This is a genomic window from Microcoleus sp. CAWBG58, from assembly GCF_020883045.1.
Classification (GTDB): Bacteria; Cyanobacteriota; Cyanobacteriia; order Cyanobacteriales; family Microcoleaceae; genus Microcoleus.
In genome coordinates, this window is record NZ_JAHRFA010000001.1 from 17,525 (window position 1) to 75,195 (window position 57,671).

Genomic DNA, 57,671 nt, shown 5'->3' on the forward strand with positions numbered 1-57,671 from the left:
GTTTGTAGTGAGGACTTTAGTCCTCGGAAAGAAGGACTGAAGTCCTCACTACGAACCTGTAAAATAGGTTTGTAGTGAGGACTTTAGTCCTCGGAAAGAAGGACTGAAGTCCTCACTACGAACCTGTCAATTTATTAACACTTTTATCTCTTTCTATTAACTGCCAAAGTTGAATCTCATAACAAAGATGCTTTTCAAATAGTTGACTCGCCTCCAATCCTTCAACCACCAATTTCTTAAACCAGCGGCGAAATATCCAACGCAGAATTTTATGGATCGGCGGAACCGCGATCGAAATTAAATCCGCTACATAAATCATTGTGTTCAATCCATACCTGCGGAAACTATCGACATATAAATCAATTGTTGGTACAATATGAGCAGAAATATCCTCAGCTTTTACTAAATTAAAGCCCGCTTGCATTAATGCAGCTTCCAGTTCTTCCACTACATGACAGTTAGAAAACATTCCTTCTGTATAATCAGGATTAGAGCGCAACATATCCGCAAGCAGTACGTAGCCTCCAAGATTGAGCACCGCCGCCGCACCTTTGGCTATATCGACAGCAGACATATATTGGCTGCTTTCGCTAAAGAGGACTAAATCGTAGGATTTGGTGGCTTGGAAATCTTCAAATTTGGTGAGGTGGAAGATGGCGCGATCGCCTGTACACTTGAGAAAGCGCTGTTGTTGGAACGGATCGGGCGCGAGGCCTTCGACTCCAAAAGCGCGATCGAGCAAATAAGCCGCATTTCCCCCAATCCCGCATCCTACATCCAGGATAGTCTTAATGTCTTTCGGGATAAAATCTAACAACTTATCCGTATAAGCTTGCTGGGCGATTCGCAGCCGCGCCAGAGTTAATTCATCAGCGGGCACAGGTAAGGTTTCCCAATAGCCATAGTGAAGATAGGGAGATTCTGTCAAGCCCAAATAGTAATTAAGCGCTGCATTTTGGTAACGAGTTACGTTGGAAATTTTGATTGGTTTTGGCTGCGACATTGGGAAAATTTAGTAAGTTTTAGGATTTCGGGCAGAGTTGAAATTCTTCCCAGCGTTTGCATACTTGTTCATAGCACTCAACGGGCGAAACTGCCAAGTTTTGCAACAAATTGATATCGATCTGACCATTAGCAAGCAATATAAAAATAATTGCTTTTTCAGATTCATAGCTATCAATCACTTCCAGCAGATTGGCAACAGTGTCTTCCTCTAGTTCTAATTGTTGCAAATAACCAGTTGCGTGCGATCGGGAAATAAACTGCAAATCATGCTCTACATTATCCACGCTCCAATTGATCGAGCCATTAATGGGAGTATCTATTTGGCAAACAACGATACCTCTTCCTAAGTGCCAAAAGCCATTCCAAGCAGTATATCCGATGGACAAAATATTCTGGTGAATAAACAAGTTCTGCCAGTAGCCAAAACTGCCCTGCCAAACACTATCTTTGATTCGCATTTGTTTTAGTTTCCCGTGGCGCCGACGAAAAGCGGTTTTAACTCAAAATTGCGTTTTTGTCGATCGCCCAAGGGAAGCCAACAGCAGATTAACTGTAAAAATACTGAACTAACCATCATCCATACCTCGTAGATGAAAACACGATCGCAAACAAATCGGCGGGCATCCTGACTCAGAGATGCAACAATCTCATTACAGTTGCGGGACAGCGCCGGATTCGCACCGAACTTTCCCCCTTACGTCTGATGTGTGTTTGTCATCAGAGCCGATCGATATACTGGAATATTACCACTATTTTAGATATTTGACAAAAATAGGTCTTAAAAACTCAGCAGGCGGACTTCATACAGCGTTTGCTGTTTCACGTACAGATTGCAGAAAATGACCGATCTCCTGCATAACAGAAGACGATCGTAAAATCTCAATCTCTTCATCAGTCAATCGATCGATAATCTCTGAGCGATCCTGAATTATTTCCGATCGAGAAATCAATTGCTCTAAAGCTTTTCTAGGTTGATAAACTGCCATGTCAACTATACCTTTGGGAGGTATGTATCCTAGCAGCCGCGAAAGCAAAGAGACATCTTGAAAAAAGATAATTTCTATTTCAGGAACAGCCATGACTACTTTTACTGGTGTATTAGCTGCTACGCCTCCAACTATTTCCTCAATATCTTTGAGACGTTGTTGAACTAACTCTGGTTCTACTGAATCCGCATCAACCACAATCATAACAGGTACTTGCCGACGTACAACTAAAGAACGAGCCAGTGAATTGATAGCATATCCTCCACCAGCAGCAACAACTTCGACATCATTAAGTAATTTTTCTGGGATCGCAATTTTAAGTAATTGTGCATCGAAATTTCCTTCACAGACAATGTAAGTAATCATGGGATATCTCGCTCTCTAACGTCGTAATCAGGCAATCCGTGTTCTACACATACACGGTATTTCAAAGTCAACAGTTCGCAAATTGTTTCATTATCCAAGGCATATTTTATTTCTTTTCCACTCCATAATAAAATTGTTTGCGGTAGAGAAAAACATGAAAGATACCGAGCAGGTTCTGTGAATTCAGTTCGGCTGAATACTAATCCAACAGTGGCTGCGGGACGGCGTAAAAGTTGATTGCGAAGTTTGGCAATAGGAGCAATATCAACGTTTGTTTGATCTCGAAAGTCTTTGCTTTCAACCAAACAGGAAAGTCCAGATGAATAGACGACACCATCAATTTGTTCGACTTTTTCCCCAAAGAGTTCCACGCTATAAGGCCATTTTACCTCTGCGCCATCAAGTTGAAATGCTCGTAAAACGAGGTACTCAAAGGCTTTGCCCGCGTCCCATCCTGGGGTGCTACGATTCTCGATGTTGTCCCATAGCGTTCGCAATCCATCCCATTGTAGCGACTGAATCATCCTTTCGTAATCTTTTGCCACAACCAATTTTCATACTCCAACAACTACACGCTTCTAGGTAAGCGATCGGCTTAAGTTTATCATAAAACTAGATTATAATTGATTGCTGGCACCAGTCACAAATCGCCTCAAATGCAGAATATATTGGTTTTACACGATCGGGTGAAATCCAATTTTTATGCTGGCGGTAACTCGTCATAGAGTTCTGGTTCAACATCTGGCACTTTAGCTAAAACTGCATCGTACTTCTGGCGAATTCCTCGCTTGGCTAAATCTTCTAAATAGCTTTCAGTCATTAGCGCTGACAGCTTTTCTGCAACTGCTGTCGCTATAAATTGATCGATAGAAATTCCATCTTTCAAGGCTAACGCTTGCAAATCTTTGTACAATGACTCAGGAAGTTGAACATTCAAATTACTCATAGCAAGGCTCCAATAGCTCTTAAAAACTCAGCAGGTGCGATCGCTCTTATTCCAAACCGCTCAATACCAACAAAGTCACGGATGTTGTACGTTACTACACTATCACATTTGGCTGTGGGCATAGCCCGATCGCCAATCCCTCCCCCTTTCATAATCTTTTCATTATTTCTACTTTTATGCTAAATTAAAACAATGAAAGAATTATAAAAAACCACAATGAGTAATACCGATCGCCCCAGTGTCTCGTTAGCGCAGCCCTCGCAGAGGATCGCCTGGAAACCCTATCAAATTGGTATATTCGGGCTATTGCTGGGAATTTGGCTCAGCGGGTGCAACACTCAGACGACAGCGGAGCCTCAAACCAAGCAAAATGGAGATTCTAGCTCAACTGCCGGTGATTTGACCCGAAAAGACCAAAAAGTCATTCTTACCACCTTTACGGTGCTGGCAGACATGGCACAGAATGTCGCTGGTGACAAGCTAACTGTTCAATCCATCACAAAGCCTGGGGCGGAAATTCACGGCTATGAAGTCACTCCTAGCGACTTAAAACGAGGGCAAGGTGCTAGTCTAATTTTGGATAACGGATTGAATTTAGAACGCTGGGCAAGTCGTTTTTATAATAGTTTTCCCAAGGTTCCGCGCATTACCTTAACTGAAGGAATTAAACCGATTAATATTGCCGAAGACTCCTACAAAGGTAAACCAAATCCTCATGCTTGGATGTCCCCTAAAAATGCTTTAATTTACGTTAGAAATATTCGCATAGCTTTGTCAAATATCGATCCAGCTAATGCTGCAACCTATGAAGCGAATTCGACAAAATACAGTGACGAAATTCAGGCAATAGATGAAAAGCTCAAACAAGCTATCTCAGCGATTCCGCCAGACAAACGCTACATAGTAAGTTGTGAAGGCGCATTTTCTTACATTGCGCGCGACTACGGCTTGAAAGAAGTTTATATTTGGCCTGTAAATGCCGAACAGCAATCTACACCGAAACAAGTTGAACGGGTGATTAATACAGTCAAAGCAAACAAAATCCCCGCCGTATTTTGCGAGAGTACCGTCAGCAACGAAGCACAGCTTCAGGTAGCAAAGGAAACCGGGGCAAAATTTGCCGGGGTGTTTTATGTCGATTCCCTCTCTCCATCGGAAGGCCCTGCATCAACCTACCTTAAGATGCTTGAATACAACGTCAATACTTTGATAAAAGGACTACAGGGTAATGGGGGATAGGGCATTGGGCATTGGTAATTTGGTAATTTGGAGAAATTGGTATGGATAGAATCAGTATTGACATTGAAAATGTCACGGTTGCGTATCATGGTAAAGTAGCATTGCACAGAGCCTCTCTGCAACTTAAAGCGGGGACAATTTGCGGTTTGGTGGGGATGAATGGTGCGGGAAAATCAACCCTGTTTAAGGCAATTATGGGGTTTGTGAAGCCAAACACCGGACGAATTTTAATTAATGGCTTGCCGATCCGTCAAGTGCAAAAAAGCAATTTGGTTGCCTATGTGCCTCAGTCGGAAGAGGTAGATTGGAATTTCCCGGTGAACGTTTATGATGTGGTGATGATGGGGCGCTACGGCTACATGAATCTGTTGCGAATTCCAGGATCCACCGACAAACAAGCGGTGCGAGAAAGCTTGGAAAGGGTGGAAATGTGGCCAATGCGCGATCGCCAAATCGGAGAGTTATCCGGGGGACAAAAGAAACGCACCTTTTTTGCGCGGGCTTTGGCGCAACAAGCAACGGTTTTACTGCTAGATGAACCCTTCGCCGGAGTTGATATCAAAACCGAGAAAATGATGATTGATTTGCTGATGGAATTGCGTCAAACAGGCCATACAATTCTCGTGTCAACTCACGATTTAGAATCCATTACTACATTTTGCGACCAAGTAGTATTAATTAATCGCAGTATTCTCGCCTACGGCAACACCTCAGAAGTGTTTACAGAAGAAAATCTTTCCCGCACCTTTGGCGGTGCGATCGGTGATTTTTCGTCTGCAAAAAGTCGGTTAACTCAAGTGAATCGGGAGAAGCAATAATGGACTTAATTCAGTGGTTTGCCACACCGTTGCAGCATGAATTTATGGTGAAGGCAATTTTAGTCAGCGCCTTAGTAGGGATTGTTTGTTCGGCGCTTTCGTGCTATATGACTTTGAAGGGATGGGCTTTGATGGGCGATGCGGTTTCCCATGCGGTGATGCCGGGGGTTGTGATTGCTTATGTGCTGAATATTCCTTTGGCGGTGGGGGCGTTTTTGTTTGGCGTGGGCTCCGTAATTGCGATCGGCTTTATCAAAGCAAAAACTCGCGTTAAAGAAGATACAGTGATTGGTTTAGTGTTTACCGGATTTTTTGCCTTTGGTTTGGTGTTAATTTCTAAAGTCAGAAGTTCGATCGACTTAACGCATATCTTATTTGGCAATGTCTTAGGTATTTCCGATTCGGATATTGTTCAAACTGTGATTATTAGTGCCATCACCCTAGTGACTCTGGCAATTTTACGCAAAGATTTAATCCTGTTTTGTTTTGACTCAACTCACGCGCGATCGATCGGTTTAAACATCACTTTCCTTTATTACGTGTTGCTGTCTTTGCTATCCCTGACAGCAGTTGCGGGACTTCAGACAGTCGGCATTATTTTAGTAGTAGCAATGTTGGTAACTCCGGGGGCAACCGCCTATTTGTTGAGCGATAATTTTGACCATATGATGCTAATTGCGATGACTTCGGGAGTATTTTCTAGCGTAATGGGAACTTATATCAGCTATCACATTGATGGTTCGACAGGCGGATGTATTGTGGTGCTGCAAACGCTGCTGTTTGTGTTGGCGATGGTTTTTGCCCCCAAATATGGTTTGTTGGTGAGATCTAGGGACTCGCAAACTATTAACGAATAAACAATATTCCTGTTATTTTGTCGTTGGGTGGGGGCAGGTTTATGAAATTGTCTGTTTGAGGCGATTATTGTGGGTGAATAAACAATATTGCTGTTATTTTGTGGTTGGGTGGGGGCAGGTTTATGAGATTGTCTGTTTGAGGCGATTATTGTTGGTGAACCTGCCCCTACAGGAATTATATTATAATCGATTCAGCGCAGATGAGATTATTTAATAATCTCGATTTCCTTTGGGATAGCTTTGCACGCGCGCACTTTTCGCCTATTCACTAAACTCAATATTTTCATACAAATCTGCCACGGAAATTTCTACAGAAATAGAGCTTAACATCAGCCGATCGCCCGCACAGCTATATTCCGAAAAAATCCATTTATTCGCTTCAGTTTTGGAATATTGTTCTACCTGTACGCGATATTGGTCGATTAATAGATACTCCTGAAAACTCGGAATACTGCGATAAGCTGCAAACTTGTCATCGCGATCGTAAGCTCTAGTACCCTTAGATAGCACCTCAGCAATCAGTAGAGGATTGGTAATTGTATCGGTACGTCCCGATTGAAGTTCGATCGGTTTTGCAACCACCATCACATCTGGATAAGTATACTTATTAAACTCAGGAATCCAAAGCCGCTGATCCGAATTAAAAGTCCGATATGGTTTCCCTTTTAACGTTAGTTTCAGCGCTCCAATTAAATTAGCGCTAATTTCATTGTGATCCGGTGTACCGCCAGTCATCAGAACAATCTCCCCATTGATAAATTCATGCCGATCCAGAGAATTAACTTCAGCTTCTAGATATTCTTCGGCCGTGTAGGTTTTGGTTTCAACTTGCGCGATCATATACAAGGCTCTCCTTTAATCTACTTATTTTAGTATATCTTAAAAATCGCTTAAAAACAGGCCGGGGCGGGTTTATGAGATTGTCGGTTTTTGGCCAATATTGTTGGTGAACCCGCCCCTACAGTCCGAATAAATTTACCGCAACAGGGAAAAGTTATAGCCAGTTTTTCCTACTGCTTTAATTTGCACTAAAATTGGCGAACCCGCCCGATCGCCACTTGGCAAAAACTTCACATCCTCGCTAGCTCCCGGTGCCGAGAAATTCGGGCTTTTGAGTGCTTGCTGCAATCCTTCCCGCGTATTACTTTGCTGCAAGCCAGCGATGATAGCTTGAGCCGCATCATAACTCGTTGCGGTGCGCCAATTTACTACTCCTCCCCAGCGCTGACTGGCATTTTTTGGGAAAGTGCTGCCGGGATTCGTTTCAGGATGCCAGGGAACAGGCAAAACAAGCCCGTCAACGCTCTTTTGTCCATCTTTTAGCGTTTGAAAGGTGTAAAGAGTTGAACTGCTGTAGAGCGCTAATTTGCCTTGATTGGCACGGGCTAGATCGATCGCGCGATCGAGGCGTTCGATGTAGGGTGCTAGCATCAATCCTTCTGCTCCTTTGCTAACAGCATCGGCAATGGCATTGTTGGGATTAAATGTCGGCGCTGACAAGTCGCAGACAATAGGAACTAATCTGCCGGCTGATGCTGAAAGAGATGCAATAAATTCATCCTTAAATGAAGCGCTGCCAGCAGCTTGAGAGTCATAGCAGAAGGCAATATTGGCTTTGCCTGCTTGTTTGACGATATACTCTGCTAAAGGAGCAGTCGTCGAGCCACTATTTAGGACAGTCCGAAAAATATAGCTGCCAAAACCTGACAAATTATTTGCACTGCTGGTAGGCGTAATCATCACCAGTTTCTTTTCCTGATAAATTGGAGCGGCTGCTAAAGACGCAGTGCTGTCATTGTGTCCGATTACTGCTAGAATTTTCTGGTCATTTGCTAATGCTGCTGCAACTTCTTTGGCGACTTCTGGAAGGTTGTTGTCATTGACAATTTCAACTTGCAAACCGGCACTATTAATTCCTCCCCTAGTGTTGATTTCATCTTGAGCTTGGGCGACACCTCGGAGAATTTCTTGGGCGATGTTGGGGTTGCTGCCGCTGGGCACGCTGACGGCAATTTTCAAAGAAGTGCGATCGCTTACTCTCGCATTATTCAAATAGATTACCGTTTCCGGATCGTTGCGATTTTGTTGCAGCGAAGCCTGAAATCTTTGCACGGCTTCTTTGTAATCTCCTTTGGCAAAAGCTGTAACGCCTGCTTGTTTTTCAGGTGTTGTTTGCGATGTCACCAATATCTGATTTCCTAAACTGATGCGAGTTGCGATCGCCCCCGATGGACTCGCACCCGGTGTGGATGGAGATCCAGGTGTAGGTGTAGATGTATCTGAACTTTTGGATGCGAATAAACCGGGAAGGAATTTGAATACACCAAACCCAATTAAGCCGAGGGCAATAATAAAAACAATGGGCGGCGGGCTTTTCCTTTTATCTTGGGACATAATCTTTTCTCCTTATATAATTTCTACAGAAAAGTTGTTAACTACAATCAGTATTCAAAAGATTTTGGTCAAAGTCAATTCATTAAATTCACTAATTAAACTCATAAAAGTCATATTTGTATTCTTAGGGCGGGCAAGATGCCCACCCCACAGGGGTTTCAGGAATTTTCGGCGTGCATTTTCAGGTAATGCTAGGATCGTAGAATAAGTAAGTGCGATCGGCTTTGGTAAATTCATGTGTTTGTGTGCAAATGTAAGTGTCATGATTTTGTGCTTCTAATTTTCCGAACAGTAAAGTTTTATGATTTAGGTAGTGATACCCAATTACAGATAGACTCGGGTTTGAGAGGGCAAGTTTTGGGGGCGATCGGATTTCCGCCGAGACCGATCCCAGTTAGCTTAGTCAAAGATTGCAACGGTTTGATGTCACTAATTTTATTGTTTTCGAGACCTAGGCTAGATAGTTTAGTCAAAAATTGCAACGGTTTGATGTCACTGATTTTATTGTTGCCGAGTCCGATCGAAGTCAGGTTAGTCAAAGATTGCAACGGTTTGATGTCACTAATTTTATTGTTGCTGAGATGGATCCCAATCAGGTTAGTCAAGGATTTTAGCGGTTTGATATCGATGATTTGATTGCTGTAGAGTTCGATAAAAGTCACGCTAGTCAAAGATTGTAACGGTTGGATGTTTCTGATTTGATTGTCGCTGAGGCTGAGATAATCCAGTTCAATCAAGGATTGTAAGGGTTTGATGTCACTGATTTGATTGTTGGAGAGAGTGAGAAAAAACAGCTTAGTCAACGACTGTAACGGTTTAATGTCATTAATTTGATTGTTGGAGAGGGAGAGCGAAGTCAGTTGAGTCAAAAATTGCAAAGATTTGATGTCGCTGATTGTATTTCTGCTAAGACCTAGTTCAGTTAGTTTAGTCAAAGATTGCAATGGTTTGATGTCGCTGATGTCATTGTTATCGAGGTCGAGTTGTGTGAGACTTGAAAGTTTCCGATCGGCAGCATCGCATAACCGTACTGCTTGATATATAAGAAAGAGGGCTGAAGCCCAACAACATACGTTGATGTGCAAGTTATAATAAAGTCATATAAATTGGAGGTTGAAATGGTAACGCTGCAATTAAGACAAATCAGTGTGCCGCCAGGACATAGACTGCTGTTGAATGATGTCAACTGGCAGGAATTTGAAGCAATTCTAGAGGAGTTGGGAGAACACCGCGGCTCTAGAATAGCTTACAGTCAAGGAACTTTGGAGATTAGGATGCCACTACCAGAACATGAATTTAATAAAGAAATTATTGGCGATATGGTCAAAATATTGCTCGAAGAACTTGAAATCGATCGAGAATGTTTTGGCTCGACGACTTTCAAACGCAAAAGTATGTTACAAGGAATTGAACCTGATAACTGTTTTTACATCCAAAATTACGCTTTAATGATTGGCAAAAAGCGCATCGACTTAACTGTCGATCCGCCGCCGGATTTAGCGATTGAAGTCGATCTCACTTCCAAGACTCAACTGGATGCTTACGAGGCGCTGGGAGTCCCGGAAATCTGGCGCTATGAAAATAAAAGGCTTCAGATTAATGTGCTTGAAGATGGGAAATATGTTGAATCGGAATTGAGTCGGATATTTCCCAATCTGCCAATTATTGAAGCGGTTTCTCAATATTGCGAACAAAGTCAAACGGCGGGGACGAGTCAAACTCTCCGATTGTTTCGCAAATGGGTGAAAGACCAAATACAAAATTGAGGTGAAGTTCCTATCAGAAAAACTTGCACTCATGCCGAGATTATCTTGAAATTATACCAATTATCTAAAATTGTACAACACTCTTCGACCCCCCCTAGCCCCCCCATGAATCAGGGGGGGGACAAGAATACTGTTATTTCGTTAAAAATTGGTATGGGACGCACTTGCTGTCAGAAATTTAGTTGGTTTTCGATCGCAAATACCGAATTTTCTAACAGCAAACGCCCTAATCTCGTTGTACTGTTAATTTCGCTGTTGCGTAATTGAGAGAGAATAAGGGTGTTGACCTTGCGATCGATCGCCCACGAAAATCACATAAGTCCCCTTGTCTCCATAACCGGAAAATTCTACAATCCCCGCAGCAGCATTCGCCGGTAGGACGCAGAAACGACCCCTCGGCCCCTGAATCATCAAACTGGGAGCTCCCGCAGTTTGTACTGCAATCCGCCAGTAAGGCAAATCCTGCGTTACTTCGATGACTTGGTTCGGGCCTTGGGCCACGAAACCGCAGTCGCCACTATTGTTCGGGCCGCCGGAAACTCCCGAAACTCTCAGCGGTTCGGGAAATCCTGGAGCAATTTGCAACGGTTGGCTCCGAATAGCTCCGGCAGCAGTTAAAATCATTCCTAGGGCTAGGATTGCGATCGAGCCAAAGCGCAGTCTGGGGCGATCGCACGGATAGCATATCTTCATTTTTATCCTTGTTGATCCGAACACAATGGCGGAAGGTTCTACTTATTTGACGGTAGAGGATAATTAACGGTTCCGAACAGGGTAATGTGACTCTTATTAATGTGACCGTCCTAAAACGATGTACAGCTAAACTAACTCCCAAACTTTTTTATGAATCCTCAAAATAACTTCAATTGGCAGCAAGCGATCGGAGAACTCAAAGCTAAACTAGAACGATCGCCTCTTGTCCAACAAAATCCAGACAGCTATCAAGCGATCGGAACCTTCTACAATCAATTTCTGGACAAGTTTCAAAAACTCCCCAAACCGGGACAGGTGGCAGTCTTTGCCGTCGGAGCGATCGTTGTTCTGACAGTCTTCAATAGCATTGTACAGTTACTTTCGGCCGTGATGACTCTTGGCGTTCTCGGAGTGCTAATCTACATAGCATATAAATTGGCAATATCTCCTGATTCCTCCAACTAAGGATTAACAATAGGAAATTATAAATATGTCTAACCCAACTGCACCCGGTGATATTAATCAACCCGATCCGTCTTGGCCGACACAATCCCAGCAAATGCCACTGCTGGTTCGCCGCTGCGGCGCTTGGGCAGTTGAAATTTCGTTAATTGCAGTTAGCGCCCTGGTTCCCTTCAGTATCGGGGCACTGGTTAACAAAGAAGCTCAAACCGTGCCACTCAATCCCTCGGTAGCAGCAGCATCGGAAACTGTTGCCCGTGTTTTGGCTATCCCCGTGCGCGATCGCAACCCCAGAGTTGCACCCCTAACTAATCTATTCTGGTCGGGGGCGCTGCTGGCACCGGCAGCTTTAGCGGCGTGGCAGTTGTTTTTGCTCGCCAGAACCGGCCAAACTCTCCCGAAACGCTGGTTTGGGGTGAAAGTTGTCACAGCCTCGGGCAATCCTCCGGGTTGGGCGCGAGTGCTGGTTCGCGAAAGTTTGGGGCGCTGGGGAGTGCCTCTGGGCGTCGCTTACGGGGTTTGGCGCTTGACTGGCGCGTTTCCAGATTTAATCATTTTAGGGGCGTTGAGCGGCTTGGCAGTGCTGGCAGATGGCGCTTTTGGATTGCGCTACAAACGGCAATCCGGACACGATCGCCTCGCGAATACTTTGGTGGTTAATAGTCGTGAAGCGAAGCTATCCCGTAGGGAATCGCACCAACTGTTGCCCAATCCTGTCGGGAGTCAAGATTGGACTGAGGAAGACGCGCAAATTGCAGCTTTGGTTTTGACTCCAGAAACCAATATGAAAGAAGATCCCAGTCTGTGGAATTGGATTCGCCAACATCCAGGCACAACTTTAGTGATAGTTACTATTGGCAGTGCGGGATTGATTTTAAGTTTGTTTGTTGGCACTCTGATCTACACTCAAAGTCAAGCTAATTTGCGGGATTCTCGGCAGCGGAATGACGAATTATTTGTAGCTTTAGTGAGTAAATTGTCTCCTGCTTCGGGTAGCGGAACATCGGGGAGGCGATCGGCTATTTTGGCTTTGGGGGCGGTGGATGACTCCCGCGCCGTACCTTTGCTAGCGGATTTGCTGGCCCAAGAAGACAGCAAGGCGATGTTGGATGCGATCCAGCAAGCTTTAGTCAGTACCGGGCCGAAAGCTTTACCGGATTTGCAGCGGTTGAACCAATCCCTCAGCAACGAGCTCGAATCCCTGCGCTACGGGGGGAAGACAGCGGAACGCGAGTTAGCGGCTACCCGTCAGAGAACAGTGCAAAGGGCGATCGGCAAAATTCTCACAGTGTATAGCAGCCAGCTCAACGGCGCCGATCTGAGCCGCACAGATTTAGGTCAAAGTCCTGCCGGCCCGGGTCAGTTTACTTTAGTATTAGACAAAGTTGACTTATCAGGAATTAAGCTGAGAAAAGCCAATTTAACCAATGCCAGCTTGCAGGGGATTCGCTTTTACGGCACTGGCGAAGACAGGCGTCCGGGGACATTTGACGATTGGATTTCTGACTTGAGCGAAGCTAATTTTGAAGGAGCCAATTTAACCGGAGCATCTTTTAACAGCGCCGTAATGAACCGCACCACTTTTGTGCGCGCTGTCCTGAACAAAGCTAATTTGTCAAATGGAAATTTGAATGGAGCTAATCTTAGCAACAGTCTTTTAATTGGGGCTTCTTTGCAGCAAGCAACGTTAAAAGAGGCAAGCTTTACCGGGGCAGATATCGGCAGCGCCAATTTTTCGGGCGCCAATTTAGAAAGTGCCCGTTTGGGCAAAGTCAAGGCTCAAGGTACTCAGTTATCCTTAACAAATTTGTCTAAATCGGAATGGCAAGGTGCTGATTTGTCCGGTGCGGATTTGTCCGGCGCTAACTTACAAAATGCTGATTTGACTTCGGCTAAACTCGCCAATGCGAATTTAAAAGATGCTCGGTTGCAAGATGCTAATTTGCGGAATGCAGATGTAAGTTCAGTTGATTTTAGAGGTGCGAATTTAGCGGGAGCTAATTTTCAAGGCGCTGTTTTCCTGGGGAAGGCAACTTCGGATCAGTTTATTCAAAGTCAGGCCGGTAGTAAATCTGGTCGATTTCAAGGTGTTAATTTTGCGGAGGCTAAGAATTTAGATCAAAGTCAAATTGCTTACATTTGTTTGCAGGGTGGGATTCATCCGAAGTGCTCGTCCAATAATTAAAAGTTGCTTGGATCGTATCGTTCGGACTTTATACCATTTCTCTAAATATCCGATAGAGATCGAGGACGACAAGACATTGTAATTTATCCACTTTCCCTGTTTTATAAGGTCTGTCATAACTTTACAAAAATGGTATAAATCTATCTAAACCTTTGGATGAAATCAAGGTTTATGTAGGTTATTGGTGGGGTGGGGGCGGGTTTATTTAGATTGTTTGTATTTGTTAGATATTGTGGGTGAACCCGCCCCTACCAACCAAATTTTTAGATGCAACCGTAAATTCCAATGTACATTTTCCCCCGACTTGTAGGGGCGGGTTCGCCAACAATAATCGTCAATAACCCACAATCTTGTAAACCCGCCCTCACCCAACAGTAATACCATTTTTCTAAATATCCGATAGAGATCGAGGACGACAAGATATTGTAATTTATCCACTTTCCCTGTTTTATAAAGTCTGTCATAACTTGACAAAAATGGTATTAGTCCTTCTTTTTCTGCGGGCTAAAGCCCTCACTACGAACCTTTATTTTTCTGTCTTTTTTTTGGTAGGATGGATGGAACCATACCCTGCCAATTAGATAAGAGGGGCTAAAGCCCAACAACGTACCTTACCAGAAGGGCTAAAGCCCAACAACGTACCTTGGTTTTTGAGAAGTGCTGTATTATGCGATCGCATCGGCACTTACGAGAGTCTCGAATTGTGCTAACAACATTCCATCAGTATTGTTTGCAACTCCAAAAATTTTAGGTAATTGGCCTGTTTCAACTAGAACTTGTCTGACTTCTCGGTTAGATATATCGGCTAAGTTTTTGTTATTGAGAATGGCATTAACGGCTGCAATACCGACACCTTGACCAACTGCTACATTGAATTCTACAATTCTGCCTACAGAACAAGCTAGCCCTTCAAATCCAGAACAGGGACTGACAACTGCCAGGTTAGGAACAGTTTTCATTAATGCGTGGCGGATGCCAATATTGAAGGTAGGCTGTTGGAAACTCAGACTGTTCAACCACCCTCTACTTTTTGCTTTATCGCCAATCCCCGAAATGCCTCCCCTAACATCAAAATGATAGCTAAATGTTGCCAGTGCTTCGGTAGCTGGTACGCCACCGCGCAGCATTTGTGCGCCTGTTAAAGGTTCTACAACTCCCGTCACATTTCCGGCGTGTCTGATATACAATTCTGAAGCCGGAGTAACAGAAGTAGCCCCTAAACTTTTCAGCCAAGTGGTTACAAATGATATCTCTTTTTGCATATTAGCTGTGGGTTTGCTCCCATTTCTCGCTAAGGCTTCTGCTTCGCTGCTGGTAACTGCAAATAACAGTGCATTCCACGAAAGTCTTTCATCTGGAAGTATGGCGATATTTCCTTCATCTAAAATTATGCCAGTTTCAGGAAAAGATAGCTTTCTGCCTCTAAAAGAGTGGTATGCTACAGATAGCGCAGGCGATCGCACATCTATGTAATCTTTGCCCGCCCACAGAGTTTTGAGATTTCCTCTGGTATCGATCATTTCCAGGCGGAGTTCTTCTGCTAGTTTGGCATCTTTCCCCGCTGCGGACAGCAAAAATTTTTGAGCTTCGGAATCGGCACGGTTTGTAAAGCGTTTTAGATAAGTATAATCGAGTTCTTTCAGTCTTCTGACACTGAGTCCTTGAGTTTCAAAAGTCAGAGTAACTGGAAGTTCTGAGTTAGGCAAACCAAAGGTTTCAAATCCATTCAGCTTTCGCACGCCTGCCGCTTGAGCTAATTCGCCATTGACAGTGGCATCAATAAATTGTTTACCTACATAAATTGTCCCTTTTGAGGTAATTATGCTAGTAATTTTGTTGCCTTCTTTATTGACTGATTTAATTTCTACTCTGCTGAGGAGTGCAACTCCTGCTTGTACCAGCATTGCTTTCAAAGCTGCCGTGGCTTTGCTGGGTTCAAGGGCGATCGCGCTGACACCTGATTTTTGCAGGAATTCTTTATAGATTGTCGGCGGTGAACCAAAGGGGTCTAAATTTAAAGATTGTTGAAGTTCTTGACTAACCTGACTTCGATCTAAATAAGCGAGGCCACCTCTGACTAAATGCCCGCCAATTCCTTCTTGCAAGCTACCTTTAGACATCAGCAAAACTCGCGGATAAAGCTTTGTCCGGCGACGGTATTCTCTGGCTGCTGAGATAACGGCTAGAGCTCCAGGAACTTCATCCCCAAAGCAGATGATATCGTAAGAACGCAGATCCATGAACATGATTTAATCGCGTCTCCCGATCGCCATTTTGCCGATCTGCATCTCAATTTTTGCCGTCAAACTCTCTGTCTGTTCCAAATAAGGCCGCATCTTTCCTAATTTTTTTGATAATTTTCACACGTTTCGGGATGCAGAAACCGGGTTTGTCCCGAAGATTCTGGGTTGAGGGCGATCGCAATTGGTGGACTAACTAGATTGGCGATCGCCCGCAAGGTGCATCATTCTGGCACTCTTTCTTCTCAATTAGCTTATAGTATCAGGATCTATCCCCAACTCGCGCAATCGTTCAGCTAGTCGATCGGCACGTTGCGCTGATTCCTTCACCTGTTCTTCAGGAGTCAGATAGCGTTTGCCATCAGCATCGTACCAATACAACCATTCCCTTGTCACCCCAGAATAATTTCCCCTTTCACAACCAATGCCCAAACCTATTTCTGGCATCCAAACATAATTTCCTGGCTGTAACTCGTATTTCCCATTGACTAACTTGTGTACTTCCAAACGAGGTTTACGACGGCGACGCGAAGAATAAATGACGTAATAAAGTACGCCTAAATCTTGATAAATGTCTAATTTTGTGCTGTATTCCTTGCGATAGGTTGCGGAAACAACTTCTAGCACGAACTGTGGTATGACATTCTCATCCCATAGCACGTAACTGGGACGCAATTCTTCATCGTAAAACCGTTGTACACCTAAACTTAAGAAAGCATCTGGCACAATGATGGGTTTGTTGAGGTGATGGTAAATAGCCATATCTATGCCAAAAAACCAGTCCATGCGTTCTGCCCAAAGTATCAGCAATATTGCTTTTAGCAATCCTGGGATTAATTCTTGCAGTTCGTTATCCACTGGTGTTTCATCTGAGTCTGGTAGTTCGTCGGCTGAGGGCCAGTGCCTAGGGAAGTTGTAATTTAACATGGCGGCTTTTCTCAAAACTCATTAATATTATACCGTTTATTTATTTAGATATAATTTTTTATTTAGTTAAGATTTTGACGAACCGCGAAGACGCTAAGGACGCGAAGGAAGAGAAAAAAAGAGAAGAAAGAGAAGACGATCGCTATTTTTGATTTAATTAAGCTGAAATAATTTTTGTAAAATATCAGTCTAGAGTTGCGCGATCGACTATACTCAATCTAACAACTCGGTTCTAATGGGGAGCAGCCATTAGAGGAAACGGGGAAAGTTTGGTGCAAGTCCAACGCTGTCCCGCAACTGTAATGAGGTTTGTAGTAAGGACTTCAGTCCTCAACCTCTTAAGTCAGAATGCCCGCCGATGCGTTAGTTTAGATTGTCTCATCTGCGAGGTTCAGTATGCAGGCCAGAAATCGGAAATTAGTCAGCCTGGGATTGATGGCTGGCTTGAGTTGTTATCTTGTCTTAGGTTCGGCAACGCCCGCCGCAGCTATGCACATTTCGGAAGGTTTTTTGCCGGTGCAATGGGCTGTGTTTTGGTGGATGGTGGCGTTGCCTTTTTTTGTATTGGGTTTGCATGAAATTACTCGCATCACCAAAGAATACCCGGAACTTAAACTGCTGTTAGCTTTAGCAGGTGCGTTTACTTTTGTGCTTTCTGCTTTAAAAATCCCCTCGGTAACGGGGAGTTGTTCTCACCCGACGGGTACGGGTTTGGGTGCAATTTTGTTTGGCCCTTCGGTGATGGCTGTACTCGGCGCTTTAGTGCTGTTGTTTCAAACGTTATTGTTAGCGCACGGCGGGCTGACAACGTTGGGGGCGAATATGTTTTCGATGGCGATTGTTGGGCCATTTGCTGCGTATTTTATCTATCGATTGCTGTTGCAAACTGGTAAACAAAGGTTGGCAATTTTTTGTGCGGCTGCTTTGGCAGATTTGCTGACTTATGTGGTGACTTCGATGCAGTTGGCGTTAGCTTTTCCGGCTGCGAGTGGCGGTTTTATGGCTTCGTTTCTCAAGTTTGTGAGCATTTTTGCGATGACTCAAGTACCGCTAGCAATTAGCGAGGGATTGCTGACTGTATTGGTTTGGAATTGGCTGCATTCTTACGGGAAACCAGAGTTAGAAATTCTGAAATTATTGAAACAGGAGTCATAAAGTCGTGAATCAAAAACCTACAAAAAATCAGCAAGCTAGTTCGCAACAAAATTGGATGTTAGTAATTGGAGTTGTCGCCCTTGCGGTGATTCCCCTAGTTTTTGTGCGGGGTGAATACGGCGGATCGGATGACCAAGCTAAGAAAGCAATTACGGAAATTCAACCGAGTTATAAGCCTTGGTTCAATCATTTGTTTGAGCCTGCTAGCAGCGAAATTGCCAGTCTATTGTTTGCGTCTCAAGCAGCGGTGGGGGCGGGGGTAGTTGGCTATGCGATCGGGCTTTATAAAGGCCGATCGCAATCTCAGCAGAATTCCGATCGCAAATCGTCGGAATGAACCATCAGATTGATAGTCTGGCTTATACAAATCGCTTGCGTGGGTTGCCGCCAACTCACAAGCTATCCTTTGCGATCGCCCTATTAATCCTGTCTCTAGTTTCCCATGCAGCGGTGCAGTTGTCGATCGGTCTTTGGCTGACAATCTGGATCGTAGTTTATGCAGGAATTCCGGCGAAACTCTATCTGCGGTTGCTGTTGCTACCGCTGATGTTTTTGCTGGCGAGTGTGCCTGCGTTGGCGGTGGGTGCGGTTGCGGGCGATCGAATCTCGGCAATTCAATGGGATATTTGGCAAGGTTGGGGAATTTACACCGGCAGTTTTTATCTGTATGTGAGTCGTACAGGAATATACCAAGTGAGCTTGCTATTTGCCCGCGCCTTCGCATCGACAAGCTGTATGTACTTCATCCTGTTGACAGTCCCGTTTACCGAAATCTTGCAAATTCTCCGAAAATCTAGGTGTCCAGAGTTAGTCACAGAACTACTGTTACTAATGTATCGCTTTATTTTTAGCTTATTGGCGATCGCAGATGAAATTTGGATAGCCCAAAACTCGCGCGGCGGCTATCGCACTTGGAAACTAGGAATGCGTAGTTTGGGCATTTTAATCGGACAATTGCTGCAACGAACTTTAGTAAACTACCGTCAAGTTTCCTTGAGTTTAGCCTCGCGCGGCTTCAACGGAGAATTCCGCGTCTGGCATTCTTCCCCTTATAAACCTTCGCGAAGATACACATTTGAAGCCGTGTTTGGATGCACGATTTTAACTTTGTTAAGTGTGGTATTTCAAAGTTGAAACAAAATTAAGAGACGGCAGTGCCAAAGGCGTGTCAAATTAAGCCTAAAGCCTTTATAAATCTCGTTTTTACCCCAGTCTAGATCCCCCTAAATCCCCATGATAGTCGGGGGACTTTGAGAAAACTCTTGTCCCCCCCTTATTAAGGGGGGCTAGGGGGGATCTAAACTTTGATGCAAACAAGAGATACTAAAGAGCTTTTTGCCATAAATATGACATTTATGAATCTAATTAATGAATTAAATGAATTGACTGTCAAAGAAACCTGTTGAATAATTGTAGTCAACAGTTATCTCGTGAAAATCCTATGATAAATAAACGCATCCTCAAAAAAATAGTCTTTTCATTACTAGCATCATTAAGCCTATTCTTAGCCACAGTCACTCATGCAACAGCCCAACAACTACCGTTTTACTGGGACAACATCAACGTCATCATCGACGTTCAGACCAACGGAGATATGTTAGTCACTGAAACGCAAAAATATGTATTCACAGGAGCATACAACAATGAACGATATCGCTATATTCCTTTAGATAAAGTCGATGCAATTAAAGATGTCACTGTTTCTGAAAATAATCAAATAATTCCGAGTAGCACTGGAACAGAAAACAATCAACTTTGGATTCGTTGGCAACATGAATTAAAGCCGCCAGACACACATACTTTTGTCATCAAATATCGCGTGGTAGGTGGATTGCAGCTAGATGGTGGAAATACTCAAGTTTATTGGAAAGCGATTGCAGCGGGTCGAAAAGCGCCAGTTAATACTGGAAAAGTTACGGTGAAATTACCAGAAGCTTTGTCAGGGAAAGTTCTCTCGTTTACAAATTTTGGTACGGCCGCAGTTCGTCGTCAAGTAGATCCTAAAACATTTGAATTTGTGGCAAGTCAGGCTATTCAGCCGGAACAGGAATTAGAAGTGCAGATTGCATTTCCCCAGGCAATTCTGAATATACCTCAACCTGGTTGGCAACAAAGTATCTATCGATCTCAATCTACCTCGGAATGGCTAGACCTTTTGTTTTCCCTATCTCAATCTATTTCAGGAGGAGGAGACTTTTTAGGAGACAATCTCTTGCTTATCATAACATGGCCTATCTGGCTACCTGTGCTTTATGTAATATTATGGGGGATTTGCGCCCATCTTATAAGATTCTGTTTTAGATGCAAAAAGTTTACGCTAGACACCAATACAGAAGTAATCTCTACAGCTACTCCAAAGACCAAAGGGAGGGATAAAGTTATCCGTCACTGTAGTAATTGCGGTTATCACCATGAAAAAAGAGTTGTGACAACTTATGTAGATCCGAGTAGTAGTGATGGTGGTGGCGGTGGCGGTGGCGGTGGCGGTGGCGGTGGCGGCGGTGGCGGCGGTGGCGGTGGCGGTGGCGGTTGATATTAAGAGGAATTACGCATCACAATCAAAGAAACCGGGTTTTTAGCTAATCTGTGGACTATGACGAAATATTTCGGAAAAAACCCGATTTCTGAGGACTCGTCCGCCAGGGAATGAATTCCCCTCTTATAGCGAAAGTCCTCGCTATGAGGACTGAAGAACTGATTAGTCCTCATACCGAGGACTTTCATTTTGAGGCAGGAGTTTCAACCCTTGCCGGACTATTGGTTGTACCTTAAGTTGGCATCAACGGGCCTGGTGCGGTGTCCTCGATTGCCATATTGTCAATGCTTATAATTTGATATTTTGTGGTACGAACGATCGCACTCCCTACAAAATCATATTCCAAATATGACTTTTATGAACATAATTAATGACTTTAATGAATTGACTCCACAAGAAACCTGTTGAATAATTGTAGTCAACAGTTATCTCGTGAAAATCCTATGATAAATAAACGCATCCTCAAAAAAATAGTCTTTTCATTACTAGCATCATTAAGCCTATTCTTAGTCACAGTAACTCATGCAGCGGCCCAACAAGTACCGTTTTACTGGGACAACATCAACGTCATCATCGACGTTCAGACCAACGGAGATATGTTAGTCACTGAAACGCAAAAATATGTATTCACAGGAGCATACAACAATGAACGATATCGCTATATTCCTTTAGATAAAGTCGATGCAATTAAAGATGTCACTGTTTCTGAAAATAATCAAATAATTCCGAGTAGCACTGGAACAGAAAACAATCAACTTTGGATTCGTTGGCAACATGAATTAAAGCCGCCAGACACACATACTTTTGTCATCAAATATCGTGTGGTAGGTGGATTGCAGTTAGATGGTGGAAATACTCAAGTTTATTGGAAAGCGATTGCAGCAGGTCGAAAAGCGCCAGTTAATACTGGAAAAGTTACGGTGAAATTACCCGAAGCTTTGTCAGGGAAAGTTATTTCATTTATGAATTTTGGGACGGCGGCAGTTCGTCGTCAAGTAGATCCTAAAACCTTTGAATTTGTGGCAAGCCAGGCTATTCAACCGGAACAAGAATTAGAAGTGCAGATTGCATTTCCCCAGGCAATTTTGAATGTACCTCCACCTGGTTGGCAACAAGGTGGTAAGTCATCTCAATCTACTCCGGGACAAAGCTCTTTTACAAAACCCAGACTTCCTTCTCCAGTGCTTTGGATATTTGGAATAATCATTACTATATTCATGATTAATGGCGGTAGCGGTAGCGATGGCAGTGGCGGTAGTATCGGTGGTGGTAGTTGGGGTGGTGGTGGTTGGGGTGGTGATGGCGGTGGTGGTGGGGATGGCGGTGGCGGTGGTGATGGCGGTGGTGGTGGTGATGGCGGTTAATATCAACGCCCCTGGACGCATCACAATCAAAGAAACCGGGTTTTACTTAATCTGTTGGCTATACCGAAGTATTGTCGCAAAAAAACCGGTTTCTGAACACTCGTTGATATATTGATCTCACCCAAATTCAGGAGACGGCAGTGCCGTTTACCTACAAATAGTCGGGTAGGGAAACCGGCATTGCCGTGTCCAAATTTGCTAGATTTTGAGATAAACAGATCGCACTCTCTACAAAATCATATTCCAAATATGACTTTTATGAACATAACTCATGACTTTAATGAATTGACTTAAACAGAAATATATTGAATACTGATTGTAGTTAAGAACTTTTCAGTACATTTTCACTTAAAGCAGGTTAAAACTATGACTAAATCACCTTGGCTTCGCAAGCTTTTACCCTTAGCAGCATCTTTCGCAACCACGATCGCACTAGCAGGCACTTTTGCCCCACCAACTCCCGCACAAACCAATCCGCCACCGACCCAGCCCCAGCAAGTCGAACCAGCGCCGGAAGAAGGTTTCAGCATCCCGATTTGGATCTATCCCGTAGGCGCAATGTTCGTAATTTTCATCTTTATCCCTAAAATTGGTTGGACTTTGGGCTTAATTGCGATCGGCGAACGAGAAGTAGGCATTGTCACCAAGAAATTCTCCAGTAAAAACTTGCCATCCAGTAGATTAATTGCCCTTGATGGTGAAGGAGGTTTGCAAGCAGATACCCTTCCTCCCGGCTGGCATTTTGGTTATTTTCCCTGGCAATATAGCGTTCGCAGAGAACCCGTTGTAGTAGTTCCTCAAGATGAAATTGGTTTGGTTATTGCTAATGATGGAGCCACCATTCCTTCCGATCGCATTTTAGGCAAAGTTGTCGATTGCGACAACTTCCAAAATGCCCGCAAATTCCTCACCGATGGTGGCGAAAAAGGACGGCAACTAGCCATTATCACCACTGGTACTTATCGGATTAATACCGCTGTATTTGAGGTAATTACTTCAGCCAATGCCGCTGCAAAAGGTATGCAGCCATCAGAACTTCACCTATACAAACTTGCTCCCGATCGCGTCGGAATCGCCAACGTGCTCGATGGAGTTCCGATTGATGAAGGTGAAATCGCTGGGCCGATTATTCCCGGTCACGATAACTTCCAAAAAGCGCAATCTTTCATCAAAGGTGGCGGGCGCAGGGGCTTGCAAGAACAGGTAATTTTATCCGGTTCTTGGAACCTGAACCCCTGGTTTGTACAGGTTGAAGAGGTGAAAATGACCGAAGTGCCGATCGGCTATGTCGGCGTAGTCATTTCCTATGTAGGGGAATCGCACAAAGATGTCAGTGGTGTAGCTTTTACCCACGGAAATCTCGTCAAAAAAGGTGATAAAGGTGTGTGGATTGAACCGCTGTATCCCGGCAAACATCCGATCAATACAAAGGTGATGAAAGTCGAACTTGTTCCCACCACCGATGTAGTTTTAAACTTCACATCGCGGTTCAGTGGAGAACACGGCTATGACTCGAAACTAAGCGCTTTGAAATTACTTTCTTTTGACGGATTTACCTTTGAGTTGGAAATTTTTCAAATCATTCATATCGGTACTTTGGATGCACCGAGAGTCATTTCGCGGCAAGGTTCCATGCAAAATCTCATCGACCAAGTGTTGCGTCCAATTGTCGGCAATTACTTTCGGAATTCGGCTCAAGAATATACAATTCTCGACTTTTTGATCGCACGCAGCGAACGCCAAGCAGAGGCCGCCGAACACGTCCGTCAAGCCCTACGTGCCTATGACGTGCAGGCTGTGGACACGCTGATCGGTTTGATTTCGCCGCCAGCGGAGTTGATGCAAACATTGACCGATCGCAAAATTGCCCAGGAACAAGAAAAAACCTACGAAGTGCAGCGGATTTCAGAGTCGCAGCGTCAGGAATTAGTGCGCGCAACTGCGATCGCCAATATTCAAAATCAGGTGGTAGCGGCGGAACAAGGGGTGAAAATTGCTCAATTGAGTGCAACTGCTGCGATCGAACACGCAAGTGGTGAAGCAGAAGGGATTCGGTTGATGGGACAAGCAAAAGCCGATGCTTATCAAGTTGGTGTCAACGCTTTGGGTACGCAGAGTTATACGCTACTGCAATTGATGCAAGCTGTCTCGGATGGTAGCGTTCGCGTTGTTCCCGATGTCACAGTCAATGGTAACGGTGGTAGTGGGGGTTTGTTGGACGGTTTGATGGCAATGTTGCTGCGGAATGAAACCAGTAAAAATGGTGAAAATCCAGCACATTCACCTGTAATTAATGTCAAGAAATCTAAGTCTGTTGTTGTGGAAGATGTGCCAGAATCACCAGTAGCAAAAGTGCGATCGGTGGAGTCGGTGGAGTCTATGAATTCGGTGAAGTCGCAGGAGTCTCCTAATGATTCACCATTTCCTCAGTATGAGCCTGTTGTGAAGTCTGATATTGATGCGCTATTTGATGAATTGTCTGAGGATGTTTGAGTAAGTTTGTTCAGTTTGTAGAGAGGATTTTTGTCCTCTCTGAAGGCTTTTTGTCTAAAACTTTACTGTTCAGGGAATTAGAGGTGCAAAATTATGAAGTTTATGGTTCAATACGGTTTACTTAACGCTTTTGATGAATTTCATCTGACGATTTTTGGATTATAAAGAGGTGAAGTAGATATTAAGAAGATTTTACCGCAGAGAACACAGAGAACACAGAGAGGGGAGGGATAAAAGGTTTTTTTACGACATCCAAAACCCTCGCAATACTCTTCCCTCTGCGCCAAAAGCGCCCCAATACGGTTCAAAACTCTTCTCTTGATGGAGTGGATTGTATTGCAATACGGTTTACTTAATGCTTTTGATGAATTTCATCTGACGATTTTCTGGCAATATAGCCATTTTGGGCAAGTCAGATTTTTCTTAAGTCAACTGTATTGGGCCCAGAAATTGGTTTTTTTTGATCGAAGAAGCAACAGGAACAGAACAAGGACGAACCCGCACAGTAAAAAGCTGTATAGGTGAACTAAGAATTACTGAAAAACAGGCCGAAAAATTAGAGTTCAAAAAATCTACTCGATTATCTCCATTATTTGAAAAATGCTGTCTCCGTCAAATAGCTAATCTTTCCTACGAAAAAGCTGCCCTGTGAAATGGAAGCTCAAACAGGAGTAAAGATAGGACATACTTGTTTACACCGATTGGTAGAAAAACAAGAATGGTCAGAACCTCATGCCAAAATCTATGTGAAAGAAACAAGCATAGATGGAGGGAAAGTCCGTCTCAGAGGGAAGTTGGGCGAAGGGTCTCATTGGCAAGATTATAAAGCAGTGCGGTTACATGAAAGTTATTATGGGGCTTTTTATCAAGAGAATGAAGAGTTAATTCACTATATAAACCATCAGCCATTAGCCGATATATTAACTTGTTTGGGTGATGGACATGATGGAATATGGAATATTATAAGCCAATACGGTTGACTTAAGAAAAATCTGACTTACAAAAAATGCCTCTATTGCCAGAAAATCGTCAGATGAAATTCGTCAAAAAGCGTTAAGTCAACCGTATTGTATTATAAGCCAGTTAAATCCGGGTAAAACCCGACGGTTCGTTTTAGATTGGTATCATTTAATAGAAAATTTATATAAAGTGGGAGGGTCATTAAAATCTCTAGCCAAAGCCAAGGAATTTTTGTGGCAAGGTCAGGTCGAATCCACCCTAAATTTATTTAAAAATTGTCGCAGAAAAACCGCCAAAAACTTTTGCAAGTATCTAGAAAAGCATCGCTCTCGAATTGTTAACTATGAGCAATTATCATCAGACAAGATTTGTTCCATTGGTTCGGGCGCGGTGGAATCGACTGTCAAACAAATAGATAGAAAGTTGAAAATCTCCGGAACTCAATGGTTGCAAAAAAATGTCATAACAAGATGCTAAAACTTCGTTGTGCTGGACGACACGACCTCTTGGCTATTTGAGGCTTTTGCAAAACCGGGATGCTCCAGTACGGTTAACTTAAGATGGCTAGTCAATGGTACGTAGTTGCGCTTGAGCGCTCTTTCTTATATATCAAGCAATACAGTTAACTGAAAACTGGTAGTCAATGGTACGTAGTTGCGCTTGAGCGCTCTTTCTTATATATCAAGCAATACGGTTCGCTCATATACTGCTACTCGTGAAACTTCTATGAAAAATAGATACAGTTTGCTTCGTTCCTCTCGAAGGACAATCTTAAGTAAACCTTATTGATATATAAAGAGCGCCCAAGCGCAAATACGTACCTAATAACGAACACCTATAAGAAGGACTGAAGTCCTCACTACAAACCAAAAATCATTTACTTACTCAACGATTTTTTGCTGCTTGAAAAGTTCCTTAAACTTGCGCTGCTGCTGATTGTGATCTACAATTGGATCGGGATAATGAAGCAGCCGACGTTCTATAGGCGAAATATTTCCAGTTAGCAAAAGCTTAGTATCCACTCGGCGCAATTCTGGAACCCAGTGGCGAATATATTCCCCTTCCGGGTCAAATTTTTGAGCTTGACTGGCGGGATTGAATATTCGCAAAGGTTTCGGATCCATGCCACTCGATGCACTCCACTGCCAGCCGCCATTGTTAGCAGAAAGGTCGCCATCAATCAATTTTTGCATGAAGTATTTTTCGCCCCACTGCCAGTTAATAATTAAATCTTTCGTGAGGAAACTAGCAACTATCATCCGACATCGATTGTGCATCCAACCTGTTTGATTTAACTGCCGCATTGCCGCATCAATAATTGGATAGCCAGTTTTGCCCCTGCACCAAGCTTGAAACAGCTTTTCATTGTTATCCCAGGGAAAGTCTTTGAATGCTTTACGGTAGGGCCCATCTGCTAATTCAGGGAAGTTGTACATGGCGTGTTGGTAAAATTCCCGCCACGCTATTTCCTGTTGCCAAGTGCGGATACTTGTGCAGGATTCTTCGCTGTGACAACTGTCCATCACTGTCTGGATAGCTTGCCAAACAGTGCGGATGCCTATTGCACCAAATTTGAGGGCGGCGCTGAGTTGGGATGTGCCGCTAACTGCGGGGAAATTGCGCTGTTCTTGATATTCGTAAATTGCGTTTTCGCAAAATTCTTCTAATTTTTTGTGTGCGGCCTCTTCTCCGGGTTCTATTACTAATGGATTTTCCCAAATAAATCCCAAACTCAAGGCCGTTGGCAGGGTTTTTGTTACACCTGTTTGGTTGGCTATTTCTTGTTCTTCTGCGGTTAATCCGGTCATTAATTCCGGATAATTTATCGGTAGTGTCTCTACAGGTTGGGCTTTTGGTTGGCTGTTCCATTTTTTCCAAAATGGTGTATAAACTGTGTAGCAATTCCCTGTACCAGTCCGGATTTCGTCGGGGGCGTGCAGAACTTGATCCCAGAAGTTTTTAACTTGTATTCCTGCTTGTTGGAGGGCGTTTGATACTGATATATCGCGCTCATTTGCATAGGGTTCTACATCTCTGTTCCAAAATACTGCTTTAGCATTGAGTGCCGCGGCTAATTTCGGTATTCCCATAGGCGGGTCATCTTGAATTATTAGTAATTGGCTGCCTGATTCGCTGTAACGTGAGGAGAGTTTTTCCAAGCAACCTATCATGTAGGTAACTCTGGCGGGCGCTATGTCATCGCGATCGAGTATATTGCGATCGAGACAAAAAATCCCGACTACTTTCGGACTTTGCTGGCGCGCTGCTGCTAGTCCAATGTTGTCAGAAATACGCAAGTCGCGACGGTGCCAAAATAAAATTAAATCAGACATTAGATTTTAGATTTTAGATTTTAGATTTTAGATTTTAGATTTTAGATTGACTCCCACGGATCGAGCCGGGGATTGTTAGAATGCAGAGCTTTTTATAGTCTCCATCCCGCTCGTTCCCCCGGTTAAAGATGCGAATTAATGAATCCGGGGGCTGGTTACCAGAAAGAATTGGTTGAAAGCCGGAACCCCGATCGGGAGAAATTCAAATCAGACTATTTATTAGTCCAATCCTCTTCCTTCCTTTGTCAAGTGCTGTCAACTGTCAACTGTCAACTGTCAACTGAACAACTTTGCTTTAAGTCAAAAAAGGACGGGCTAAGAAAAAGCTAGAAATAGATTTCGCATCAATTGGTTCCCCGGCTAAGATGGCTTTTTCTAATTCTTCTGGAGTGAATAAAACTGTCTCCATGTCTTCATCGTCGTCTTGTTCTGGCGGCTGTTCTAGTTTGACCAAATCTTGTGCTAAAAAAGCATAAATGATTTCGTCAGAATAACCGGGTGCTAGCATGAATTTGCCTAATTCCCGCCATTTTCCGGCGCGATATCCGGTTTCTTCTTCGATTTCCCGTTTGATAGTTTCGGCGGGGTTTTCATTGATTTCGACTGTACCTGCGGGAAATTCTAAAATCCGCCCTTTGGCTGCGAAACGGTATTGTCGCACCAAGACGAGTTTACCTTCGGGGGTAACGGGAACTGCTAGTGCTCCACCTGGGTGGCGAATACATTCCCAATCGCCTTCGGAACCGTTGGGAAGGCGGAGGCTGGCTACATCAAAGTTGAATTTGCGCCCTTGGTAAAATAGGCGCTGTTTGAGCAGTTGGGGTAGTTCTTGACCGATCGACATAAGTGAGAAGCGAATAATGTTTGATTGCACCGATTTAAGACATCATAGGCGATCGCCGCCCTGAATTTCGCTCAATTTCTACACTTTCATTTTGTGCACTCCGGAACAGTCTGCTGTTTTCAGGATTTGGCCGATCGCACTTTTGGTCACAGGATGCACCCAATCCGGCGCAATTTCTACCAAAGGTACTAATACAAAAGCTCTTTGGGTCATCCGGGGATGAGGTAAAGTCAGTGTCGGAGTTTCTAGGATTAAATCATCATAAAGCAGCAAATCCAGGTCGAGGGTTCTCGGCCCCCATTTTTCCCGGCGAATCCGATTAAATTTTTTTTCAATTTCTAATAAGGTTGTTAGCAATTGTTGTGGTTGTAGCGTAACTTCTAGGATGGCACAGGCGTTAATGTAATCGGGTTGCGGTGGCCCGACGGGGGCGGTTTGATACCAGCTAGAATGGGATTTTACGGCGATTCCTGGGGTATGGTTTAGGGTGGCGATCGCACTTTTGAGCGTGGCTAGGGAGTCGCCTAGGTTGCTACCAAGGGCGATCGCACATTTTGTTGATTTCATTGGGAATTGGTTATTAGTTATTGGTTGTTGGTTATTGGTTATTGGTTATTGTTAGTTACTTTCTGAGTAACGCGGGGTAGACCTTATTATTTTAATCTCAGCTTAATTCAGTGTTAATTATTATTGATTATCATTGAGAAATGTCAGTATTTAGTTGAAAGATTAATGAATTTGCACCGTCGCCTCTTGTCTGCCGTCATTCTAGTAACTATCAATTTAACAACAAGTGTATCGATCGGTTTAGCGGAAGCTAAGGAAAGGTATCTTACCCTAAATTCGGACGATAGTCAATCTTTCGCGGGTTTAGTTCAGCAGGCGGAAGATTTAGTCAAAGAGTCGATCGCCCAGGAATTCCAAAATAATCCGGGATTGACAGGAATTACGGTGATAGTTACAGCCGATCGCGGGCGACAGTTAGTTCCGGTTTTGCGATCGAGAGTATCCCGCAGCCAGTGGCAGAAAGATTCGAGAATCGAACAGTGGACTAGGTATTTTGCCGATGCTCAATATTTGTTGGGATTCAAAGATAGCTATATTTCGTCGGGAAATTCCGGGCGATCGCAAACTATTAACGTGCCAGCGCCCAGCCGGCCCGCATCCCGACAAAACGATCCGGCTTTTCGAGATGATTGATGTCCTGTCCGGTTAATTACCATAATAAAAACGGTTCGTAGTGCGGACTTAAGTCCGCTCCATCTGGCGGACTTAAGTCCGCACTACGAACAAATATTTAACATATGCTTAACCAAAAGATTCCCCTACTTTAATTAACCTTAAGGTTAACTTCCCTTAATTTAACAGTGATAACTTTTTAGGTAAATCATGATTAGGGATGTTGGGTTGAACAGGAATTTATGTCTAAAATAACTCGCCGACAACTGTTAATTTTCTTCGGTAGCAGTGCAGCTACGACTGTGCTTGCGCCTCAACTCACTGAAAAACTATTCGGCATCAATTCCACCTCGGCCGAAGCTGCTTTAAGTCCGCTATCTTTCACTCCGTTAAGACTACCTCATCCACTCCCAGTTTATAAAGAATTGTCGAGTTTCATGCCTACTGCATTGAACGGACAGGGTACGGTAATGGCGGCCTCGCAAAATACTAGATTAACCAGCTACAACGTAGTTGACGATGTGGTTGTACCGCCGGAATACGAACGGTATGTGATTCTGCGCTGGGGCGATCGAGTTTTCCCCGATCCATCCGACTATTTCGGCTACAACAACGACTATACGGGCTTTGTAGGCATTCGCGGCAGCAATGACGACGGCTATCTCTGGGTTAACCACGAGTACGTATCCTTTCCGATGTCGAAAATCGCGCCCGAAGCCCCGGCGGATTTGGCATCATTTCCAGCAACCGATCGCGCTGTCCTCGGTTTAGACTTATCCGTAAAAAATCGGGCTACCCTCGGCGAATTCCTGTACAATCTCGGTGGATCGATCGTCCGCATTACCAAACAGTCTAACGGCAGATTTTTGGCGATCGCGCGCGATCCACTCAACCGACGCATTCACGGACTTTCCGGCCTCGGAATCAACAGCCAGCGTGCGGACAAATACAAAGATGTCACCTCCTGGGGAACCAGACGAGGCGACGACAAATATCTCACAGGTACGGGCCCCGCAGCCACCCAAGTCTTCGCCCAAGTCAACAGCGACGGGCTGGGAAACCGGATTATCGGTACAGCCTACAACTGTTCCGGCGGCACAACCCCTTGGGGCACCATCCTCTCCGCCGAAGAAAACTTCCAAGGTAGCGAACTCTTCTTCGTCGGAGTTCAGGAAAACATCAAACCCAACGGCGGCCAAACCGGCTACGCCAAGGGCACTACCGGCGAGGAATTCGGCTTAGTCGGCGAAAAATACGGCTGGATGGTAGAAGTCGATCCCCAAGATCCGAATTTCCGCCCCCGCAAACACACCGCTTTAGGCCGTTTCCGCCACGAAAACGTTGCGATTCGCGCCGAAGCAGGCCGCAAGTTAGTAGTGTACATGGGAGACGATCGGCGCGGCGGACACACCTGGAAATTTGTTAGCAACGGTACTGTCACCAATCCCGCAGATAAAAGCAACAGCCGCTTGTTTGAAGATGGCACTTTATACGTCGCCCAATACAACCGTAACGGTGCGGGAAGATGGTTGCCACTAGCATTAAATAGCCCGACGAATCCGATACGTCCTAGTAAACTTGGCGAAGCGGAATTAGCAAGTTTTGGCAAAGCTCAAAGAGATGCTAATACTCGCTTACCCAAACGCGCCGGAATTGCAGGTCAAACTGAAGATGGTGGTTCATTTGTAGCGGATATAACTAATGAAGCAACAACACTTGCTGGCTACAGAAATAAAAGTCTGGCTAATTTCTATACCAGCCAAGGTGCGATTTTAGTTGATGCCTTTTTAGCTGCTAATTTAATTGGTGGCACTCCGACGGCGCGACCGGAAGATTTGGAAATTAATCCTACTACTAAGGAAGTTTTCATTGCTTATACTGACGCCGCACCGGGTAGCGACGGTTATCCAGATTCTCGCATTTTTACTGTTGCTAAATACACTGCCGCGCTCAATAGCACCCAGCAGTCTGGAGGAATTTACAAAATTATTGAAGATAGTTCCGACGGTGCGGGTTTGACTTTCCGCTGGCAGCGTTTTGCTCAAGGTGGAGAAGCAGGTTCAGTCTCTGGGGCGGGATTTGCTAGTGTAGACAATTTGGATTTTGACACTCAAGGCAATATTTGGGGTGTCACTGATATGTCTACTAGCACGCACAACGGTTTTGATGTCGGCGCTGCGGCAAAACAAGCGACGATCGACCACAAGAAGACTGGCAATATATCAGAGTTTACTGGTGTTTTCGGCAACAATTGGCTGTTTTACATTCCGACTTCCGGGCCGAATGCAGGAACTGTAATTCCGTTTGCTTACGGGCCGAATCGATGCGAAATCACTGGGCCGACTTTTATCGGAGATACTCTAGTAGTTGCGGTGCAGCATCCTGGGGAAGATTGTCCGATCGATGATGGTACTGTACTCAGCCGCCAAATTGAAATGTTGGATTTGAGCGGTGCGGTTTTCAATCAAACTCGGACTGTTGCTCGCGGCAGTTTGTGGCCGAGCAATATTGAGAATGACAGGCGCCGATCGCCGATGCCGTCGGTGGTTGGAATTCGTCGTTTGCGATCGACCCCAACGGGCCAGTTTGTTTAAATAGGAATTGCGCGTGAAGGCGGGCACGGGGGCACCGCCCCTACAGAAATCGGGTTTTTTGCCTTGATATGTCGTCGCAGTCGGCAGATTTGGTAAAAACCCGGTTTCTTTTGTCGATAAGACTAAAGTATGACTGAAGTCCTCAGCACAAACTGATTATTTTAATACTGAAGTCCCTTCACGCTATTTCTTTGCTAAGTTTCTCCTGCACCCACAAATTTAAAAGCGTTTCTGGAGAAACACCTTGACGTTTAGCGATGGAACGAATTTGCTCTGATAAAGTTACTTCAACACGATAATATGTTATCTCCGATTGAAGATTTACTGAAAACTCAGCAGCATCAGTTTCCTCCCAATAATCTGCCAGATCGCGAGCGTCCCAAAACTCACCTATTTGCTGATAAGACTCAGCTTCTGAGATAGCACTTTTACGTTTTTCGGTATTTTCTTCGTTCAGCATTTGTCATGTCCCGTGCAGATAAAATTAATGCTTGCCTATCTTCTTTATAAACAAAGAAAACAATCAAGTAGCGTCCGGCATCAGTTTGTCCCAAAGCAGCGTAAACATTTTCACCCTGACGATGCCCTTTTTCGACAAAGCGGAAAGCTGCAAAGTTCTCAAAGACTTCTCTAACTTCTTGTGGGCTAACAGAATGTTTTCGAGCTAGTTTTTCAACGATATCCTCTAGCCAGATAAAGCCCGTGATTTCCACTTGATTTATATGTCCTTATCACTGCTGACTCCTAGTGTAGCATAGAATGCAAGCAATGGTTGTATCAATTACATAGAAGCGATCGCATATTGCTTCAACACAGGCGGCAGAGTGTAACTACTTCCTTGTTGTTCTATCAAGCAGCGCCGCGATAGAGATTGCAGGGCATTTACCAAATCTGACAGCGGGATTGTATTATTTTCGAGCAATTTTGCGCGATCGATCGGCTGATTTTCTTTCGCCACCAAGGAGATTACTTGTTTTTCTAGTTCGGATAGGCGATCGAACTGCTGCTGTAAAACATCTTTCAAATCTTCTGGCAACAATATGGTATCATTTGGTAATAACTCTGTCACGCCTCCTCCCAATTCTTGAATCAGAGTCGCCACGCTTTTTAACCATAGGGGGTTGCCTTGGTAGCGGTGAATGAGTGATTCACTGTTGTCGATTTCTGCTAACCCATAATCTCTCAGTATTTCCCCTGCGGCTGCGATGTCTAAACCTTTTAGCTGTAAGGTACGAATGGGAGTATTTTGGTTTTTAACTTGAGTCACTTCTCTGGGTTGTTCCCAACCGATTAGCAGAAAGCAACTTTGATGGGATAATTTTTCTATTTGTTTGAATAAAGAGCGATATGCTTCGGATTCTGGTTTGTATTTTCCTGCCAATTCGCCGCTACAGAAAAGGTTTTGAACGTCATCTAAGACTATTAAACAGCGATGGTTTTGTAAATATTTAATTAGCGGTAAGTGTTTCTGGTTTGTTGGGGATGAATCTTGTTTTTCTGACTCGGAGAAAAACTCGATTAGTTGATGTTCAAATTCATCTGGGGTGTGGGATGCGTCGATGTTGCACCAAATGACGTACTCAAACTCGTGTTTTATTTGCTGTACGAGTTGTACTGCTAGGGATGTTTTGCCGATTCCGCTGATGCCAATGAGGGTGATGAGGCGGCTGCGTTGTTGTAGAATCCAGGTGGTGAGGGTGTGGAGTGAGGAAGTGCGATCGAAGAAATTGCCCAACTCCGGCATTTCGCTTAAATCTTGATGTAGAGTTTTGGCTTGTTTTGAGTTAGATTTTTCGTCATTATGTGAGTTTGATATATCTGGCGGCTGTCTAGCTTCTCCATAAGAATTAACGCAACAACTTATTTGTATGCAGTCTTGTTGTAGTGCAAAATTTTTTGAAAATAGGGAGAGTTGGAATCTCTCCATTGCCGATCGCAAATTTGATTTACTAACATCTTCTCCCAACTCTTCTGAAAGCAATTGCCATAATTCTGAAGCCGCATTCCTAACACGACTTTCAGAACAGTCAAAGTCTTTGGCTACGTGTTTGTATGTCTCGTGTCGTAGAGTTCCTTTCAGTACCGCCTCTTGTAAATCATCAAGGTGTTGACCCGTTTTCTCGAAGACTATGCGATCGGCAGAGTTTAACATTTCTTTGAGATTCATTTGATGAAAAGGATGGGATTTTTTTGTGTAGCATAGCACAGTTTTAGACATCAATACTCCGGACAGTTTTTTGAACGATTCTATAAGGCTTTCAGAGCTTGCAGTTCAAGGCTTGACCCTTTTATTCAAAGTTAGCTTTATCCCTAACTTTGAATAAAAAGAACCCACCCACGGCGGGATATAGGTTTGAGCCTCAAAACTTGCTCAAATTCTGTCCGGAGTATTGAGACATTGTAGTATATTTTTAGATATTTTAGTACATAACTAGATTTAAAGAAACTAAAAGCAGCAGAAAGTTATCAGCAAAATAGGACATTTTGAAACTAGGCAAATCTGGAATTTATTAACCATCATTGGAGAAGTATCAAGGGGTATTCGATTATTTACTAAATCTACGGATGTCTGAGGATAAGTGCGCTTGCTTTAAACAGGCTTACAAGAGTATCCAATAAGAGCCGTTTGAGGAATAATAAATCAGGATCGGACCCGATTAAGTAGTTTCAAAATGTTTCGGGATTAGAACTATGAGTAAAAAAAGTAGCTCAGGTGGCTTTAGCGGATGGGGTAAGGTTGGGTTAGTTGCTTTATTGGTCGTTGGTGGATTTCTGGCAAGAAACCAGTTCAATAGTGGCAATACTACAACAGTGAATGGGAACAGCAATAATACTAATGTTCAAGGAGGTATCCACAACAACAATAACAACACTACAGTCTATGGAAGCGCAGATAGTCTTCTTGTTATTCCGTCATCATCTCCGACAATTACTTCTTCTCCTAAACCAGCGAGTTCAACTAAACCAACATCTGAATATGCTCTACAGGTTGTGGAACCCCCAATCCTTCTTAAACCCATACAGCAAGGAAATTTTATTAATGTAGTTGGAGTAGCACCAGGACAAGAGTATAAACTTGACTTTGTTGTCAACTACAAATCTCGAACTCTTACAAAGTTTTACGCTAATATCCTACCGGATGCAAAAGATGCTGAACAGCATAATAAAGCTCATCTTGACAACATATCTGTAACTGGTAAAGCGCTTCAAGGTGACGGTACAATGCGATTTTCTTTAAGGGGTAAAGCACCACTAAAGCGGGGAGAGTACGAGAGAGCAGTAACACTTGGTTTAATGGATTATCAAAATTGGATGAAGCAGCCGCCCTTTGTCACGTATGGCTATCCTTTCGTTTTATCTGTGAGATAGGTAGCTAACAAGTGTGGCTTAGGTTGATGCAATGAAATCCAACATCTTTTTTTACTCACAATCCGATCCATTTTCCCCATGAGAATGCGATGATGGGACGAATAGCTATGTTGGGAGTCAATGGCTGCGACAATGCTCTTTGTCAAAAAAAACGAGCGATCGCCCTTACTATTTTTTCAACCAGGTGCGATCGCCCTTTCTTTTTTTTCAACCAGGTGCGATCGCCCTTTCTTTTTTCTGATAAACGAGAGGCTAAAATGAAAGATCGATCGCCCTTTCTTGTTTCTGATGACAGATCGACTAAAATAAAAAAGCGATCGCCCTTTGTTGTTTCTGATGACCGATCGCCTAAAATGAAAGAGCGATCGCTCGTCAATCTGTACTCTACCGTCACACAGCCGGCCGCACAACGCGAATCAGTTTACCTTCCAAAGATTCTTCTGCTGTAATAGCCGTGTGGATTCGGTTAGCCAGCGCGAACCAATTGCGATCGTTCGTACAGGCAATAATGCCAGCATGAAGGGGCTATATGCGGTGCAACCGAAAGAAATCTTTACGGTTTTCAGTAATAACAGCACGTTTTTCGCTACTGGCAAAAGCTAAAACATTTTCGTCAGGAATTTTATGATTCGCTTTCCCTGCTTCTTGAACAGTCAAAACATCGTGTCCTAAAGCTCGCAGTAATTCTACAACAGGATAGGGGTATTGCTCATCGGCATAGAGACGCGCCATCTGCTACAAATCCTCGTACATCACTTCATCATTTTCTCGAATTTCTGTTTCGATTTCATCGGAAAAAGCTTCAGCATAAACCCAAGCGTTGGCAATATCAGTAGCAGATAGGGATGGATAGCTTGTGAGTAAATCGGCTTCGCTATAGCCAATCCGACGAGCTTCTACAAGTCCCCAAACAGTGATGCGAGTTCCAGCAATGCAGGCACTGCCGCCACAAACACCAGGGGTTTTTTCAATACCGCGCCAAGGAGTGATTTTCCCTTGGGATAGGAGTTGAACCACTTGAGCTTTTTCGTCGTCAGAGAGTGCCAGCAATTGAGGCTCTAATTCTTTCAGCGTCATGGCAAACAATAGAATTGCGGTAACATTCTATCTTATCAAACTACTTTTGGAAATGTCGTATTAAAAAAGTGCGATCGCCCGAGAGTCAAGCGAGCCGCTGACATTATCAAACAGGCTGTATTGACTGGAAAACCTGTTTTCGCTCAAAAATAACCGCAGACTTTCAATAAGTTTTATGTAGCCACTTTGGAATCAAGGCTAAGCTAGATGTAATAAGACTCTACAGCTTGTATGAAAAAAATGCTTTATTCACTTTTGCCTAAATCTCAACTCAACATTCGGGTTTTAAAACATTTAGCAGCCGCTGTTTCGGCGTCTTTAGCCCTCAGTGCAATTACGACTTTGAAACCCTCGCCAGTAACGGCTGCTGGCGATATCCCCCTAACACAAACCTCGACTCAGCTAGCAGCAAAACCTGATTCTAGGTTGCAGCTAGGGCAGTTGCGTACCACTGTTCCAGTACAGACAATGCAGCTTGATGGAGGTGGATTTATCCCGATCGCGATCGGCGGTATGATAGTTATTCTAGTGCTACCGCTATTTTTTGGCGGATTAGTCGTAATTGGCGATCGCGAAGTCGGCATTGTCAGCAAAAAGTTTAGCTTCGGTGGCAAATCTTTACCCCCAGGCGATTTAATTGCCTTAAACGGAGAAGCTGGATATCAAGCCGATACATTACCCCCCGGTTGGCATTGGGGTTATTGGCCTTTGCAGTACAACGTTCGCAAAGAATCTCTGACGATAGTTCCCCAAGGCGAAATTGGTTTAGTTATCGCAGCAGGCGGCGAGTCAAATCCACCGCAGCGCATTCTCGGCAAAATCACAGAATGCGACAATTTTCAAGATGCTCGCAAATTCCTCAAAGGCGGCGGCGAAAAGGGCAGGCAACTCGGCATTTTGACAGCTGGCAGCTATCGAATTAACACGGCATTATTTACCGTAATTACAGCAGCAAATTCTCCCAAACACGGGATGACAGCCGAACAGTTAAAACTGTACACGATTGCCCCAGATAAAGTGGGAATTGTCACAACTTATGACGGCATTCCGATTCAAGATGGCGAAATTGCCGGCCCGATTATTCCGAATCACGACAACTTCCAAAACGCGCAAAAATTTATCACTGCCGGCGGGCGGCGCGGTTTGCAGGAACAGGTTTTGCTTTCCGGTTCGTGGAACTTAAATCCTTGGTTTGTCGGGGTTGATCAAGTGCCGATGACCGAAATCCCGATCGGCTATGTGGGCGCGGTGATTTCCTATGTGGGTCAAACCTCAGAAGATGTCAGCGGCGCTGCTTTCACTCACGGCAATTTGGTAAATGTCGGTAACAAAGGCGTATGGGTGACACCTCTTTATCCGGGCAAACATCCGCTGAACACTCGCATTTTGAAAGTAGAATTAGTGCCGACTACCAATATAGTTTTGAATTGGTCGAGCAAAATAGAAAGACACAGTTACGATTCTCAACTTTCATCTTTAACTGTACGTTCTAGAGATGGTTTTGCCTTCGATTTAGAAGTAGCTCAAATCATTCACGTCGGCGCTTTAGATGCTCCGAAAGTAATCTCTCGCGTCGGTTCGATGCAGAACTTAGTTGACCACGTTTTGCAGCCGACAATCGGCAATTATTTCCGCAATTCGGCTCAATCTTATTCTGTGTTAGATTTTCTCTCCGCCCGGAGCGATCGCCAAGCAGAAGCAGCGGAATATATCAAAGCAGCTTTGCGAACCTACGACGTGCAAGCAATTGATACTTTGATCGGGGATATTCTGCCGCCCGCAGAGTTGATGCAAACTCAAACCGATCGCAAAATTGCTGAGGAACAATGCAAGACGTATGAGGTGCAGCAAATAGCACAAACTCAGCGGCAACAATTGGTGCGGGAAACTGCTTTAGCCGAGATTCAGCAAGAGATGGTGAAATCGGAACAAGGCGTCATGATTTCCGAGTTAAAAGCGAATTCTCAGGTGAAACAAGCTCAAGGCGAAGCTGAGTCGATTCGAGTGAAAGGAAATGCTCAAGCTGAAGCTTATCGCGCGGGTGTTGTAGCTTTGGGCGGTTCCGGTTATACGGCTTTGCAGTTAATGCAAATTATCGGCGATAGTCATGTGCGAGTTGTCCCAGATGTTGCGGTTAGCGGAAACGGTAGCGGCGGGGGTTTGGTTGACGGTTTGCTGGGAATGATGATGTGGAATCAAACGGGGAAAAATGGCGAAAATGGCGGGGAGTTACCTGTAGTTAAGTTACAAAAATCTGAATCTGTGGCCAAGTTACCTGTAGCAAAGGTGAATTCTGTTAAGTCCCCGGAATCTCGCCCTAATTCGTCCCCTGTTGCAAATTCGGATAGTGATATTGATTCGCTGTTTGATGAATTGCCGTTTGACAATTCATAAAGGTACGTAGTTGCGCTGTCTTCGCCGGCCGGCGCCCAAGCGCAACTACATACCTATTGCCGCGAATTCTTGGATGCTGCATTTAGGGGAAAGAAAGCAGCAGGCGAAACATAGAAAAATTCAGCAAGTTTTTGGATGTGTTCCGTTGTAAGTTGGCGCTTTTCCCGGAGGATATCAGAGACAATAGACTCGGTTTTAAAAATAGCAACTAAGTCTTTTTGTCTGAGTTCAAATTCTTCTATTAAAGCCTTTAACAGTTCTACTCCGTAAATGTCAGGTATGGGTTCTAAAGTTTGCTCGTACTCATAAACAAGCAATCCCAATAGGTTGAGGTAATCGCGTTCGTCAGGAGTCAGTTCGCCTTTGTCTAACAGAGAGTCAATGGTTTATTGAGTTGCGATTAATTCTGACTCCGCAGTTATGGATCGCGGCGGAAATGTTTTGAGTAGTTCGATATATGCAATAGAATTTTTCATAAGATTATTTTTTTAAATTAAAATCACATCTAATTTGTATCGTATTGCGTACATGACATTATACCTGATAATTCTCAGACTAGGCTTTATTTTTCTAGTACGAAGCGTACATTCTATACTGAATTTACTTTTTTTGAGTTTGTATAGCATCCGAACTTTGTTGGTGTAAATGCGAATTCTATGCGCCGGGAATCTCTGCGATCGCGCAAATCGCAGTACAATCGATCGCAATATTGCATATGAGGAATTCCCATGTCAGACCAATTTTCGACCGAAATTAGCGATCGCATCTGCACTCACATGAACGACGATCACGCTAGCGCCATAGTTTTGTACGCTCAAGCCTACGGCGGCCAACCCGAGGCGACATCAGCTCAAATGCTCGCTATCGATGCTAACGGCATGGATTTAACCGCTCAAGTCAACGGCGAAACAGTACCTGTGAGAGTAAAGTTCGACCGCACTTTAGCAGATGCCGAAGATGCTCACCACACTCTGATCGATATGGTAAAACAAGCCAGAAAAGCTGCTAAGTAGCCAAATTTTCCGTATTCTGTTATAATTTCAAGATTCGTTCGTAGTACGGACTTTAGTTTGTTTAAATTATTTAAAAAGACTAAAGTCCAGGCTGCAAACATTGAGTTTAATATAATTTAAAAACTCGTTCGTAGTACGGACTTTAGTCCGTTCAAATTAGAAAAATCACTAAAATCATTACTACAAATCTTGACTTTGGTGAAATGCTTAATAAGGACTAAAGTCCTTACTACAAACAATATATTTAATCGAGTTAAGTTGACATCTAACATATCAAATAAAATGACAAAAAACAACCCTCAATCCAAAGAATTTGATGCGGTCAAAGGCAGTAAAAATAACCCCTTCGAGGCACTGGTAAAGCGACTAGATTTGATGATTCGCGCCCGCTACTCGCTGCTGTACATTGTCGGCGCCGAAGAGGAACCTGTCGAGGCAGTAATTGCCCAAGTAGCGCTGCAAGTAACACCCGCGCGCCGGGTATTGTTCTGGGATATTGTGCGGGGCTGGGAGGATAACGGTTCCGGGAAAGGTTCGGTAATGGCGGCCCTGGATCGCATCGGCAAGACCGCTGTCGAAGAATATACTCTATTTGTACTCCGAGATTTGCACCCTATTTTGAAATATCCCTACAGCAGTACAAGTGCTCCTGTAATCCGGGAATTGCGTAATTTAACCAGGGAATTGAAGCGCAGCAAAAAAACCATCGTCCTCACTTCTCACGCGCTAGAATTGCCGGAGGAATTGAAAGAAGAAGTAACAGTAATTGATTTCCCCTTACCCAACATCCAAGAAATCAATCATTTAATTTCCCACGTGGTGGAAAAGCCGGAACAGTTGCAAGTTAGCGGCTTAGTAAAGGAACAATTAGTTAAAGCTTGTCAAGGTTTGAGCCGCGCTCGCATCGGGCGGGTTTTAGCTAAAGCTTTGGCAGCCAAACAGCAAATCAACGAGTCAGATATTGACGGAGTTTTGGAAGAGAAACAGCAAGCAATTCGCCAAACGGGAATTTTGGAGTTTTGCAACTCCCGAGAATCCTTGAAAAGTGTCGGCGGATTGGAAAATTTGAAGCAGTGGGTAAAGATGCGGCAAGATGCTTTTACTGATGAAGCGCGCCGCTACGGTATACCCAATCCTAAGGGCGTTTTGTTAGTAGGAATTCAAGGAACGGGCAAATCTTTATCGGCGAAAACTATTGCTTGTGAATGGCGTTTGCCGCTGCTGCGCTTGGATACTGGCAGATTGTTCGGTGGCATTGTTGGGGAAAGCGAAAGTCGCGTTCGACAAATGATACAATTGGCAGAGGCGATCGCACCTTGCGTCTTGTGGATCGATGAAATAGATAAAGCCTTCGGCAACATCATCAGCGGCGGCGACGGCGATTCGGGAACATCGCGCCGGGTATTCGGCAGTTTGATCACTTGGATGCAGGAAAAAACCAGCCCGGTGTTTATCGTCGCCACTGCCAATAACGTGCGGATTTTGCCCGCTGAGTTGCTGAGAAAGGGCAGGTTTGACGAGATTTTCTTTTTAAATTTACCCTCGGAATCAGAAAGGCAAGATATTTTTAAAGTGCATTTGCAGCGTTTGCGCCCCACTAGATTGCGCGACTTTGATTTGGCAACTTTGGCGAAGTCTTCTGAGAATTTTAGTGGTGCGGAAATTGAGCAAGTGGTGATTGATGGATTGTACCGGGCTTTTGGCACTTTTGTGAACGGGCAGCGCCGGGATTTGATGACGGAGGATGTTTTGAGGTCGATCGAGGATACAGTACCACTAGCTGCGATCGCGCGATCGCAAATCGAAGACTTAAAACAGTGGGCAGCCCAAGCCGGGGCGAGAACAGCTTCTAACGATACTCGATTGATTGATGAATTGAAGCGCTACAGCAGGCCGCTGGGAGAAGATGCGATCGACAATATATAAGGCAAGTTTTCAACAATAATATTGTGTCCGTTGCCTCCAGAATCGTATACTTAAAACTGCGCTATTTGGCAAACTAAAGTTATACTGGAGGTAAGTCCATTGACAGATACTTACGATCGGCGCATTCAGCTAGGTGCATCTCGTCGCAGACTTGAAGATGCTCGAGAATTAATCGATCGACAACGTTGGTCTGGTGCTATGTATTTAGGTGGTTATGCGATCGAATGTTCCCTCAAATCTCTCATCTGTTATGAAGAAACAAAAAATAACTTCAAGGACACTCAAGTATTTAAAAACGGACTGAAAGCAGCCGATTTACATAACTTAACTAAATTGTTGGATTGTCTTACTTCGTTACAACGCGCGATCGCTAACGATCGCACAAATACTTATCGAGATGCCTGGAACGTAGTTTCAGCAGCATGGCGAAATGATGAATTGCGCTACTCTGATAAATTGGGAAATGAGCAAGAAAGTAAAAAATTTATCGAAGCAGTTCAGAAATTGCATCGACTATTATTGGACAAGCAAGGAGAAACATCATAATGGACTTTACTGCATTACCCAAACAAATTAAGACTCATCTAAGTCGCGAGTTGAAAATAGAAGACCCTCAAGCAAAAGTTAGCGTAAAGCGGACATCCTTAGGTTGGCTGAAAATTCGCGCGATCGCCAACTGTTTTGAAGGTAAGCAGTTAGATGAACGTGAAGAACAGATCGATCGAATACTAGCCAAGATAAATTTTAACCTAGCGCAATACCCAATTTCAGGCTACGATTTGTTAACTCCCCAAGAATCTGCTGACGAACCTCCAGAACATATTCAATTACCGTTATGGTCAGATATTTTAATGGCTGCCGAACCGGAACAGCCAGAGATTGTAGATGAAGATAGTCCAAAACGTCCGTTAATTGTCACATTCTATTCTTTCAAAGGAGGAGTCGGCAGATCTACCGCCTTAGGATTGGTAGCAGGTATCTTGGCAAGTCGCAACCGTCGAACGGTCATGGTAGATTTCGATCTGGAAGCCCCTGGAATTTCAGTTTTATTTCAAAACGATATCGAAAATATTAATGAACAACAGTATGGTGTCTTGGATTACCTGCACCAACGATATTTAACTCCCGATCTAAATATCCCTAATATTGATGACTGTATTTGTCAGGTTAACTCAGGCACTCGCGGCGAATTATTTCTAGTTACGGCTGGAGAGTATAACGAAAATTATATTCATCGCTTAGCTGACCTCGATTTACAATCTTTTTATAGAAAAGAAATTAATCCCGTTCAACAATTGATAACCGACATTCAAGAGCGACTAGACCCCGATGTTATTCTTATTGATTCTAGACCGGGTTTTAACGATACTAGCGCGATCGCTTTATTCGATCTAGCAGATACAGCGATCGTCTGCTTTTCGCCAACTGACCAAAGTTTTGAAGGACTGCGTTGGGTCGTGCAAGCTGTTAAAAAACAAAGAAATTATCAAGGCAAGCCAGATATTCGCTTTCTCCTAACACCGATCGCACCTGTAGGAAATGAATTGCAGCAAATTTGGACTGACAAAGTTGAGAATTGGATTGAGGATAACTGGGGCTTGCCTGTAGAAACAAAAGTTGAGGAACTGTACCACAAAATTTTATACAATCCCAACATTGCTACTTTATCTAGCCTCGTAAATAACGTATCTAAAAGCTTGCTAGATGATTATCTGCCGATCGCCGAGGTAATTGATGCGAGCTTGCCCGATCTAAAATCTAGTTTAACAAATACAAATATTGGGAACAAACATATATTAAACGAACTGCATTTTCAAGCAGCTACCGCCCAAGAATTAGAAGTATCTAGTATCCCAGATATCTTTCACAAAACCGCAGATTTTCCCAATTTTTTAACTAATAAATTTTGGCTGATTAGAGGTGCTAAAGGAACGGGAAAAAGCTTGCTCTTCAGACTTTTTGTTGAGCGATCGGAAACAGCAAAAGAATTAGCTCATTCTGATGTCGATCTCAACAACGTTGATTTTATTGCAGGACACGGGCAACCCAGACTGCACGGACAAATACTAGAAAGCAACGATTTAGCTAATTACGAACAAAATGCGGGTGAGAGTAGCTGGCGATCGTTCTGGTTAAATTATGCTCTATTGCAACTGTGTCGCGCTCTACCAGAATTGCGATCCTTATCTGAATTTAATTCAGATGAGGATTTGGTGAGATTGAGTTCTCAACTTCACCCCGAACACGCTCAAATTGTCTCGTGGCTGGCAAATAGTATTAATTCTCCAAAATCGGGCGATAGATTGCGTACTGTCGATCGTTGGTTGCAAGACAATCGCCGGCGCGTGTGGCTGCTTTATGATGAGCTAGATGCTGGCTTTGGTTCTACTCAAATAGATTATCTTCGCCGCCAGCGTTCCCTCGAAGCATTGCTGGCTTGGTGGTTGGAGGTTGGTACAAGTTTGAAAAGTATTGTCCCCAAGATATTTTTACGGGAAGATATCTGGAACCAACTCAACTTTACTAACAAAGGACATTACAGCGGACGCTTCCTGCAACTCCGCTGGGAAGAAGCAGATCTTTGGAGGCTGGTATTGCGCCAAGCCCTGAAAAGTTCCGATACTTTGAGAAAATCTTTGGAGTCAAATTTGGGAGTTACTGTCGATCGACTCCATACAATTGAGTTAGAACAATTGCGTACTAGCCTTTATCCTCTATGGGGCGAGCGAATGGGTCGAACGAAAAAAGCCTACACTTATAACTGGGTTCGCACCCGTATTGCTGACGGACAAAAAAACTGTTTTCCTCGAAGTTTAATATTGCTGTTACAAGAGGCAGTTAAAAAAGAGAAAATTTTTTCTACAGAATACAGTTCTGAGATAGTTTTACGTCCCAAGGCACTAATTGAAGCTTTGCCTGATGTTTCCGAACAGCGAGTGGATGAGGTACGCAACGAATATCCCGAACTAGAAGAATTTCTCAAAAAATTACGGGGCGAACGCTCTCCGATCGATGAGACTAAACTAGCTGATATATGGGATGTGGATGATACCACCTTAGCCGAAATAATCGGGAAAATGGTAGATGCTGGTATTCTTACAGAACGTTCTCGTCCTAAAGACCCTCCTCCTCGCGTTTATGCTGTTGCGGAATTGTATCTCTACGGACTGAATATGGTTCGCAAAGGACAAAAGTAGAGGACTGAAGTCCTCACTACGAACCTCTTTTGTTTGCAGTCAGGACTTTAGTCCTAAATTTTGAGGATTAAAGTCCTCACTACTAACTTAACCGAAAAACATCAGCAAAAATAGCATTTTGCTCCACCATTCTCCGCGCAGCCGGCGAATCGTAAACCACCAACAGCGAATTCGGCTGGCCCAAACAAGGAAACAGCGCCAACCCCTCAGCATTGTCAGCACCCACCTGAAAAGGCAAATCAAACAATACCTCCAAATCTCCCGCATCCAGCCCAGAAATACTGTCGCCCTCACGTCCTAAAATTCCCTTTAACCGAAACACTCGCATCGCCCCGGATAAAGTCATTGTCGGCCCACCCAAAATAATCAAATCTTCACCGTTAAAACACAATTCTCGCACGCCCAAACCATTCAAATCGACAAAATGTTTCTTGTAAAACTTGCCTTTTTCACCAATAGCCTTCAGCGTTAAAACTCCCTCTTTTGACTCTTGCACTTCTATTTCTAAAATTATCGCCCAACCCCGCAGTACAGGCCCGCGCAAACCGAGAAAAACCCGATCGCCCCGCACAGCCAACCCCTCAATATCAAAACCATTTTCTTTACTTGGAATCGGCACCGATAAAAATAAGCCGAGATGGCTGTCATCTTTCAGCACGTCAGTCAGCAAATTCCCCATATTTGTCCGCTGAAGGCATCCCGCTGTCAGTTGGGTTTTGGGATTCTTGGGATCTGAACTTGACTTGCACAAAATCCCGTCTTTCACAGGAATGCGAGCTAGCAAATAACGGTTGACCTCTGTTTCGATTTGTGCTAATCTGTCAATATCTTTTTTCGGATTTTTGCCTTTAGCTTTCTTGCGTTTGGTGCTGTGAGAACCGACAAACCACAGATAATTGCTGTTGAAATCAATTCCTTCAATATCGATTTCGCCAGCTTCTTCGGAAAGATCAATAAAATCGGCGATCGCAAATCTCTTGTGTTTGCCAAAAATATGAGGCGCCACAGGCGATAATCGCTCGATTGAAGTCGTTTCATCGGAACCGATCCACAAATTCCCGTCGGGAGTTAAAGCCACAGCAGACAAATCAGTCACAATATCCGTGGTTTCACTGTTGAATTGAAACAACAAGCGGCTGAGTAAAAAAGATTCTGGCATAATTGCTAGCTCCAAAAGTAATGTCAGGGTGAATTATTATAGCTCAAGAATATTTAACTGTGGTGCAATAGGCATCTTATCTCATATTCGGTCAATTACCTGCGATCTATAAAGTTTGTAGTGAGGACTTTAGTCCTTGACAGAAGAAGGACTAAAGTCCTCACTACAAACCAATTTTATGATAGTTATCTGACAGGACGCGATATTACCTGTAGTGGAACAAGCATCTTGTCTGTTGTGGAACAGGCATCTTGCCTGTTCGGGCGCTGCTCAAGGCCCACCCCACAAGCAGATGTAACTATATCCAAAGTTGGAAATCCCGCCTCAATTCCCAAAACCGAACCTCAACAGACGGATACCACCCTAATTCAACCATTAACATCTCAGTTACATTTCGTTACGATAAGGAAACAGAGAGCAAAAAACTCTCGCCCATAATATCAGAGGTAGCCATTATGAACGGTACATTTCGCGTCGGCAACCTGTTTGGAATTCCCTTTTATGTCAACGCATCTTGGTTTTTAGTTCTGGGTTTAGTAACCTGGCAATACGGCGGTGCACTAGCAGCCCTGTTTCCAGCATTAGGCCCCGTAGCGCCCTGGCTGCTAGGATTATTCGCAGCGTTGCTGTTATTTGCTTCCGTCTTAGCCCACGAATTAGGACACAGTTGGGTAGCTATCAAACAGGGAATTGGCGTGAAATCGATTTCGCTATTTCTGTTTGGTGGACTGGCTAATTTAGAAAGAGAGTCGAAAACCCCTGCCGAAGCATTTTGGGTAGCCATTGCAGGCCCGTTAGTCAGCTTATTGTTGGCTGGTTCGCTAACAGTTATCGGCGTCGGTGCAGCCCTTACAGGCCCCGCAGCCGCCATCGTTCAACTTTTAGCTTCCATCAACCTCGCTTTAGCTTTATTTAACTTAATTCCCGGCTTGCCCCTCGATGGTGGTAACATCCTCAAAGCGATCGTCTGGAAGATTACCGGCAACCCTTACAAAGGCGTAATTTTTGCCAGCCGCGTCGGTCAAATCATTGGCTGGGTTGCCATTGCTACAGGCATCTTCAGCAATGTTTGGAATCTAGTAATCGGTTGGTTCTTGCTGCAAAATGCTGGCCAGTCTGCACAGTCTGCTACAGTCCAAAATGAACTCGCAGGACTGACAGCCGCAGATGCTTTGACTGCCGAAAGCCCGATCGTCCCAGAAAACTTATCCCTCAGAAAATTTGCCAACAACTACGTCATCGGCAGCACTCACACCTGGCGCCGGTTCCTAGTTACCGATGATGCGGGACAATTAATAGGTGCGATCGACCTTGATGACATGAAAACCATCCCCACCGGAACCTGGCCCCAAGTTCAAGTTAAAGATATCCTGAAGCCGATCGAATTTTCCACCACCGTCAAACCCGAATTGTCCCTCCTCGAAGTCGTCACCCTCCTCGAACAACTCAAAGTCCAAGAACTCCCCGTCACAGGCGAAAACGGCGTCCTAGTCGGACTTGTAGAAAAAGCTGAGATTGCCCGCCTCCTGCAAAGACGAGCTCAAGCAAACCCCGCTTGACACCCTCAGATACTTGACAAATAACAGTTAACCCCCTCGATTTGCCTTACCAAAAGGGCGATCGGGGGGGTTAACTGTAGCCACCCAAAAGTCAAGTAAAATACTAAATTATTAGCTGCAAAGCAGCAATAAATAACTATAATAGTGTATTGATCATCTGAGCGAGGACGGTATGCCATCTCAGAACGTTACCTCTCAATCCGAAACCCAAGAGTCAAAAGTTCTCCCTACTCTCACAAACAATATATTGCCCCAGGCGCGATCGTCTCAACCAACAGCTCAATTACAAAAATCGGAGCTGACAGTTTTTGCATCTCAAGAGATCCTTTACAAATTTTTCATATATCACATCAACAACTCGGAACCAGAAGTTAGTCTCCAGGAATTCAAAAAAATCTTTGTAGAACTAATTGCTCCAGTTCACCCTAAATTAATTCAATCCCTATACACAATAATTGAATTTAACAGTCAACAAGAATTTAACAACTTATTTAAACGCTGCTCATACATCTTATTAAATAACTGGATATCCAACAAACAATACGAACTTGCTCGGAAATTAATTACAATTATTAGCGAGAGAACCCTCAGCGAGCCTCACGCAGACAATATTCTCAAAAGACTGAAAGTGTGGCTGACAAACTTTGTCAGCAGCCAAGACTATGAAAACATCAAATTATTTGTATTGAAGTACGGCGACTACCAGCCCGTAGAAAAGCACTGGACTTCTCGCTATCAGCCTTATTTGCTAGCCACTCAATATCTCGATACTAAAAACACCCTCGAAGCACGCCAAACTGCCAAACACTTGTCCCAGAAGTTAAAAGACAAGTATAAGTTTGACCTAGCAATGTATACATCTCGCTCACAGTCAGCCGAGTTCAAATTTAAAAATTATCATAATCCCACACTTTTAGGAGAGGAAGCCCTGCGTTTAATCAAAATAATTTTGGTCAACCGAGGCTCGTTGAACTATCGCAGCTTAGCCAATCTTTTTATCAGTCACAGTCAAAATATTACCTACAAGCAGTTCAAGGAATCTCTGATTAAGTATTTATGTTATTACAATGAAAAAAAAAATAGTTCTGATATTTATCACCAACAACTCATCAATATTTTAGATAATTTTCATCCCCAGAATGACGAAGAAATTTTGAACAGTAGCCTGTTGCTCAGAACTTGCAATCATCTAATAAAATGTTTGACTGTGGAAAATTCTGGGGAACCAACCGCCTTATTTCTAATTTTCGCGACTCAACTAAATCCTTTAACGCTAGCGATTTTGATGCTAAAGATAATTTTAATCTCGCCGTATTCCCAAACCTACTTAGAACTTTGTTTTGCTCGATTAATTGAATACTATCAAGATAACTCCGCTGCTGAATGTCAGTGGCTAATTAAATTTTTAGAAGTTTGCCAGATTGCTCTAACTATTTATGGAGACAATGTTCAATACAATCTAGTGAATATGTCAGACAAGCATAAAGAAGAACAGTTGTTTATTGATCTCAATAACTGTCGAGTTTTTTCTCAGCACAAACAAATTTCAAAAGTTCGAGATTAGTCATTAGTCATTAGTCATCAGTCATTAGTCATTAGTCATTAGTCATTAGTATTCGTAGGGTGCGTCGCCACGAAAAATCCCTCAACTTAACCGACAATCTGATAGCGACGCACCTGATATAACGGTTTCCAGAAATATGAAATACGTTGTTGGGCTTCCGCCCCTATACGCCAATACAGTTGACTTAAGAAAAATCTGACTTGCCCAAAATGGCTATATTGCCAGAAAATCGTCAGATGAAATTCATCAAAAGCATTAAGTAAACCGTATTGCAATACAATCCACTCCATCAAGAGAAGAGTTTTGAACCGTATTGGGGCGCTTTTGGCGCAGAGGGAAGAGTATTGCGAGGGTTTTGGATGTCGTAAAAAAACCTTTTATCCCTCCCCTCTCTGTGTTCTCTGTGTTCTCTGCGGTAAAATATTCTTAATATCTACTTCACCTCTTTATAATCCAAAAATCGTCAGATGAAATTCATCAAAAGCGTTAAGTAAACCGTATTGCCCTATACGCTTAGTATTCGTAGGGTGCGTCGCCCATGAAAAATCCCTCAACTTAACCCGCAATCTGATAGCGACGCACCTGATACCAATTCACAATGAAAGTACACGCTCATACATGGTAAAGTAAAGAATACCAAATATGGTTGGGACTATATCTTGGAAACCATATTAAGTGCAAGTTCATAGTGAATTGGTATTACACATCGCCTGAGCAAACAACTCTCCATTTAACTCAGCTCAAAAAAAATATGTAGCACGACTCTCACAAATACCATCAGGTGCATCGCCGTCAGATTGTCGCTCTTTCTTAGGGATTGTTCGCAGGTGACGCACCCTACGAATACTGTTGCATTTTTGGGAAAAAATGGTATTAGTCATTAGTCATTAGGTATACCCTACAACTCAAATTTTGCAATCAAATCGAGTATCTTGTGATAATCAAAATTATCTAAATGATTCATCAAAACTTCGGCAAAAATAGGATTATCGCTGCGAATTTCCTCAATTGTTTTGGCAATAAAATCGAAGTCAGCCTGATGGACTGCCTGTTTGAGATTGCGCGTCCATTCTGGGGAAACTTGCGGCTTCGAGTCCAACGTAAAGATTGCAGCACTATCAGATATTTTTTCGGTAGCAAGAGTTGAACTCTCCGATAAATTATTTAATGTAACATATTTATTGATAAGTTCAACAGGGCCGACTCCCGTCACAACTTGAATATCAAATTTGAAGACTGTGCCGCGTCCAACTTCGCTTTCTGCGGTAATGTCACCGCCCATTAATTTGATGAACTCGCGGCTGATACTTAATCCTAAACCTGTACCTTTTTGAACTTTTTGACCAGATGAACTTTGCACGAATAATTCAAATATACTGTCTAATTCCTCGGGGATAATTCCTAACCCTGTATCGGCAATTTCAAAGTAAATAAAAGCATTATTTTTTTGAGTTTCTGATAGATTGATATTATCTGTTTCTGGAGACATAGCTACTTCTATTGTGGGTCTTACTGTTACTGAAATTGAGCCTTTTTGGGTGAATTTAACGGCATTATCTAACAAATTAATCAGCACTTGTCGCAACTTAACGTCATCAGCTTGTACGTACTGAGGAACATCGGGCGAGCGGTTGAAAATTAATTGCAATCCTTTATTTTGTGCGGGAAGTTGAAACATATTTTGCACGTCGCCCAACAAACGGTACAAGTCAAAGTTTTTTGGGTTGAGTGTCATGCGTCGAGCTTCAATTCTAGATAAGTCTAATATTTGATTGATGAGTTGAAGCAAGTGTTCTCCGCTGCGACGAATAATTTTAATATTCTCTTGTTCCTGCAAAGTTAAATTAGCACTGGGTTCTATTAATTGAGCAAAGCCGAGAATGGCGTTGAGGGGTGTTCGCAATTCGTGGCTCATGTTGGCGAGAAAGATGCTTTTAGCTTTGTTGGCAGCTTCTGCGGCTTCTTTGGCTTGTTTGAGTTCTTGTTCTGCTTGTTTGCGATCGCTAATATCAAGTATTATGCCGTGCCAGACGATATCTCCATTTTCGCGCAATTCCGGGCGAGAATAGCCTTGCAGCCATTTGAGTTTTCCCGATGCTGTCACAATCCGCCACTCGTGGGAAAATGGTTCGAGATCGTTCGCACTTTTGGTAATTGCCTCGAAGTGACTGGGGCGATCGTCTGGGTGCATTTGTTCGTAGAGTAAAGCAGAGTTATTCTGGATTTCCTCCGGCTCTAATTCTTGAATTTCCCGGCACAGCGGACTGATATATTCCATCTTTACCGAGCCGTCGGGATGCTGGACGAATATGTAAAGTTCTCCGGGAACTGTGATCGCTAATTTCTGAAACAGAGCTTCGCTTTTTTGCAAGGCTAATTGTGCTTGTTTGCGATCGCCAATATCGATCCCAAATCCAAAAAGAAAGTCAAAATTGCCATTTTCATCCAAAACGGGCGTACCGTGCCACTCTACTAATAAAGTACGCGCGGCGTAGCTATCCCCTAGGGAATCACACTTAGTGAGAATTTGGTGTTCGCTAACCGTTTGCGGGCTGGCTGTCACGCCCTTAAAAATCGAGTGCAATCCGGCTCGATCGCCCTCTGGTACAAATGTATTTAAATAATCTTTGCCGATAACTTCTGCGGCAGTATAGCCCACAGCTTGCAGCATACAGTCATTCGCCCGCAGGATTTTACCCTGACGGTCGATCGCCACAAAAAATATCGGAGAATTTTCGATAATCTTGAAGTTAAAGTCCCGCTCTTTGCGGATAATTTTTGTAGCTTGCTTGCGCTCCTCAATTTCGATTTCCAAGCGGGCATTGATTTCGGCTAACTCGGTTGTGCGCGAAGCTACTTCAATTTCCAGAGTCCGGTTGTAGTCAGCCAATATTTTTTCTGCTTGTTTGCGATCGGTGATATCTTGAAAAACAATAATCACATACAGGACATTGCCAAGAGCGTCAAACACCGGCATCGATCGCACTTGCAAAGGAATAATTTTCCCACCGGGGCGAATTTCTATATCTTCAACAATCATTGTTCCACCCCTCACAGCCCGTGCAAACGGGGACTTATCGATCGGGTACAGCCGATCGGTGCCTGCTACATAAAGCTGATAAGTTTCTGAGAGCCCTGCTGCGGTTGTACTTGGCATTGCCCTTTTGCCAGTGAGCTCTTCTCCCACCGAATTCATAAAAATAGTGCTACCTGCGGGAGTCAGGGCTGTGACTCCAACGGGCAAGCTTTCTAACAACTTGGCAAATTTTTCTTCACTAGACGCCAAAGCTTCAAAAGACTTTTTCAATTGAGCGGCCATTTCATTAAAAGATTGGGCTAATTTACCGACTTCATCCAGCCTGCTCACGCCAACAGTGCGATCGAATTCTCCTTGGGCAATATCCTTAGCTGCTGCGTTGAGACGCAGCAGCGGTAGCGTTACCCACCTAGCTGTCAGAACTCCGGCAATTGTCGATAGCAGCAGCGCCGCCGCACAAAGTACAATCGTATTGCGGGTATTTCTGTTAACTTGCCCCATGAAATCGGATTCGGGAACTGCGATCGCAATCAGCCAGTTCAAACCGTAACTATCAGAAAAAGGCACCACTGCCACAAAATAATCCTGCCCGTCTCGGTTAAATTTCAGTTGATGCCGCTGCTTAATCTCGCCAAAGCCCCCGAAGTATTCGTACAAATGCTTAGCTGCGGTACGAATAACAGGAGTTTTGCTGTCTAAAACATTCAGCCGCTCCGGCTGCGACTTTCCCGACATCTTTCTAAAGGGTGATTCTTGACTCGAACTGGCAACCAGCAAGCCCGATCGTTCGATCGCGAAAATTTCCCCCGTTTTGCTAAACCTGAGGCGATGGAGATATTGCTGAATTTCCAAGATCGAAAAGTCTACCGCACTAACTCCCAGCAATTTACCATTGCGATCGCGAATCGGTTGACTCGCAGCAATAAACACAGTCCCCGGAGTGAAACCGGGGTAAATGCTCGTCCAAATTGGTTTGTTAGCTGCGACAGCTTCTTTGTACCAAGGGCGCTGGCGAGCATCGTAGGTTCCTGCTTCTACTTTTAATTTAACCGTGCCTGTTCCTCTGTTGTCTGTCGCGTAGTAAATGTTCTGAGAGTTGGTAGATTTGTTAGCGACGACAATTTGCAAGCTCTTGTCCTTAGGGTTGCGCCAAATGGCGAGACATTCTCCTGATTTTTCAGAACCGAGGGACATCCACTGAATGCTTTTAAACGATTGCATTTGCTGCCAAAGGAACTTTTCTGCCCGAGGCTGGCGGCTTTCTAACTGTAAGTTTAATTCCCTGCGGTCGATCGCTTCAGCGTTGAGTTGATTTACCCAGTGAGTATTTTCGAGAACACCACTCAGCTTTTCTTCAACTCTTTTCCCCGTCTCCCCGATCAGCTTCTGGGCAAGCTCTTCGACTGCTCTTTGTCCGTTGCGAAAGGAAAAATATCCGACCATCCCGACTGCTGCGACGATTTGCACCACAAAAGAGCCTACTAGAACGCAGCGCAGAGGTATTTTTGTGGGTTGTCGGACAGTTTGAAAGGCGAATCGGGACAAAGGCATAGGCTGGTGACTAATTGCTCCCTAACACTCTAACTGTTTCGACCCATAATTTCACCTAGGGCGATCGAAGCTGCTTGCTTGGGTGTCAGTCGATTTTAGACTTTAGATTTTAGATTTTAGATGTGGGAATGAACGATCGAGCTCGTGTTTGCGATCGCCAGCACGAGAGTCGCATCAGACAAGATTGGAAAAGTCGCTCTCCAATCGGGAAATACATCTGCATTCCGAAGCGGTTGCCCTCTTGCATCAAAGATTTATAGCGATTCTCTGAAAGATGAGGTACGTTGTTGGGCTTCAGCCCTCTTAGTTTAGGCGGTTATATAAGCTGTCAGTCATACCTCATCTTTCTGAGAAAGGCTATATGCAATTCCAGTCTATTCTTTTTTTAAAACTGGTATTACATACTCTTGGCTGAAAATACCTGCGCCATTTTCTTTGCCAAGTTTGGTTTCTTACCTTAACGCAAGCTACTTCTTCCCTCAAACCTCATCCGTAAAATCCCTTAAATCCCCTATAAAATAAATCTTCCCTCGAACCTCTTCCCTCGAACCTCTTCCTTTTCCTTCTTCCCTCTTCGTTGTTCGAGCAACTCCCAACTGTCAACTGTCAACTGTCAACTGTCAACTGTCAACTCTCAACAGCTACGCGGAAAATCCCTCGCTTGTCCAAACGGATATAGCGAGGGGCGAGAATAGGTATTCTCAGAAAATATAAAGTAGTAGCACTGGCTTTTGTCGAGCCATTGCCATCTATAGAATCCATACTGTTTTAGGCGCACTGAAAAATTTCAGAGCAAAATTTCAGAGCCCGCTCTTTGCCAGCAGTCAATGCTTGAAGTCAAACCAACCCGTTCAAGCAAGAATTCAAAGCAAATTGTAAAGACCTAGGATACTTCTTCGCGATCGATTTGGCGCAGGTGAATGTGCTTGCGTCCCAGAGAAATTTCAAATTCATCTCCCGGCTGGAGTTCCATCTGCTTGGTGTAGGCAGCTCCAATCAGTAAGTTGCCGTTAGATTGAACGCTAATCCGATAGCTAGCCGAGCGTCCGCCGCGTCCGTTGCCGTTTTGCTTCCCATCTAGCTGAATGCCTTCTGCATCAATCAGCGCATTCAGGAATTTCATCATGTTGACCCGTTCTACGCCGTTCTTGGTAACGGTGTAGTAGCCACAGGCCCTAGCTTTTTCTTCCTTGGTAAGATTTTCTAGGTCTTTGACCTTTTTGATCAGATCTTCGCCTTCAAGGGGTTCGATATTTTTCTTTTTAGCCATTTACTGAGTCCTGAAATATTCAAGTGGTGTACGGATTTTTTCTCGGTTGGTTTTTGGTTTGACCAAGAAACTTTAGCTTTATAGCTGGTTGTAAAACTATATTACACCGATCGGCTCAATTGTTAACCACTATTGTCTAAATATTTTTAACAAGGTGGAGTCTTTCTTCAGGAGTAGCTGCCAGGAGCGTGCGAGCAATCTCTAAACTAGGTAGCATAAGCTATCAGCTATCAGCTAGCTGAATATTTGCCCCCCTCTTAAAATCCCATGAAGTTAACCACACGCGGACACTACAGTGTCAAAGCTCTACTGGATCTAAGTTTGCAACCTCGGTTCGGGCCGACATCGGTGAAATCGATTGCGAACCGACAGGAGTTACCCGCTCCATATCTAGAAAAATTGCTGATTGAAATGCGACGAGCCGGTTTAGTCCAATCTGTTCGGGGCTCCCAGGGAGGATATCAATTGGCTCGGGAGCCAGCTCAAATCTCTTTAGGACAAATCTTAGAGGCTGTAGGGGAAACTATTGAACCTTTACCTCGACATTCTCCTGACGCGACCCAACCAGAGGACTGGGTAACATTCAGTTTGTGGAACCGATTGCACAAAAAACTTGCGGTCGCGCTGTACAGTATTTCCCTCGAAGACTTATACTATGATGTCCGCAGTTGGCAAGCTGCTCTCGGAGAAGAAACTAGCTTTATCATTTAGATGGTAAGTTCATTTATTCGATCGCCCGAGAACATGGACGCAACACTTGTTACCTATTCCGGTGGCTGTCATTGCGGTGCTGTCCGCTTCACAGTCGCGGTTGACAAACACTCGTCATCTGACTGCAACTGCTCTATCTGTAAAAAGAAAGGATTTTTGCACCTGATTGTGCCGCCGGAACGTTTTACCTTGCTCTGCGGGGAAGATGTTTTGACAACCTATACATTTAATACAGGCACTGCTAAACATACTTTCTGCCGGATTTGTGGCATTCACTCGTTCTATCGTCCCCGATCGCATCCGGATCAATTCGATGTCAACGTCCGCTGTCTTGACGACTATGCCGTTTCCCAATTTCAGATTCTACCCTTTGACGGTGTTAATTGGGAACAGAACGTACACGAACTGCACGACGAAAGTCATCTCAGCAGTTAAAATCGGCTCTAAAAAATCACACTCCGCTCTTGGTAGCAGCAGTTAAAACAGCAGCTACCCGATCGCACTTGAGCGATCGGACGGACTATCATGTTTAACACTATATATAATGATGCCGGATGAATTTACTGTTTTGATTTTAGCTGCGGTATTGGATTATTCGATCGGCGATCCTTGGGGTTGGCCGCATCCGGTACAGGCGATGGGTTGGGCGATCGACCGCTATACTCGATTTGTCTTTAATATCTGCAACAATCCCGCAGACAAAATGTCTCGCTCCGGCGATCGTCCTCCAGGCGAGCGGCACCAACTGGTTCTACGATGTGCTGGTACAATACTAGCGATCGGGCTGATTATAGGCAGTTATACTGTCAGTTGGTCGATCGTCGTTGCTGCTAGTTGGGTGCATCCTGTTTTAGGCATTGCCCTACAAACCATTTTGCTGGCTAGCTGTTTTGCCGGTCGCAGTTTGAGGGCGGCTGCCGAGGACGTGCTAGCCCCTTTAAATGTTGGAGATTTAGTCAAGGCGCGAGAAAGGTTGAGCCTTTACGTCGGCCGGGATACCGAAAACTTATCTGAGCCAGAAATTCTGCGAGCATTGTTAGAAACTGTAACAGAGAATGCAGTGGATGGCGTGACTGCCCCGCTATTTTATGGATTAGTTGGGTTCGCTCTGCCGCATCTATTATTAACTGTTATCGATCGACCGATCGCTCCTGACTCGATGTGGCATCTGGCGATAGTTCCCTGTGCGATCGCCTACAAAGCAGCTAGCACATTAGATTCTACCGTCGGCTACAAAGAAGCACCATACACAGATTTAGGATGGTTTAGCGCCAAACTAGAAGACGTGCTGACATGGATTCCTTGCCGGCTAACAGTGATTACTTTAGCCCTGATATCTGGCAAACCGATCTACGTTTGGCAGATTTGTCAGAGAGATGCTGTTAAAGATGCCAGTCCCAATTCCGGTTGGAGCGAGTGCGCCTACGCCGCCATCTTGGGAGTACAACTGGGAGGTACAAATTCCTATCGGGGAGTTATCAAACACAAACCGCTGTTAGGCG

The 57,671-nt window shown here is 44.0% G+C and carries 54 protein-coding genes, 1 pseudogene and 2 riboswitches (1 of these 57 cut by a window edge); of the genes and pseudogenes, 29 read left to right on the forward strand and 26 right to left on the reverse strand.

The window, feature by feature from the left end:
- Positions 1–115: 115 nt before the first annotated feature.
- From QZ918_RS00095 to QZ918_RS00120, 6 genes are all read right to left on the reverse strand, one after another.
- The gene (locus QZ918_RS00095; RefSeq protein ID WP_293329609.1) at positions 116–1,003 is read right to left on the reverse strand and encodes an SAM-dependent methyltransferase; all 888 of its coding nucleotides are present in this window, start codon (positions 1,001–1,003) and stop codon (positions 116–118) included.
- Positions 1,004–1,022: 19 nt separating this feature from the next.
- Entirely contained in the window at positions 1,023–1,463 is a 441-nt protein-coding gene (locus QZ918_RS00100) for a hypothetical protein (protein ID WP_293329611.1), read from the reverse strand.
- Between the two features lie 140 nt (positions 1,464–1,603).
- Positions 1,604–1,748, reverse strand: a riboswitch (cobalamin riboswitch).
- Positions 1,749–1,805: 57 nt separating this feature from the next.
- Entirely contained in the window at positions 1,806–2,357 is a 552-nt protein-coding gene (locus QZ918_RS00105) for a hypothetical protein (protein ID WP_293329613.1), read from the reverse strand.
- On the reverse strand, positions 2,354–2,902 hold the full coding sequence (locus tag QZ918_RS00110) for a restriction endonuclease (RefSeq protein ID WP_293152684.1): 549 nt from the start codon (positions 2,900–2,902) through the stop codon (positions 2,354–2,356). Before QZ918_RS00110 ends, QZ918_RS00105 begins: the two co-directional genes overlap by 4 nt.
- A gap of 155 nt (positions 2,903–3,057) precedes the next feature.
- On the reverse strand, positions 3,058–3,303 hold the full coding sequence (locus QZ918_RS00115) for a toxin-antitoxin system HicB family antitoxin (RefSeq protein WP_293329615.1): 246 nt from the start codon (positions 3,301–3,303) through the stop codon (positions 3,058–3,060).
- A complete protein-coding gene (locus QZ918_RS00120; RefSeq protein ID WP_293329617.1) occupies positions 3,300–3,455 on the reverse strand; it encodes a PIN domain-containing protein in 156 nt (51 codons plus the stop codon). Before QZ918_RS00120 ends, QZ918_RS00115 begins: the two co-directional genes overlap by 4 nt.
- Positions 3,456–3,519: 64 nt before the next feature.
- Here QZ918_RS00120 and QZ918_RS00125 point away from each other — a divergent pair, with 64 nt between their 5' ends.
- From QZ918_RS00125 to QZ918_RS00135, 3 genes are read left to right on the forward strand one after another with little or no spacing between them, the layout of a single operon-like run.
- Positions 3,520–4,542, forward strand: coding sequence for a metal ABC transporter substrate-binding protein (locus QZ918_RS00125; protein ID WP_293329619.1), 1,023 nt, complete (start codon positions 3,520–3,522; stop codon positions 4,540–4,542).
- A gap of 41 nt (positions 4,543–4,583) precedes the next feature.
- A complete protein-coding gene (locus QZ918_RS00130) occupies positions 4,584–5,360 on the forward strand; it encodes a metal ABC transporter ATP-binding protein (protein ID WP_293329621.1) in 777 nt (258 codons plus the stop codon).
- Complete coding sequence (locus tag QZ918_RS00135; RefSeq protein ID WP_293152699.1) at positions 5,360–6,217, forward strand: metal ABC transporter permease; 858 nt, start codon at positions 5,360–5,362, stop codon at positions 6,215–6,217. Before QZ918_RS00130 ends, QZ918_RS00135 begins: the two co-directional genes overlap by 1 nt.
- Positions 6,218–6,478: 261 nt before the next feature.
- Here QZ918_RS00135 and QZ918_RS00140 read toward each other — a convergent pair whose 3' ends face one another.
- The 4 genes from QZ918_RS00140 to QZ918_RS00155 all read right to left on the reverse strand — a co-directional run bounded on the left by QZ918_RS00140 (position 6,479) and on the right by QZ918_RS00155 (position 9,696).
- A complete protein-coding gene (locus QZ918_RS00140) occupies positions 6,479–7,057 on the reverse strand; it encodes a Uma2 family endonuclease (protein WP_293329623.1) in 579 nt (192 codons plus the stop codon).
- Between the two features lie 135 nt (positions 7,058–7,192).
- Positions 7,193–8,611: an ABC transporter substrate-binding protein gene (locus QZ918_RS00145; RefSeq protein ID WP_293329625.1), complete on the reverse strand. Its 1,419-nt coding sequence runs from the start codon at positions 8,609–8,611 to the stop codon at positions 7,193–7,195.
- 54 nt (positions 8,612–8,665) lie between these two features.
- The gene (locus QZ918_RS00150) at positions 8,666–8,875 is read right to left on the reverse strand and encodes a hypothetical protein (protein ID WP_293329627.1); all 210 of its coding nucleotides are present in this window, start codon (positions 8,873–8,875) and stop codon (positions 8,666–8,668) included.
- A gap of 35 nt (positions 8,876–8,910) precedes the next feature.
- Positions 8,911–9,696 carry a leucine-rich repeat domain-containing protein gene (locus QZ918_RS00155; RefSeq protein WP_293329629.1) on the reverse strand — a complete coding sequence of 262 codons (786 nt, stop codon included), beginning with the start codon at positions 9,694–9,696 and terminating at the stop codon, positions 8,911–8,913.
- A 33-nt stretch (positions 9,697–9,729) separates the two neighbouring features.
- Here QZ918_RS00155 and QZ918_RS00160 point away from each other — a divergent pair, with 33 nt between their 5' ends.
- The gene (locus QZ918_RS00160) at positions 9,730–10,377 is read left to right on the forward strand and encodes a Uma2 family endonuclease (protein WP_293329631.1); all 648 of its coding nucleotides are present in this window, start codon (positions 9,730–9,732) and stop codon (positions 10,375–10,377) included.
- Between the two features lie 243 nt (positions 10,378–10,620).
- On the opposite strand, the gene QZ918_RS00165 is transcribed toward QZ918_RS00160, so the two are convergent.
- Positions 10,621–11,070, reverse strand: coding sequence for a hypothetical protein (locus tag QZ918_RS00165; RefSeq protein ID WP_293329633.1), 450 nt, complete (start codon positions 11,068–11,070; stop codon positions 10,621–10,623).
- Positions 11,071–11,220: 150 nt separating this feature from the next.
- Between QZ918_RS00165 and QZ918_RS00170 the strand changes: the two genes are divergently transcribed.
- Together QZ918_RS00170 and QZ918_RS00175 are read left to right on the forward strand one after the other, a co-directional pair.
- On the forward strand, positions 11,221–11,535 hold the full coding sequence (locus QZ918_RS00170) for a hypothetical protein (protein WP_293329635.1): 315 nt from the start codon (positions 11,221–11,223) through the stop codon (positions 11,533–11,535).
- Positions 11,536–11,560: 25 nt separating this feature from the next.
- Positions 11,561–13,717 (forward strand): pentapeptide repeat-containing protein, encoded by a 2,157-nt coding sequence (locus QZ918_RS00175; protein WP_293329637.1) that lies wholly within the window; start codon positions 11,561–11,563, stop codon positions 13,715–13,717.
- A 665-nt stretch (positions 13,718–14,382) separates the two neighbouring features.
- Here QZ918_RS00175 and QZ918_RS00180 read toward each other — a convergent pair.
- Together QZ918_RS00180 and QZ918_RS00185 are read right to left on the reverse strand one after the other, a co-directional pair.
- Entirely contained in the window at positions 14,383–15,957 is a 1,575-nt protein-coding gene (locus tag QZ918_RS00180; RefSeq protein WP_293329639.1) for an FAD-dependent oxidoreductase, read from the reverse strand.
- Positions 15,958–16,206: 249 nt separating this feature from the next.
- Entirely contained in the window at positions 16,207–16,884 is a 678-nt protein-coding gene (locus tag QZ918_RS00185) for a Uma2 family endonuclease (RefSeq protein ID WP_293152725.1), read from the reverse strand.
- A 210-nt stretch (positions 16,885–17,094) separates the two neighbouring features.
- A riboswitch (cobalamin riboswitch) is annotated at positions 17,095–17,258 on the forward strand.
- A 22-nt stretch (positions 17,259–17,280) separates the two neighbouring features.
- On the opposite strand from QZ918_RS00185, the gene QZ918_RS00190 reads away from it, so the two are divergent.
- The 9 genes and pseudogenes from QZ918_RS00190 to QZ918_RS00230 all read left to right on the forward strand — a co-directional run.
- On the forward strand, positions 17,281–18,039 hold the full coding sequence (locus tag QZ918_RS00190; RefSeq protein ID WP_293329641.1) for an energy-coupling factor ABC transporter permease: 759 nt from the start codon (positions 17,281–17,283) through the stop codon (positions 18,037–18,039).
- Between the two features lie 4 nt (positions 18,040–18,043).
- Positions 18,044–18,376: an energy-coupling factor ABC transporter substrate-binding protein gene (locus QZ918_RS00195; RefSeq protein WP_293329643.1), complete on the forward strand. Its 333-nt coding sequence runs from the start codon at positions 18,044–18,046 to the stop codon at positions 18,374–18,376.
- Complete coding sequence (gene cbiQ, locus QZ918_RS00200; protein WP_293329645.1) at positions 18,373–19,173, forward strand: cobalt ECF transporter T component CbiQ; 801 nt, start codon at positions 18,373–18,375, stop codon at positions 19,171–19,173. Before QZ918_RS00195 ends, cbiQ begins: the two co-directional genes overlap by 4 nt.
- 307 nt (positions 19,174–19,480) lie before the next feature.
- Positions 19,481–20,572, forward strand: coding sequence for a DUF2207 domain-containing protein (locus tag QZ918_RS00205; RefSeq protein WP_293329647.1), 1,092 nt, complete (start codon positions 19,481–19,483; stop codon positions 20,570–20,572).
- 446 nt (positions 20,573–21,018) lie between these two features.
- The gene (locus tag QZ918_RS00210) at positions 21,019–21,939 is read left to right on the forward strand and encodes a DUF2207 domain-containing protein (RefSeq protein ID WP_293329649.1); all 921 of its coding nucleotides are present in this window, start codon (positions 21,019–21,021) and stop codon (positions 21,937–21,939) included.
- Between the two features lie 366 nt (positions 21,940–22,305).
- Positions 22,306–24,432 (forward strand): SPFH domain-containing protein, encoded by a 2,127-nt coding sequence (locus tag QZ918_RS00215; RefSeq protein ID WP_293329651.1) that lies wholly within the window; start codon positions 22,306–22,308, stop codon positions 24,430–24,432.
- A gap of 460 nt (positions 24,433–24,892) precedes the next feature.
- Entirely contained in the window at positions 24,893–25,084 is a 192-nt protein-coding gene (locus QZ918_RS00220) for a hypothetical protein (protein ID WP_293329653.1), read from the forward strand.
- A gap of 1 nt (position 25,085) precedes the next feature.
- Positions 25,086–25,412 carry a hypothetical protein gene (locus QZ918_RS00225; protein ID WP_293329655.1) on the forward strand — a complete coding sequence of 109 codons (327 nt, stop codon included), beginning with the start codon at positions 25,086–25,088 and terminating at the stop codon, positions 25,410–25,412.
- Positions 25,413–25,521: 109 nt separating this feature from the next.
- Positions 25,522–25,910 (forward strand): annotated as a pseudogene (locus QZ918_RS00230) (ISKra4 family transposase); the annotation flags it as partial.
- Positions 25,911–26,273: 363 nt separating this feature from the next.
- Here the strand turns inward: QZ918_RS00230 and QZ918_RS00235 are convergent.
- The 3 genes from QZ918_RS00235 to folK form a co-directional block, all read right to left on the reverse strand.
- Positions 26,274–27,725, reverse strand: a complete 1,452-nt coding sequence (locus QZ918_RS00235; RefSeq protein ID WP_293329657.1) for an FAD-binding domain-containing protein — start codon at positions 27,723–27,725, stop codon at positions 26,274–26,276.
- 295 nt (positions 27,726–28,020) lie between these two features.
- Positions 28,021–28,569: an NUDIX hydrolase gene (locus QZ918_RS00240; RefSeq protein WP_293152783.1), complete on the reverse strand. Its 549-nt coding sequence runs from the start codon at positions 28,567–28,569 to the stop codon at positions 28,021–28,023.
- A gap of 78 nt (positions 28,570–28,647) precedes the next feature.
- A complete protein-coding gene (folK, locus tag QZ918_RS00245) occupies positions 28,648–29,136 on the reverse strand; it encodes a 2-amino-4-hydroxy-6-hydroxymethyldihydropteridine diphosphokinase (protein WP_293329659.1) in 489 nt (162 codons plus the stop codon).
- A gap of 165 nt (positions 29,137–29,301) precedes the next feature.
- Here folK and QZ918_RS00250 point away from each other — a divergent pair, with 165 nt between their 5' ends.
- Complete coding sequence (locus tag QZ918_RS00250; protein ID WP_293329661.1) at positions 29,302–29,769, forward strand: hypothetical protein; 468 nt, start codon at positions 29,302–29,304, stop codon at positions 29,767–29,769.
- 221 nt (positions 29,770–29,990) lie between these two features.
- A complete protein-coding gene (locus QZ918_RS00255) occupies positions 29,991–32,342 on the forward strand; it encodes a PhoX family protein (RefSeq protein WP_293329663.1) in 2,352 nt (783 codons plus the stop codon).
- Between the two features lie 178 nt (positions 32,343–32,520).
- Here the strand turns inward: QZ918_RS00255 and QZ918_RS00260 are convergent, their stop codons facing one another.
- The 3 genes from QZ918_RS00260 to QZ918_RS00270 all read right to left on the reverse strand — a co-directional run bounded on the left by QZ918_RS00260 (position 32,521) and on the right by QZ918_RS00270 (position 34,509).
- A complete protein-coding gene (locus QZ918_RS00260) occupies positions 32,521–32,802 on the reverse strand; it encodes a CopG family antitoxin (RefSeq protein WP_293152763.1) in 282 nt (93 codons plus the stop codon).
- Positions 32,771–33,055 carry a BrnT family toxin gene (locus QZ918_RS00265; protein ID WP_293329665.1) on the reverse strand — a complete coding sequence of 95 codons (285 nt, stop codon included), beginning with the start codon at positions 33,053–33,055 and terminating at the stop codon, positions 32,771–32,773. Before QZ918_RS00265 ends, QZ918_RS00260 begins: the two co-directional genes overlap by 32 nt.
- Before the next feature lie 68 nt (positions 33,056–33,123).
- A complete protein-coding gene (locus tag QZ918_RS00270; protein ID WP_293329667.1) occupies positions 33,124–34,509 on the reverse strand; it encodes a helix-turn-helix domain-containing protein in 1,386 nt (461 codons plus the stop codon).
- 524 nt (positions 34,510–35,033) lie between these two features.
- Between QZ918_RS00270 and QZ918_RS00275 the strand changes: the two genes are divergently transcribed.
- Positions 35,034–35,711 (forward strand): hypothetical protein, encoded by a 678-nt coding sequence (locus tag QZ918_RS00275; RefSeq protein ID WP_293329669.1) that lies wholly within the window; start codon positions 35,034–35,036, stop codon positions 35,709–35,711.
- A 142-nt stretch (positions 35,712–35,853) separates the two neighbouring features.
- On the opposite strand, the gene QZ918_RS00280 is transcribed toward QZ918_RS00275, so the two are convergent.
- The 3 genes from QZ918_RS00280 to QZ918_RS00290 all read right to left on the reverse strand — a co-directional run bounded on the left by QZ918_RS00280 (position 35,854) and on the right by QZ918_RS00290 (position 36,788).
- The gene (locus QZ918_RS00280; RefSeq protein WP_293329671.1) at positions 35,854–36,105 is read right to left on the reverse strand and encodes a hypothetical protein; all 252 of its coding nucleotides are present in this window, start codon (positions 36,103–36,105) and stop codon (positions 35,854–35,856) included.
- Positions 36,106–36,236: 131 nt separating this feature from the next.
- Positions 36,237–36,443 (reverse strand): DUF5615 family PIN-like protein, encoded by a 207-nt coding sequence (locus QZ918_RS33020; protein WP_367275144.1) that lies wholly within the window; start codon positions 36,441–36,443, stop codon positions 36,237–36,239.
- Positions 36,444–36,446: 3 nt separating this feature from the next.
- Entirely contained in the window at positions 36,447–36,788 is a 342-nt protein-coding gene (locus tag QZ918_RS00290; protein ID WP_293157288.1) for a DUF433 domain-containing protein, read from the reverse strand.
- A 240-nt stretch (positions 36,789–37,028) separates the two neighbouring features.
- Here QZ918_RS00290 and QZ918_RS00295 point away from each other — a divergent pair, with 240 nt between their 5' ends.
- Positions 37,029–39,182 (forward strand): SPFH domain-containing protein, encoded by a 2,154-nt coding sequence (locus QZ918_RS00295; protein WP_293329673.1) that lies wholly within the window; start codon positions 37,029–37,031, stop codon positions 39,180–39,182.
- 53 nt (positions 39,183–39,235) lie between these two features.
- Here the strand turns inward: QZ918_RS00295 and QZ918_RS00300 are convergent, their stop codons facing one another.
- Complete coding sequence (locus QZ918_RS00300) at positions 39,236–39,499, reverse strand: helix-turn-helix domain-containing protein (RefSeq protein WP_293157294.1); 264 nt, start codon at positions 39,497–39,499, stop codon at positions 39,236–39,238.
- Positions 39,500–39,910: 411 nt separating this feature from the next.
- Here QZ918_RS00300 and QZ918_RS00305 point away from each other — a divergent pair, with 411 nt between their 5' ends.
- The 4 genes from QZ918_RS00305 to QZ918_RS00320 all read left to right on the forward strand — a co-directional run bounded on the left by QZ918_RS00305 (position 39,911) and on the right by QZ918_RS00320 (position 45,318).
- Positions 39,911–40,195: a DUF2470 domain-containing protein gene (locus QZ918_RS00305; protein WP_293329675.1), complete on the forward strand. Its 285-nt coding sequence runs from the start codon at positions 39,911–39,913 to the stop codon at positions 40,193–40,195.
- 282 nt (positions 40,196–40,477) lie between these two features.
- Positions 40,478–42,121 (forward strand): Ycf46 family AAA ATPase, encoded by a 1,644-nt coding sequence (locus QZ918_RS00310; RefSeq protein WP_293329677.1) that lies wholly within the window; start codon positions 40,478–40,480, stop codon positions 42,119–42,121.
- Between the two features lie 99 nt (positions 42,122–42,220).
- Complete coding sequence (locus QZ918_RS00315; protein ID WP_293329679.1) at positions 42,221–42,667, forward strand: HEPN domain-containing protein; 447 nt, start codon at positions 42,221–42,223, stop codon at positions 42,665–42,667.
- The gene (locus QZ918_RS00320) at positions 42,667–45,318 is read left to right on the forward strand and encodes a tyrosine-protein kinase family protein (protein ID WP_293329681.1); all 2,652 of its coding nucleotides are present in this window, start codon (positions 42,667–42,669) and stop codon (positions 45,316–45,318) included. The genes QZ918_RS00315 and QZ918_RS00320 overlap by 1 nt, the downstream gene beginning before the upstream one ends.
- Before the next feature lie 82 nt (positions 45,319–45,400).
- Here the strand turns inward: QZ918_RS00320 and QZ918_RS00325 are convergent, their stop codons facing one another.
- Entirely contained in the window at positions 45,401–46,477 is a 1,077-nt protein-coding gene (locus QZ918_RS00325) for a DUF3616 domain-containing protein (RefSeq protein ID WP_293329683.1), read from the reverse strand.
- Positions 46,478–46,932: 455 nt separating this feature from the next.
- Between QZ918_RS00325 and QZ918_RS00330 the strand changes: the two genes are divergently transcribed.
- Entirely contained in the window at positions 46,933–48,036 is a 1,104-nt protein-coding gene (locus QZ918_RS00330) for a site-2 protease family protein (protein ID WP_293329685.1), read from the forward strand.
- A gap of 172 nt (positions 48,037–48,208) precedes the next feature.
- On the forward strand, positions 48,209–49,600 hold the full coding sequence (locus QZ918_RS00335; RefSeq protein ID WP_293329687.1) for a Sll1247 family protein: 1,392 nt from the start codon (positions 48,209–48,211) through the stop codon (positions 49,598–49,600).
- 898 nt (positions 49,601–50,498) lie between these two features.
- On the opposite strand, the gene QZ918_RS00340 is transcribed toward QZ918_RS00335, so the two are convergent.
- The gene (locus QZ918_RS00340; protein WP_293329689.1) at positions 50,499–54,188 is read right to left on the reverse strand and encodes a PAS domain S-box protein; all 3,690 of its coding nucleotides are present in this window, start codon (positions 54,186–54,188) and stop codon (positions 50,499–50,501) included.
- Positions 54,189–54,316: 128 nt separating this feature from the next.
- On the opposite strand from QZ918_RS00340, the gene QZ918_RS00345 reads away from it, so the two are divergent.
- Positions 54,317–54,448, forward strand: a complete 132-nt coding sequence (locus QZ918_RS00345; protein ID WP_293329691.1) for a hypothetical protein — start codon at positions 54,317–54,319, stop codon at positions 54,446–54,448.
- A gap of 623 nt (positions 54,449–55,071) precedes the next feature.
- Here the strand turns inward: QZ918_RS00345 and QZ918_RS00350 are convergent.
- Positions 55,072–55,458 (reverse strand): AbrB/MazE/SpoVT family DNA-binding domain-containing protein, encoded by a 387-nt coding sequence (locus tag QZ918_RS00350; protein ID WP_293157313.1) that lies wholly within the window; start codon positions 55,456–55,458, stop codon positions 55,072–55,074.
- A gap of 267 nt (positions 55,459–55,725) precedes the next feature.
- On the opposite strand from QZ918_RS00350, the gene QZ918_RS00355 reads away from it, so the two are divergent.
- The 3 genes from QZ918_RS00355 to cbiB all read left to right on the forward strand — a co-directional run.
- A complete protein-coding gene (locus QZ918_RS00355; protein ID WP_293157316.1) occupies positions 55,726–56,169 on the forward strand; it encodes an Rrf2 family transcriptional regulator in 444 nt (147 codons plus the stop codon).
- A gap of 33 nt (positions 56,170–56,202) precedes the next feature.
- The gene (locus tag QZ918_RS00360) at positions 56,203–56,604 is read left to right on the forward strand and encodes a GFA family protein (RefSeq protein WP_293157319.1); all 402 of its coding nucleotides are present in this window, start codon (positions 56,203–56,205) and stop codon (positions 56,602–56,604) included.
- 109 nt (positions 56,605–56,713) lie between these two features.
- Positions 56,714–57,671, forward strand: the 5' portion of a protein-coding gene (cbiB, locus tag QZ918_RS00365) for an adenosylcobinamide-phosphate synthase CbiB (RefSeq protein WP_293329693.1). It continues 122 nt past the right edge of the window; only the first 958 of its 1,080 coding nucleotides appear in the window; the start codon lies at positions 56,714–56,716; its stop codon lies off the right edge, out of view.

Coding starts and splice junctions, on each gene's coding strand:
- QZ918_RS00095 (WP_293329609.1), bottom strand. CDS start 1,003: ATGTCGCAGCCAAAACCAATCAAAATTTCCAACGTAACTCGTTACCAA.
- QZ918_RS00100 (WP_293329611.1), bottom strand. CDS start 1,463: ATGCGAATCAAAGATAGTGTTTGGCAGGGCAGTTTTGGCTACTGGCAG.
- QZ918_RS00105 (WP_293329613.1), bottom strand. CDS start 2,357: ATGATTACTTACATTGTCTGTGAAGGAAATTTCGATGCACAATTACTT.
- QZ918_RS00115 (WP_293329615.1), bottom strand. CDS start 3,303: ATGAGTAATTTGAATGTTCAACTTCCTGAGTCATTGTACAAAGATTTG.
- QZ918_RS00120 (WP_293329617.1), bottom strand. CDS start 3,455: ATGAAAGGGGGAGGGATTGGCGATCGGGCTATGCCCACAGCCAAATGT.
- QZ918_RS00125 (WP_293329619.1), top strand. CDS start 3,520: ATGAGTAATACCGATCGCCCCAGTGTCTCGTTAGCGCAGCCCTCGCAG.
- QZ918_RS00130 (WP_293329621.1), top strand. CDS start 4,584: ATGGATAGAATCAGTATTGACATTGAAAATGTCACGGTTGCGTATCAT.
- QZ918_RS00135 (WP_293152699.1), top strand. CDS start 5,360: ATGGACTTAATTCAGTGGTTTGCCACACCGTTGCAGCATGAATTTATG.
- QZ918_RS00140 (WP_293329623.1), bottom strand. CDS start 7,057: ATGATCGCGCAAGTTGAAACCAAAACCTACACGGCCGAAGAATATCTA.
- QZ918_RS00145 (WP_293329625.1), bottom strand. CDS start 8,611: ATGTCCCAAGATAAAAGGAAAAGCCCGCCGCCCATTGTTTTTATTATT.
- QZ918_RS00150 (WP_293329627.1), bottom strand. CDS start 8,875: ATGACACTTACATTTGCACACAAACACATGAATTTACCAAAGCCGATC.
- QZ918_RS00160 (WP_293329631.1), top strand. CDS start 9,730: ATGGTAACGCTGCAATTAAGACAAATCAGTGTGCCGCCAGGACATAGA.
- QZ918_RS00165 (WP_293329633.1), bottom strand. CDS start 11,070: ATGAAGATATGCTATCCGTGCGATCGCCCCAGACTGCGCTTTGGCTCG.
- QZ918_RS00170 (WP_293329635.1), top strand. CDS start 11,221: ATGAATCCTCAAAATAACTTCAATTGGCAGCAAGCGATCGGAGAACTC.
- QZ918_RS00175 (WP_293329637.1), top strand. CDS start 11,561: ATGTCTAACCCAACTGCACCCGGTGATATTAATCAACCCGATCCGTCT.
- QZ918_RS00180 (WP_293329639.1), bottom strand. CDS start 15,957: ATGGATCTGCGTTCTTACGATATCATCTGCTTTGGGGATGAAGTTCCT.
- QZ918_RS00185 (WP_293152725.1), bottom strand. CDS start 16,884: ATGTTAAATTACAACTTCCCTAGGCACTGGCCCTCAGCCGACGAACTA.
- QZ918_RS00190 (WP_293329641.1), top strand. CDS start 17,281: ATGCAGGCCAGAAATCGGAAATTAGTCAGCCTGGGATTGATGGCTGGC.
- cbiQ (WP_293329645.1), top strand. CDS start 18,373: ATGAACCATCAGATTGATAGTCTGGCTTATACAAATCGCTTGCGTGGG.
- QZ918_RS00205 (WP_293329647.1), top strand. CDS start 19,481: ATGATAAATAAACGCATCCTCAAAAAAATAGTCTTTTCATTACTAGCA.
- QZ918_RS00210 (WP_293329649.1), top strand. CDS start 21,019: ATGATAAATAAACGCATCCTCAAAAAAATAGTCTTTTCATTACTAGCA.
- QZ918_RS00215 (WP_293329651.1), top strand. CDS start 22,306: ATGACTAAATCACCTTGGCTTCGCAAGCTTTTACCCTTAGCAGCATCT.
- QZ918_RS00225 (WP_293329655.1), top strand. CDS start 25,086: ATGGAAGCTCAAACAGGAGTAAAGATAGGACATACTTGTTTACACCGA.
- QZ918_RS00235 (WP_293329657.1), bottom strand. CDS start 27,725: ATGTCTGATTTAATTTTATTTTGGCACCGTCGCGACTTGCGTATTTCT.
- QZ918_RS00240 (WP_293152783.1), bottom strand. CDS start 28,569: ATGTCGATCGGTCAAGAACTACCCCAACTGCTCAAACAGCGCCTATTT.
- folK (WP_293329659.1), bottom strand. CDS start 29,136: ATGAAATCAACAAAATGTGCGATCGCCCTTGGTAGCAACCTAGGCGAC.
- QZ918_RS00250 (WP_293329661.1), top strand. CDS start 29,302: ATGAATTTGCACCGTCGCCTCTTGTCTGCCGTCATTCTAGTAACTATC.
- QZ918_RS00255 (WP_293329663.1), top strand. CDS start 29,991: ATGTCTAAAATAACTCGCCGACAACTGTTAATTTTCTTCGGTAGCAGT.
- QZ918_RS00260 (WP_293152763.1), bottom strand. CDS start 32,802: ATGCTGAACGAAGAAAATACCGAAAAACGTAAAAGTGCTATCTCAGAA.
- QZ918_RS00270 (WP_293329667.1), bottom strand. CDS start 34,509: ATGAATCTCAAAGAAATGTTAAACTCTGCCGATCGCATAGTCTTCGAG.
- QZ918_RS00275 (WP_293329669.1), top strand. CDS start 35,034: ATGAGTAAAAAAAGTAGCTCAGGTGGCTTTAGCGGATGGGGTAAGGTT.
- QZ918_RS33020 (WP_367275144.1), bottom strand. CDS start 36,443: ATGGCGCGTCTCTATGCCGATGAGCAATACCCCTATCCTGTTGTAGAA.
- QZ918_RS00290 (WP_293157288.1), bottom strand. CDS start 36,788: ATGACGCTGAAAGAATTAGAGCCTCAATTGCTGGCACTCTCTGACGAC.
- QZ918_RS00295 (WP_293329673.1), top strand. CDS start 37,029: ATGCTTTATTCACTTTTGCCTAAATCTCAACTCAACATTCGGGTTTTA.
- QZ918_RS00305 (WP_293329675.1), top strand. CDS start 39,911: ATGTCAGACCAATTTTCGACCGAAATTAGCGATCGCATCTGCACTCAC.
- QZ918_RS00310 (WP_293329677.1), top strand. CDS start 40,478: ATGACAAAAAACAACCCTCAATCCAAAGAATTTGATGCGGTCAAAGGC.
- QZ918_RS00320 (WP_293329681.1), top strand. CDS start 42,667: ATGGACTTTACTGCATTACCCAAACAAATTAAGACTCATCTAAGTCGC.
- QZ918_RS00325 (WP_293329683.1), bottom strand. CDS start 46,477: ATGCCAGAATCTTTTTTACTCAGCCGCTTGTTGTTTCAATTCAACAGT.
- QZ918_RS00330 (WP_293329685.1), top strand. CDS start 46,933: ATGAACGGTACATTTCGCGTCGGCAACCTGTTTGGAATTCCCTTTTAT.
- QZ918_RS00335 (WP_293329687.1), top strand. CDS start 48,209: ATGCCATCTCAGAACGTTACCTCTCAATCCGAAACCCAAGAGTCAAAA.
- QZ918_RS00340 (WP_293329689.1), bottom strand. CDS start 54,188: ATGCCTTTGTCCCGATTCGCCTTTCAAACTGTCCGACAACCCACAAAA.
- QZ918_RS00345 (WP_293329691.1), top strand. CDS start 54,317: ATGAACGATCGAGCTCGTGTTTGCGATCGCCAGCACGAGAGTCGCATC.
- QZ918_RS00350 (WP_293157313.1), bottom strand. CDS start 55,458: ATGGCTAAAAAGAAAAATATCGAACCCCTTGAAGGCGAAGATCTGATC.
- QZ918_RS00355 (WP_293157316.1), top strand. CDS start 55,726: ATGAAGTTAACCACACGCGGACACTACAGTGTCAAAGCTCTACTGGAT.
- QZ918_RS00360 (WP_293157319.1), top strand. CDS start 56,203: ATGGACGCAACACTTGTTACCTATTCCGGTGGCTGTCATTGCGGTGCT.